This window comes from Mesorhizobium sp. W067 (genome assembly GCF_054719525.1).
Window position 1 is genome coordinate 731,505 of sequence record NZ_JBTTII010000001.1, and the last position, 54,325, is coordinate 785,829.

The window sequence follows — 54,325 nt, forward strand, 5'->3', positions numbered from 1 at the left end:
CTCTCGTCGGTCTCGGCGGTCCTGGACTGGAGCCAGCGCTCCAGCAGCCCTCGCGTCGTTGCCACTAGGCTGGGGCCGTCGTCGCCCTTGGTGTATCGCAGCCCATCGAGCATGCCATAGCCGATATCGGAGTCGCTGAGGCTTTCGATATTGATTGTGCCGGTTGGCGGAAAGTCCTTGACCGCCAGCGGCCCGATAATGCCGGCAAGACGCTGCTGGAGGTCGGCCAAGGCCTTCTCGTTCTCAGCGTCGATGGTCTCGATTGCCGCGTTCGCGCTGTTCAGCGCCGCGATATCAGCCATCGCCTTGTCACGCGCGGCGACATAGTCGTCCTCCGGCGAGGCCGCGAAAGCCACGCTGCTCACCAGCGCAAACAGAAACGTCCAGACCCACCGCATGATATAAACCCTGCTCTACGTTCGATTCCAAGGATACATGACAACATTGGGCTGAAAAAAGACGGCGTTGGAGCTGCAGATCTCTCCCCTTGATGGGGAGATGGCCGGCAGGCCAGAGGGGGTCGCCGCGCGTGAAGCGCTGACTCCTTTTGCAGCGCGAGACGACGTTAGCGCTTCACGCGCAACGACCCCCTCTGTCGCCTTCGGCGACATCTCCCCCTCGAGGGGGGAGATTGGCGCCTAGTCACGCCTTGCGCTTCTCCACCTCCGCCTTCCTCAGCAGGAAGCGCTGGATCTTGCCGCTCGGGGTCTTCGGCAGTTCGGTGATGAACTCGACCTCGCGCGGGTAGGCGTGCGCCGACAGCCGTTTCTTGACGTGCTGGGCAAGCTCTTCGGCGAGGTCGGGGTTGCCCTTGTAAGCCGGCACCAGCACGACGAAGGCCTTGACGATCTCTGTGCGCTGCGGATCGGGTACGCCGACCACGGCCGCCTCGTTGACCGCCGGATGCTCGATCAGCGCGCTTTCGAAGTCGAACGGGCCGATGCGATAGCCGGCCGAAGTGATGACATCGTCGGCGCGGCCGATGAAGGAGACCGAACCGTCCGGCTCGTACTCCACCGTGTCGCCCGTGCGGTAGTAGCCGCCCCTGATCGCCGGCGTCTCGGCTTGGTGATAGCCGTCGAACCAGCGCAGCGGCGACTTCGCGATGTCGACGGCGAGGATGCCGGGCTGGTTGGGGCCGAGCTCGTTGCCGGCCTCGTCCAGTACCACCATGCGATATCCGGGCATGGCGAAGCCGGCCGAGCCCGCGCGAACGACATGCGAGAGCCCATGATGGTTGTTGACCATCATGCCGTTCTCGGTCTGGCCGTAATGGTCGTGAATGGGCGCGGCGAGATTTGCGTCGAACCAGCGGATGACTTCCGGGTTGAGCGGCTCGCCGGCGCTGCTCACCACGCGCAGTCTGCCTTTGACGCGGGCCGCAGCTTCCGCGCCTTCCGCCATCAGCAGGCGATAGGCGGTCGGCGAGCCGGCAAGGCTGGTGACGCCGAGCCGCTCGATGATGTCGTAAGTGCTCTTGGCGTTGAAGGCGCCTTCATGGAAGGTCGTGGCGATGCCGAGCTGCAACGGGCCGGTGATGGCGTAATAGAGGCCGTAGGCCCAGCCGGGGTCGGCGATGTTCCAGAAGATGTCGTCGGGCAGCAAGCCGATCGCGTCACGCATATAGGCGCCGAAGGCGAGCAGGGCGCGGAGCGGCACCGGCACGCCCTTGGGCAGGCCGGTCGTTCCCGACGTCGACATCATCATGAACAAGTCGTCGCCCTTGCGCATCACCGGCTGGCAGTCGGGCGAGGCGGCGGCAAGCGCGGCGCGGAAATCGATGTCGCCTGCAGGCAGCACATCGCCATTGCCAAGAATGGTGGCGATTTGCGCTGATGTCTCGACCTCGTCGAGCTTACCGCGATCGGCCGGGTTGGTCACCACGATCCTGGCGCCGCTATAGCCGAGGCCGTGCTCGATGGCTTTCGGACCGAAGGCGGTGAACAGCGGCTGGTAGACCGCGCCGATGCGCCACGTCCCGAGGATCAGCGCCACCAGTTCGGGGACGCGCGGCAGCATGCCGGCGACGACATCGCCGGCACCGACGCCGGCGGCCTTGAGCACATTGGCGGCGCGCCCCGACATGTCGGCGAGATCGTCGAAGATGAATTCGCGAAGCTCGCCGCCGGCCGAGATCGCGCGCAGCGCCAGCCGGTCTTCTCCGGTGTAGCGGCCGCAGCATTCGACATAGGCATTGATGCCGGTTCCAGGGTTGCCATACAACCGCGCGATCTCATCTTCGATGCGAAAGCGCTGAACGGCATCCTCATAACGCGGCATTTTGCTCATGGCGATCCTCCCTAGGCGGCGCCCATCTCCCCTTGGAGCGCCTTATCGGTGAGATTGCCTGAAATTGCTGCGCTGGTCGATTACGGCGATAGTCGGGGGATGCGAAGGATCGCAGCGCAGCGACAATCCGCGCCGAGCCACTGCTGTTGACCGAACCGTCCATCCGGCCGATAGCACCGCCAGAATTGCCCCGAGGCCCCAATGACCCCAGACTCAACTTTCGATGACGCGGCCATCGCCGACGAAGGACGCGATGCCGACACCGCCTGGCAAAACGACATCCGCGCGGGCGTGCGCCACGTCCGCGATCTCGCCTCCCTGCCGCTGTCACCCGCCGAGCGCGCGGCGGCGCAGGAGGCGGTCGTACGCCACAAGGTGCGTGCCCCCAAAACCTATCTCGACCTGATCGACTGGAACGATCCCGCCGATCCGATCCGCGCCCAGGTCATTCCATCGCCGGATGAGCTGACGGAAACGGAAGGCGAGCTCGACGATCCGATCGCCGACCATGCCTTCAGTCCGGTGCCGCGACTGACGCACCGCCACGCCGACCGCGTGCTGTTGTTTGCGACCTACCAATGCGCGGTCTATTGCCGCTTCTGCTTCCGCAAGGAATCCCTGACCTCGATTGGCCGCGGCTATACGCGAGAAGCGCTCGAAGAGGCTTTTGCCTATATCGAAGGCCATACCGAAATCCGCGAAGTGATCCTGACCGGCGGCGATCCGCTTTCGCTGCCGGACAAGGCGCTGGCTGAAATCCGCGCCCGCATCGAGACGATCGCGCATGTCAGGCTGCTGCGTATCCACACGCGCGTGCCTGTCGTACTGCCCGCGCGCATCACGCCGGGGCTGGTTGGCGCCTTGCAGGGCCGGCTGATGGTCACAATCGTCACCCATTTCAACCATGCGCGGGAGATCACGCCGGCCACCGAATTGGCCTGCCGCGTCATGCGCCAGGCAGGCTTCGTGCTGCTCAACCAGAGTGTCCTGCTCAAGGGCGTCAACGACACGGTCGAGGTGCTGGAGGAACTCTGCCGCGAACTGATGTACCGGCTCGGCGTCAAACCCTATTACCTGCACCACGGCGACCTCGCGCGCGGCATGGCGCACAGGCGCACCACGATTGCGCAGGGACAGGCGCTGGCCGGCGCGCTGCGCGCCCGCCTGTCGGGCATCTGCAATCCGGTCTATGTGCTGGACCTGCCGGAAGGCGGCGGCAAGGTGCCGCTCGGGCTATGCCATGTCGAGGGACGGGACGGGCAGGATTGGCGCATCCGCGGCCAGGATGGCGAGGTGAGGGTATATCGGGACGTGGTGGTGTAGGCACGGCGCAGCGGCGACGATGACCGCCGCCGTCACATTGTCGATCGGGATGACCATCGCACCAAACTCTCGCCACTACGCGTTCGCCTGCATTCCGTATGTTGACATAAAGATATCCTTATGTGATGGTTGTCGCCTCAAGGATAAAAAATGTCGCAGAATTCTGCATCGCTGGACGCATTGTTCGGCCCCGTCGCGGCAAAGCCCGATGGGTCCGAAGTGCTTGCGGCGCTGACGGCAGCGGCACGCGAGCGCATCCTCATCCTCGACGGCGCCATGGGCACGCAGATCCAGGGTCTCGGCTTCGACGAAGAGCATTTCCGCGGCGAGGCTTTCGCGGGCTGCGCCTGCCACCAGCAGGGCAACAACGACCTCTTGATCCTGACGCAGCCGAAGGCGATCGAGGAAATACATTATCAATACGCCATCTCTGGCGCCGATATCCTCGAGACCAACACCTTCTCCTCGACCTCGATCGCCCAGGCCGATTACGGCATGGAGGATGCCGTCTACGCGCTGAACCGCGACGGTGCGCGGCTGGTGCGTCGGGCAGCGGTGAGAGCACAGCAGGAGGACGGCAAACGCCGTTTCGTCGCCGGCGCGGTCGGGCCGACCAACCGCACCGCCTCGATGTCGCCCGACGTCAACAATCCCGGCTATCGCGCCGTGACCTTCGATGAATTGCGCCTGGCCTATGGCGAGCAGCTGCGCGGCCTGATCGACGGCGGCGCCGACATCATTCTCATTGAAACCATCTTCGACACGCTGAACGCCAAGGCGGCGATCTTCGCCTGCAACGAGATTTTTCTCGAAAAGGGCGTGCGCCTGCCGGTGATGATTTCCGGCACCATCACCGATCTCTCCGGCCGCACGCTGTCGGGCCAGACGCCGACCGCCTTCTGGCATTCGGTGCGCCATGCCAACCCGTTCACCATCGGCCTCAACTGCGCACTCGGCGCCAACGCCATGCGCGCGCATCTGGCCGAAATTTCAGGCGTCGCCGACACCTTCGTCTGCGCCTATCCGAATGCCGGCCTGCCCAATGAATTCGGCAGATACGACGAGAGCCCGGACTTCATGGCCGCGCAGATCGAGGATTTCGCGCGCGAAGGGCTGGTCAATGTCGTCGGCGGCTGCTGCGGCTCGACGCCGGAGCACATCCGGGCGATTGCCGAGGCTGTCAAAAAGTATCCGCCGCGCGCAATTCCCGAGATCGAGCGCAAGATGCGCCTGTCCGGGTTGGAGCCGTTCACGCTGACCGACGAGATCCCCTTCGTCAATGTCGGCGAGCGCACCAATGTCACCGGCTCGGCCAAGTTCCGAAAACTGATCACGGCGGGCGACTATGTCCCCGCGCTCGACGTGGCGCGCGACCAGGTCGCCAATGGCGCCCAGATCATCGACATCAACATGGACGAAGGCCTGATCGATTCGAAAAAGGCGATGGTCGAGTATCTCAATTTGATCGCCGCCGAGCCTGATATCGCCCGTGTCCCGGTGATGGTCGACTCCTCGAAATGGGAGATCATCGAGGCCGGGCTGAAATGTGTGCAGGGCAAGCCGCTGGTCAACTCCATCTCGATGAAGGAAGGCGAGGAAGCCTTCCTTCATCACGCGAAGCTGGTGCGGGCCTACGGCGCGGCCGTGGTCGTCATGGCCTTCGACGAGGCCGGCCAGGCCGACACCAGGGCGCGCAAGGTCGAGATCTGCACCCGCGCCTACAAGCTGCTCACCGAACAGGCCGGCTTCCCGCCCGAAGACATCGTCTTCGACCCCAACGTCTTCGCGGTCGCCACCGGCATAGAGGAGCACGACAATTACGGCGTCGACTTCATCGAGGCCACCGGCGAGATCACCGCCACGCTGCCGCATGTCCATATCTCGGGCGGCGTCTCGAACCTGTCCTTCTCGTTTCGCGGCAACGAGCCCGTGCGCGAGGCGATGCACGCCGTGTTCCTCTACCACGCCATCCAGCGCGGCATGGATATGGGCATCGTCAATGCCGGCCAGCTCGCCGTCTACGACACGATCGAGCCGGAGCTGCGCGAAGCGTGCCAGGACGTCGTGCTCAACCGCGCGCCCAGGGCCGGCGGCACCGCCACCGAACGCATGCTGGAGATCGCCGAGCGTTTCAAGGGCACCGCCGGCAAGGACGCCAGGGAGCGCGATCTCGCCTGGCGCGACTGGACAGTCGAGCAGCGGATTTCCCATGCGCTGGTCAACGGCATCACCGAATTCATCGACGCCGACACCGAAGAGGCGCGGCTTGCGGCCGAGCGGCCTCTGCATGTCATCGAAGGCCCGCTGATGGCCGGCATGAATGTCGTCGGCGATCTGTTCGGCGCTGGAAAGATGTTTCTGCCGCAAGTGGTGAAGTCGGCGCGCGTGATGAAGCAGGCGGTGGCCGGATTGCTGCCGCACATGGAGGCCGAAAAACTGGCCAACGCCGCCAATGGCATCGACAATGGCGAGCGCCAGACGGCCGGCAAAATCCTGATGGCGACTGTAAAGGGCGATGTCCACGACATCGGCAAGAACATCGTCGGCGTCGTTCTGGCCTGCAACAATTACGAGATCATCGATCTCGGCGTCATGGTGCCGGCGGCGAAGATCCTGCAGACGGCTCGCGAGCAAAATGTCGACATCATCGGCCTGTCCGGCCTGATCACCCCATCGCTGGACGAGATGGTGCACATGGCCGCGGAGATGGAGCGCGAAGGGTTTGACATTCCGCTGCTGATCGGCGGCGCGACAACCAGCCGCGTGCACACGGCGGTGAAGATCCATCCCCGCTACTCCAGGGGACAGACGGTCTATGTCAATGACGCCAGCCGGGCGGTCGGCGTCGTCTCGTCCTTGCTGTCGAACGAGACCAAGGGCGGCTACGTCGACACAGTGCGGGCCGAGTACAAAAAGGTCGCCGACGCGCATGCCCGCTCCGAGGCCGACAAGCAGCGGCTGCCGCTGGCAAAGGCCAGGGCCAATGCGCACAGGGTGGACTGGTCCGCCTATGAACCGCCGAAGCCGTCCTTCACCGGCGTGAAAGTGTTCGAGAACTGGGACCTGACTGAGCTCTCGCGCTACATCGACTGGACGCCGTTCGTCCAGACCTGGGAGCTGAAGGGGCGTTACCCCAAGATCCTCGACGACGAGAAGCAGGGACCGGCGGCACGCCAGATTTTCGAGGATGCGCAGGCGATGCTGACAAAAATCATCGCGGAAAAATGGTTCGCGCCGCGCGGCGTCATCGGCTTCTGGCCGTCCAATGCCGTCGGCGACGACATCAGGCTGTTCACGGATGAGGCGCGCTCGCAGGAGCTTGCCACTTTCTTCACGCTGCGCCAGCAGCTGACCAGGCGCGACGGCAAGGCCAATGTCGCGCTGTCGGATTTCGTCGCACCGGCCGACAGCGGCAAGCCGGACTATATCGGCGGCTTCATCGTCACCGCCGGGAGCGAGGAGGTGGCGATATCAGAGCGCTTCGAGCGCGCCAATGACGATTATTCCTCGATCATGGTCAAGGCGCTGGCCGACCGTTTCGCCGAAGCTTTTGCCGAGCGCATGCACGAGAAGGTGCGCAAGGATTTCTGGGGCTATGCATCAGACGAGACGCTGGCGCCGGATGAACTGATCGGCGAGCCCTATCGCGGCATCCGCCCCGCGCCCGGCTATCCCGCGCAGCCCGATCATACCGAGAAGGCGACCTTGTTCCGGCTGCTCGACGGCGAGCGCAATGCCGGCGTCAGCCTGACCGAAAGCTATGCGATGTGGCCGGGCTCGTCGGTGTCCGGCATCTATCTCGCCCATCCCGAAAGCTATTATTTCGGCGTCGCCAAGGTCGAGCGCGACCAGGTCGAGGATTATGCGCGCCGCAAGGACATGCCGCTCGCCGAAGTCGAGCGCTGGCTCGGCCCAATCCTCAACTATATCCCGGTGGATTATGCGGAGGCGGCGGAGTAGGCGGCGGCGCTCTGGCCGGCTCGACGAATCCGGACGCGCAAGGTCGGTCAGACCTTAGTCCGTCGCGCTCACATCTCTGGAACAAGCGCTGATGTCCCGCATTCTATCAGCAGGGACAGAAGGAGTGTCGAATGAAAGCCGTTCTCGGATTGGTCGGCGGCTTCGTGCTGACCCTGGCGGTGTTCAGCAGCGGGCTGGCCTTTGCCACTTGGCTGCTTGCCGCCAAGCCCCCGCGCGAGGCAAGACCCACCGTCAGCGTGGCGGAGCTGTGGACCCGGAAAGCGCTTCCGGTCAACAAGGGGGCGCAGGACTTTGAACGTCTGCCGGCCGAGCAGCCCGCGCCTGCGGACATCGCCGTCATGGAACCGGAGCAGGACAAGCAGCAGCCCGATCCCGCCGTCACCGGCGCTATCGCGCCGGTCGAGCTGCCGCCGCCGCATCTCGCCTGGTGCGTCAGCCGCTACCGCTCCTACAACCCTGATGACAACAGCTACACGTCCTATAGCGGACAGCAGCGCACCTGCGTCTCGCCCTATCTCGGCGCCGAGCGCGCCGCGCCGCGAGCCCCTGAGGCGCGTGCCACGGAGGCAAGCTATGTCGTGGGCGCGGGCGCCTACGCGGCCACCAGCGGCGACCATGTCGAATCCTGCTTCAGCCGCTATCGCTCGTACCGTCCGGAAGACAACAGCTACCAGCCATATTCCGGCGGGCCGAGACGGCAATGCGAGTAGCCAGCGCGAAGGGCGCCGCGAACGATTGCGACCGCGCGATTTCTGGGATCGTTCGGATCGCCCTTAAGGCCCAGGGGAGGAACCACTATGAACGACGACAGGCATCATAAGATACAGCAGCGCGCCTACCAGATCTGGGAGCGCGAAGGCACTGGCGACCCCGAGCACCACTGGCACCGGGCCGAGGCCGAAATCGACCGCGAAGCAGCCCTGCCGCTGACCGCTGACGACGCCCTGCCGCGCGAGATCGCCAGCACCGACGTCCTGACCGTCGAGGAACTCGCCGTGCGCACCGGCATATCGGGCGACGAGGCGCAGGAGTTGATCGACAGACTGGGCACGGACCGCGCCGCAGTTGAGCAGGCGGCGAGGGGGATTGAGGGGAAGCGGCGGGCGACGTCCTGATCGGAGGGCTAGGACGATCTTTCAGAGTGTCTTGTTGACACTTATCACTTTGGCAGTCGCGACAGAGGCCGTCATTTCTGACAGCTTTGCGCCCAAATTGATCCGTGCTGGCCATAGCAACATCCTTAAGCGGACGGTGCCGACGCCGGCGAAGCAGCCCAGATGCCGCGATACGAAGTGCCAACCACTTCGCGGCACCAGCGTGCCTGTAGACACTCTCGCCACTTTCTCTATACGACGTCGAGACGGGGTGGCGAGCAACGATGATCACAGTGTTGGTGCACGAGTTGAATCAGACGCCGATGCGGCGGCTGATTTCGTCGGCAGGGCACTTGTTGCCGCTTTTGCGCATGGAAACCTATCAGTCAGTCTTCCGCCGACTAAACTTTCCCGCGGGTACCTTGGTTTTTACGGATTTTGAGTATCTGAATGGCATGGAAATGATGGCGGCGGCGGATATTGCCGAAGCCGCAAAGCGCGCCGACCCTGATGCTCGAATTCTAAACCATCCCGCGACTGTCCTGGAGCGGTTCGCCCTGCTCCGCCGGCTTCGTATTAGAGGAATCAACCCGGTCGAAGTATCGCGTCTGGAGCAGGATGAGCGACCAACCCGTTACCCTGTTTTTATCCGGATGGAAGATGGCTTTTGGGGGCCGGAAACCAAGCTTCTGGAAAACCCACGCCAACTTGAAGAGGCGATCGCCGTGCTCCAGGGCAACGCCAAGCCGATGAAGCGGCGCATCGCCGTCTCCTTTGAAGCCGATCGCGATTCGAACGGCTACTATCGAAAGTATGGCGCATTCCGCATTGGGGACGCGATTGTGTCCCAGCACATACTTAGGTCCGTCGACTGGAACGTTAAGTCATCGGCAAGCAGCACCGACCCGGATTTCGTGCGCGAGGAACTCGCCTTCGTAAAGGACAATCCGCACGCAGAGGACCTGCTTCGCGCCTGCAATACGGGCCATATCCAGTTCGGCCGCGTGGACTACACGTTGCGTGACGGCGCACTGGTGATATTCGAGGTCAACCCCAATCCGACTTTTCCGAAGTTCAAAGATGGCGCAGCCGCCCGTGAGGAACGACGTGGCCACATCATCGCAGCGTTGAAAGTTGCATTCGAGGCCATCGACAGTTCCGGCACCGGGAGAATCGACTTCCTGCCTTCAGCCAGATCTTACCAATTCATTCAGTCGGGCCGCTGGATATGGCCAGTGAGATGGCTTTGGAGAACAAGAATGGCCCGGCGAAGGAAGATGCATTCGCAATGAACGGCCCGCGAGAAAGCCCACCGGCAGGGCAACGGATCTCGATTTACACCGACGAACCACTCACGCAACTTGCCCGTTTTTCGTTTGATTGGGCTGAGGTGCTGTGTGACCCGAGCCATGGGTGCAGGCCCTACCATCGCACGTGGAGCATGATCCGCCTGCTGGAATCGAAAGGTGCCAAGCCGGCCGGCGGGGGGTTCTTTGGACGTGAATTGGCTGCCGTGGCCCAGGAGGGACGCTGTCGGATTCTCCTGTCGGGCGCGGCCGACACCGGCCTGGCGGCAATGGTTCTGGGCCAAACGAGGCCGGTCGGCATCGAGCCCGAATTTGTGCTGATCGATCGCTGTGAAACGACGGTCGAACAGAACAGGCTGTTTGCCCGCTCCGCCGGTTTTGCGCTCGAGACCCACCGCGCCGACATTCGCGGTTGCGACTGTGCGCCGGTGCAGGCAGTTGTCGCGCATAGCGTTCTTAATTTCTTCGACCGCAGCGCACGCCAGCAGGTGGTCGACAGTTGGGCGCGTAGTCTCAAGCCTGGCGGACGCCTGCTTCTCTCCCAGAGGTTGCTATCGGAAAAAGACCAGCCGAGGGGGCCTCGCGGCAGCGCTGAAATCGGCCGAAGGCTTTCGACCATCGAGAAGGCCGCCGTCGCGGCGCATTTTCCTGCCGCTGCCGTGGCGGAGCTGAAGACGGCCGTCGAAGCGCTCTGGGGTGAACCGCTGCATGAAGATCGCACTACATATTCAGACCTTGCGGATATGCTGAAGCAATCCAACCTGACGATTATCGGCTCGGAGCAGCATCATACCGGGAAAAGCGTTTCCCCGCTTGCCGCTGCCGACAGCGTCCAGACAATTCCAAGATACGAAATCGTCGCCGTCAGGATGTAGCCCGACCACTAGAATAAGTGCGACATCGCAGAAGCGGGAAGGTCGATAGCGGCTATCCGATCGAGATAAAACCAGGTCGCCACTGCGACCGCAACCGAGGTGCAAGATGCCAGTGTCGCCGACTTCAAGGTCAGCTTCTGACCGGCTGCAATCCATATCAGGGTAAACAGGGATAGCGCCGCCGGGAGGCCCGCCAGCCAGACAGCGGCCGGCAACAGGAGCATCATCATCAACGGCACACGATGGCTTTCCGGGATCGTATGGGTCCGTTCGCCTCCCTGTTTCGCGTGGCCAACAAGCGAGATCGTTTGCACAAGGGCGACCGCGAGCATCGCAAACAGACAACACCAGGCCACGGCCTGCGCGAAGATCGAATAGCCTGGCTGCCCTTGGAGCGATATCGCTGCCATCACAGCGCATCCACCGGTCAACAGCCATGCGACTGCGGCATCGGCACGCTTTGGCTTGACACGTCGCGGCGGCAAAACACCACCGCGCACGATCCATGCGAGGGAAAGCGCGATTATGACCATGATCGTCAACGACGCCGGCCGTTGTAGAGGGTTCAGCCTGCCGACACGGGCCAACTCCACACTGAGCGCCAGGTTTCGCTCGATGAAGCCGCCCAGGACGAATGATATGACAAAAGGAATTTGCGGCCAGGCGAGGCGCTTCAGCATGTAGCCGGCCAGCCCGAAAGCGACGGCTACGTACAGATCGATCAGCAGCCCGTTTAGCTGCACGATCGTCACGAAGCTGACGACAATGATCGGGAGCGCGATGCGGTCGATCCTGAGAGCAGTCAGGCGCGCAAAATATGGTGTCAACGCCAATCCCACTGCGGACGTCAGCAGGTTCGACAGCAGCAGCGCGGTAATCAACGTGAACGTCAGGGGCAAGCCGGTCGTCAGCATCGGTATGCCCGGAACGATGCCGTGTACCGTCAGGACTGTCAGCAGGATCAAGCCGCCCTCGCTGCCGGGAAGGCCGAAGGCAACGGTCGGCAGAAGCGAGCCTCCGTCCTTCGAATCGACGGCCGCTTCCGGCGCAATGATGCCCCTGATGTCACCAGATCCGAACCTTGAGCGCTGGTCCTTGGGGGTTGTCTGGATCGCCTGCCCGTAGGCAACGAAGCTGGCGACCGTTCCTCCAACACCTGGAATGATGCCGACCAACACGCCGATGGCCGACGATCGCATTGTTAGTCCCCAATGACGAAAGACAGCAAGCATACCGGTCCAGATCGAGTCGTTCGCGTTTTCCAGGCCAGCCGCTTTTTCAAGCTGCAATCTTTTTCGCCACGAGATGATTTCAGAAACGGTGAAAAAGCCAAGCAGCAGCGCGACCATGTCGACGCCGTCGAAGAGAGCGATGCTCCCAAACGTCCAGCGTGGTTGGCCATAGGTCGGATCAGTTCCGACAAGACCGACCAAAAGCCCCAGCAGCGCCATCGCCAGCGCTTTCAGACGGGACGCGCTTGGAACCGCAATGATCGTCGACAGGCCCCATACGCCCAGCAGCACGTATTCAAACGGTCCGAATTGCAGGATGAACGGCCGAATGATCGGCATGAGCGCTATGAGGACGAGGACGCCAAAAACCGATCCGACGGCCGAGGCCGTTGCCGCGGCGGCTATCGCGGTGCGAGGCAGGCCGGCCCTGGACATCGGATGGCCGTCGAGCAGGGTTGCCGCGCTTGGCGCATTGCCAGGTATGTTGAAGAGGATAGCCGTTATAGATCCCATGAAGGTCGCGCCGCCGGTCAGGGCGCCAAACAGCAACAACACCGATACCGGATCCCAATGCACGGTTGCGACCAGCAGAAGGGTTGCAAGGCTGGCGCCGCCAATCCCTGGAAGAAAGGACGTAGCCATGGCAACCAAGGTGCCAAGCACCGGGATCAGTATGTTCGGCCAGGAGAATACATTGCCCAGTCCAGTGCCGAGGGCAGCCCAATATCCGGTCATCAGCGCGTTGCTCGCGCATCCCGCTCGAGTTCCGGGTGTTTTTTCAGATACGCTTCCGCCTCGTGGAAGGCACTGAGCATATCGTTGATCACGATGACGGTCTGGTCGGCGCCGCGCGGTTCGATTGGACGTTTCTGAGCTTCAAGCGCCACCTTGAACCCATCGCTCTTAACCGCGGCGGAGACGGCGTCACGAAGACAACCTAGCGATTTCTGCTCCATGTCGGCAGGGGCAAAAAATCCCCGCGCTGTCGCCGAAGCTTTCGCGACGGCGATGGCCAACCGCAATCGCTCTTCCTGCTTCTCCTTGGAAAGGCCTTGGCTGCGCTGCCACACCAACCCTCCTTCGCCCGCCAGGAAAGCCACGCCTGGCGCGTTCGGGTCAGGTCCCTCCGTGAGAACCAGACCGACTTTGGCCTCGCCTGCGGCGGTCGAGCGCAAGCCTGTCGTCAATGAATTGGATGTCATATCGCCTTCGCCACGCAGGAGCGCCGACATGAGTGCGCCGCTGCCTTCATAGCCTGAGACCACGTCGACCTTGATATCGAGGAGGTGCGCGGTGAGCACTATCGGCAGGATGCCGGCTTCAAACGATGAAACCGACGCGACCAGATGTTTGGCGCTTTGCAAATCGACATCGTTCCGAACGATCCACGCTTCGGGATCGATGTGAATCAGTCCTATCGGATTTAGCCGATTGATCCAGTTGTCGACGCCAGCCGGAATGTCACCTTGCGAAATTATGTCGGAGACGCTTTCAATCATAAGGACCAGTTCGTCGGACGGCGCATTGGTTACACGCTTTAGCGCCGCAAATCCGCCTGCCGCGGGCATATTCACGACCCTGACATCGAGCTCGGTCGTGCTGGCAAGGGCCGGCGCAAATGCACGGGCATAGGTATCATAGCCGCCGCCGGCAGCGTTGGGGACAACGAGGGTGATTCGCCGGCCGGCGTAGGTGGTTGCGCAAGCGATCTCGCCGGCGCTTGCCGCGGACGGCAGGTAGATTGCCGCGGCGGTGATTGCCGCCAACGCCACACGAAAGAACTTCATCTCGCCAAGCCCCAGATTTCACCCAGTGGTGATACTTTAGATAGCCCTTGCAACGCCAGCGTTGTTCCTTAGCAATCGCGCTTAGTTTCGTGAATGTCGCGGTCTGTGTCGCCAATTGGCGTCCGATCTGCCATGCGGTTATTCAGTTCATTAACCTTTCATTAACCATACCACGGCTAGCGTTTACCTCTCAGTAAGGAATCGCCCGCCGTGACCTTTGCCGCTCCCCTCGAGGCCAAGTCCATTCGCTTTCGCGCCCGCTCCTTCGTCGCTTTCACGCTGACGCCAGATGCGCCTTTGGATGTTTGGCTGGAGAGCCTCGATCGCTGGGTCGGCAATTCGCCGGGCTATTTTGCCGGGCGCCCGGTGGTGCTCGACCTGAACGTGCTGAAGCCCGATGTCGTGGCCATCGAAGCGCTGGTCGATCTGCTCGGCCAGCGCGGCATTCGCATCTACGCCATCGAGCTCGACGGCGGCACTGAGCTTGGCGCGCATCTGCCGCCGGTGCTGGTCGGCGCCAAGGAGGCGACCACCGACGGGCTGCTGCTGCAGCCGAGCCGCAAGGCGGGCAGGGCGGAGGACGCCACTGCGGTGGGCGACATGAAGGCGGCCGGTGACATCAAGGCAGAGGCCGGCGATTTGAAGGCGGGCGAGTTGAAACCGGCGGGCGGTGCCAAGACGCAGCCTCAAGACGTCAAAATTGCCGCGCCGGACGCCGGCACGTTGATGATCCGCTCGCCGATCCGTTCGGGGCAGCTGATCTTCCATCCGCATGGCGATGTCATCGTGCTGGGTTCGGTCGCCTCCGGCTCCGAGATCGTCGCCACCGGTTCCATCCATGTCTATGGCACGCTGCGCGGCCGCGCTTCGGCAGGCGCTCAAGGGAACACGGCGGCGCGTGTCTTCTGCCGCAGGAACGAAGCCGAACTTCTCTCGGTCGATGGCTGGTATTGCACGGCCGAGGAGATGGACCCGTCAGTCCGGGGCAAGCCTGTGCAGGCATTTCTCGAAAACGGCATGCTGCGCATCGCCCCTTTCAGCTAATGCGTCTCGCCCGACAACGACATAACGAACAACAACGGAGGCTTTATTGATGGGCAAGGTAGTGGTGGTCACCTCGGGCAAGGGGGGCGTCGGCAAGACGACCTCTACCGCGGCTCTGGGGGCGGCGGTCGCCAAGACCGGCAAGAAGGTGGCGCTGGTGGATTTCGATGTCGGCCTGCGCAACCTCGATTTGATCATGGGCGCCGAACGCCGCGTGGTGTTCGACCTCGTCAACGTCATCCAGGGCTCGGCAAAGCTGTCGCAGGCGCTGATCCGCGACAAGCGGGTCGAGACGCTGTTCCTGCTGCCGGCCTCGCAGACGCGCGACAAGGATGCGCTGACCGAGGAGGGCGTCGCCGAGGTCATCGGCAAGCTGCGCTCGGTGTTCGACTACGTCTTCTGCGACAGCCCGGCCGGCATCGAGCGCGGCGCGCAGCTCGCCATGCGCTTTGCCGACGAGGCGGTCATCGTCACCAATCCGGAAGTGTCGTCGGTGCGCGATTCCGACCGCATCATCGGCCTGCTCGATTCCCGCACCTTGCGGGCCGAGGAGGGCGAGCAGATCGCCAAGCATGTGCTGGTCACGCGCTATGATGCGGGACGCGCCGCGCGGGGCGAAATGCTGTCGATCGACGATGTGCTGGAGATCCTGTCGGTGCCGCTGCTCGGCATTATCCCCGAGAGCCAGGATGTGCTGCGCGCCTCCAACCTCGGTTCGCCGGTGACGCTGTCGGAGCCGCTGAACGCCGCTGCCAAGGCTTACATCGACGCGGCCAAGCGCCTCGAGGGCGAACAGCTGCCGGTCATCGTGCCCTTCGAACGCAAGGGCTTCCTCGATCGTCTTTTGGGAAGGAGGGCGGCATGAACCTGCTCGACATCTTCAAGCGGCGCACCAGCGCGCCGGTGGCGCGCGAACGGCTGCAAGTGCTTCTCGCCTATGAGCGCCGCAACCGCAGCCAGCCCGATCTCGTCTCCATCCTGCGCGAGGAGATCATGGCGGTGATCGCCAAGCATGTGCAGATCGACCAGGATTATCTGCAAGTTTCGATGGACCGCGGCGAGACCATGTCGACGCTGGAGATCGACATCCAGATCCCCAACAAGAGCGCGGTGCCGCTGGCCATGGCGGGGTGAGGGCACTTTACCCTCCCCCTTGTGGGGAGGGTCGATCCGCAAAGCGGATCGGGGTGGGGGTCTGCGCGGACCTCCGCCGTCTTGGGTTCCTCTCCCAGACTTTCGTGAGGGAAGAGGAAATCCACATCCCCTACGGCAGCGCTAGTACCCCCGCCCGGACCTACGGTCCGACCTCCCCACAAGGGGAAGGTAGGGGGCCAGCGCCTCTCCCCAAAAAATATTCAACCAACTAGTTGACTATCTAAAATCTCGCCTCTATATTCAACTACATGGTTGAATTAGAGACGCCCCAGATGGACCAGATTTTTCACGCCCTCGGCGACGCCACGCGCCGGAACATGCTTAACCACCTCGCCGGCGGCGAGCGTACGGTGAGCGAGTTGGCTCAACCCTTTGCCATGTCGCTGGCCGCCGCCTCCAAGCACATCAAGGCGCTGGAGCATGCCGGGCTGATCCGGCGCGAAGTGCGCGGGCGCACCCATGTCTGCCGCCTCGAGGCCCGCCCGCTGGCCACCGCCTATCAGTGGCTCGGCCAATACGCGCGTTTCTGGAACAGCCGCCTCGATGTCCTCGAACAGCTTTTGCGCGAGGAGGCGGGGCGCAAAACGTCGACAACGCCGTCAACGCCGGCACCGGCAAATCCAGAACCATCGAAGCCGGAATCACCCAGGCCAACACCTTCCAAGGGAGACGACCGATGAACCAGATGAACAGCTTCGACGGCTACGCCCAGCTGATCCAGCCGGCCACGTTGAGGGTCGAACGGCTTTTGCCCGGAACCAGGGAGCGCGTCTGGGAATATCTGACGCAGAGCGATCTGCGCCGCAAATGGCTGGCGGCCGGCGACATGGAGATGGAGGAAGGCTCTTCCTTCGAGCTGGTCTGGCGCAATGACGAACTGACCGACCCGCCCGGCGACAGGCCGGCCAGCTTCAGTGGCGGCGAGCAGCGGATGCACAACCAGATCGTCGAGTGCGATCCGCCGCGCAAGCTCACCATCACCTGGAACGGCAGCGGCAATGTCACCTTCGAATTGGCGCAGCGCGGCGACGACGTCCTGCTCACCCTGGTCCACCGCCGCCTGCCGGACCGCTCGAGCCTGATGATGCATGCCGCCGGCTGGCACGTGCATCTCGACCTCCTGGTTGCCCGCGTGGCGGCCGAGAAGCCCGAACCGTTCTGGGACAGCTTTAGCCGTATCGTGGCGGAATACGACCGGCGCCTGCCGGCCTGACCTGACCTAACGCATCGCCCGGTCCAACCGGGCACCATCGATCCCTTGCATCGGATGCCGGCGCAAGGGCCGGCGAAACACGCGCCTTCGCCAGACACCGCGGCGCGCCAGCGGAAATGAAACCAGGCAACGTGCTTGCATCCCGCAAGCCCGAAGGAGGAAGTCATGCGTAAATTGATCACCGGAATGAAGATCTCCATCGACGGCAAGATCGAAGGCCCCGAAGGCTTTGCCGACTGGGTCGACAACTGGTCGGAGGAATACGGCCTGATGCCTGAGATCGACGCCTGCCTGCTCGGCGGCATCATGTATGCCGGTTATGAGCGCTACTGGAGCGCGATCCAACAGAACGAGCCGGACCAGCCATTGCCGATGACCGGCAGGCTGGTCGACCCGGCCGAACTCGAATGGGCGCGCTTTGCCGCGAAAACCCCGCACTATGTGCTGTCGAACACCATGACGACGTCAGCCTGGGCCTCGACGCGCTTCCTGCGCCGCCTCGACGACGTCGCGGCGCTGAAGCGCGAGCCCGGCAAGAACATCTACCTCATGGGCGGCGCCCGCATCACCGCCAGCCTGATCGAAGCCGGCCTGGTCGATGAAATGCGGCTGATCGTCTATCCGCTGCTCGCCGGCGACGGCAAGGCGCTGTTCGGCACGGTGCACGCCCGGCACGGACTGGAACTGCGCCAGGTCGGCCAGCTGTCGGATGGGCGGGTGAGCCTGGTGTATGGGCTGGCGAGCTAGCCTCTTTTCCTCTCCCTCCGGAGGGGGAGAGGTGGCGCCGCGAAGCGGCGACGGAGTGGGGGAAGGCGCTCATGAAACCCACGGTCGCCGCAAAACAGGAGCGACGGAAGCGAGCGCGAAACGCCTGCAAGCAGGCAATCAGGCGGATGTGATGGACGGTCGACCCCCACTCCGTCGAGCTTCGCTCGACACCTCTCCCCCGATCGACGGGGGAGAGGAAATGCGTCGGCGTTCGCCTCCCACCCTTGCCCTATCAACAGCCCGCTCGTGCCACACGACAGCCAGGCCCTTTATCCCTATCTCCGGCCTGCGCTACGGCCGGCTGGTCGCGCGGGGAGGGACTGGAATTGACGTCGACGCCGATTGCCGCAGCTGAAGCGAAGGGCTTGCCGATCGGCGCGTTGCTTGGCGCCATGGTGTCGATCCAGATCGGCGCCACCTTCGCCAAGGGCCTGTTTCCGCTGATCGGCGCCAATGGCACCACGGCGCTGCGGCTGGCCGTGGGCGCGCTGATGCTGGCGGCGGTGCTGAGGCCGTGGCGGGTGCGGCCGTCGCGCGCCGTGCTGCCCTGGCTCATCGCCTATGGCGTCAACCTCGCGGCGCTGAACCTGCTGTTTTATGCAGCGCTCGCCAGAATTCCGCTCGGCGTCGCGGTGGCGCTCGAATTCTCCGGCCCGCTGCTCGTGGCGACGCTGTCGTCGCGGCGCGCCACCGACTTCGTCTGGGTGGTGCTGGCCGTTGCCGGCATATTGCTGTTGTCGCCCTTCATCCACTCCGGCAGTGCACTCGACCCGATCGGCGTGATGCTGGCGCTGGCCGCCGGCTGCTGCTGGGCGCTCTACATCGTCTTTGCACAAAAGGCGGGCGCCGAGCTTGGCAGCCAGACCACGGCTTACGGCCTGGTCATTGCCGCTGCCGTCGGCCTGCCGTTCGGCCTCGCCGAGGCGGGTACCGGCCTGATCGCACCGGCGATCCTGGTCAGCGCGCTGCTGGTCGGGCTGTTCTCCAGCGCCTTGCCGTTCTGGCTGGAGATGGTGGCGCTGACCCGGATGCCGGCCAGGCTCTACGGCACGCTGACCTGCCTGGAGCCGGCGCTGGGCGCGCTGGCCGGCTTCCTGTTCCTGCACGAGATCCTGAGCCCGTTGCAATGCGCGGGCATCGCCGCCGTGGTCGTCGCCGCCTTCGGAGCCGCGCTGACCACCAAGCCGCCGGTGCCATCGCCGGAATAGGTGCCTGAAATGGGTATGTGACGCCGATGCCGTGGTCCGCCGGTCCCGTGTCCGGTTGCTCAAGCGCCTGCAGCATCGATATATGGATCGATGTATGTGCAGGAGATCCAGATGAGCAGGGCCGACAGCATTGCTTGAGCCGTCCGTGATCAAGGCAATACTCCTTGTCGGGTTCGCGGCTGTCGTTGCGGCTCTCGCCTGGCGGCTGGCGCGGTCTCGTCGCAAGGCCCGGCTTCGTGAAGATCCGGCCAACGACTACGCCGTGCGCCGGGACTGGTCGGGCAACCACGGCAAGCTCAATCATTCGACCTTTGTCTATTTCGATTCCGATCGCGACGGCCGCTACGGGCTCGGCGACCGCCCGATGGCCGGCATCATGGTCAGACTGCATGATGGCGACGGCCGCTTCGTCGCCGCGGCGCGGAGCAATCGCGGCGGCTTTGCCAATTTCCTGGCGTCGGCGAAACGTCGGGCCGCGCCCATCCATGTGCCGGGCAGCTACCGCTTCACCGTGTCGGTTCCGCCCGGCTGGCGCTCGAGCAGCGCCAACGAGGTCCAGTCGCAGCACCTCCGGCCGCTGCCGGGCTCGCCCACCGGGCTGGTCTCGGAAGCAATGCTGCAGCCGGTCGGCCTGTTTGCGATACGCCGGCTCAGCGGCCGCGTAGCGGACGGTGTCTCGGCGAGCATCTCGGTGATGGCGAAAGGGCAAGAGGTGGCGGTGCATCCGCTAAGTGCTGGCGCTGGCTTCCGTCTCGATCTGCCCGATGACGCCGACGCGATCGAAGTCACCGGCGATGGCAGGGAACGACGACTGGTCTTGTCGGCCTACCCGACCGAGCTCGGCCTGCTGTCGCCCGAGAACGCGGCTGTCGACAGCGCCGCGTCCTTGCAGGCCATCGGTTTCGACGATGTCACGACGCGCGGCCTGCGCAAGGTGCCGTCCGGTTATGCCGGGTTGACCTGGTTCAACCTGAACGCACTGGCGCGCGATCATACCGAAGGCAGCGAAGGCTACGTCAACGGCAATATCTCGGGAGACCATGTCTGCTATACGAGCAGCGGACACCCGGCCGAATTCTCGAGCGACAAACCGTTCGGGTTCCATTCCGTGATGCTGACGGCGGCATGGTTGAAGTCCGAAGGCGAAACCGCACTGGTCGAGAGCTGGCTTGGCGACCGGCTGATCGCCAGCGACACGATCGTCCTGTCGGCACTGGCGCCCGTCCACTATGCGCCGATGTTGGCGGCGGTGACGCGCGTGCGCCTCTCCACGAGCCACTATTGGCAGCTCGTGCTCGACGATCTGGTGGTTGCGCGCTGAACGGTCCCGCCGCCTGCGGGAGATCATGCTCTGGAAACGATCAAGCCGCCCGACTCTGTCAGGAGGATCTCGATCTACCGGGGGAACGAGTTTAGCCCGGAATAGGAGCAGAAGCGCCGTTCGCGGTGATCTGCGAGAGCTTGCCCTTCTTGACCAGCACCGGCTTCGAATAGGTCTTCCTCATTTTCCACTCTCCACGTCGGGCACCCAAAGCCCTGTTCCCGGCCAGACGGCACGAGGCGTCGGATAATCGGCTGCTAGACTGCGACCGGCCCGGAGCCGTTACCATTGTCGGCTGTAACCTGCGAGAGCTTGCCCTTCTTGACCAGCACCGGCTTCGAATAGGTCTTCTTCATGCCGCATCTCCAGTGTCAGGCGAGGCCGCCAGATCAGGCGACAGTCCGACTCAACGACTTCACTCGATCGGGCCGGAACCCGCTCCATTGGCGAGCGCCGTAACCTGCGAAAGCTTGCCTTTTTTGACCAGAACAGGCTTCGAATAGGTTTTCTTCATAGTGAATCCTCCAAGCTTACGCGATAATGCCAGACGGATCGGCACTGTCAACCTTCGCGGCGCCGTCGTCCCGTCCCGGGTTTTCTTGGCGCCGATGCGTTAATCGCAAATCCACCTTCATCGAGAAATCGTTGTTCTTGGGCGTGCATGGCGCGGCCGGGTTGCGGTGCGGAAAACGTCCGAAACGGCGGCGGGTCTGGCCTGGTTGGTCGGCCTGGTCAAACAGAGCGGCAATGCAGCGCGGAATGGCCCAGCCTAAACATTGGCCTTGCCGTCGCGCCGCACTCACAGTTCCTTCTCCGCCAGTTCGCGGAAGGCATCGGGAACCGAGCGCCGGGCTTCCAGCGCCACGGCGCCATAGCCGACAGCCTCTCTGCCAAAGCGCTGGCGGATCTTGTCGATGGCGCGGTCGGCGCCAAAGCGCGCCAGGCCTTGCCTGCTGCCGGGCCGCTGCTTTTCATCGGCAAGCCCGAGCGGCAACTCCAGCTGCAGCTCGGCACTTTCTTCCAGCTGCGACACCGAAATCGCCAGCAGCGAGATGGTCTTCTCTCGAGGGTTGGCGGCCAGCACGCCGCGCACCAGCTCCTCGGCGATTTCGGCCAGCATCGCGGTTGCCGAAATCGGCTGATCGAGCGTCAGCGAGCGTGTGACCGCGCGCAGATCGGCGAAACGCACGCGCACCGTCACCGTGCGCCCGGGCCGTGATTTCGCCCTGAGCCGGCTGGCGACCCGGTCTGCCAGATGCAGCAGGACGGGTCCGAAGATACGCGCCTCGGCCGGCCGTCTGCCAAGCGCCGACTGCGCGCCGGCGGAATGCGACCGCCTGTGGGTTTCGAGCTTTCGCGGGTCGCGGTTCCATGCCAGCGACGCCAGCTTTTCGCCGGCGGCGGGCCCGAGCAATCTTCGCAGCGCCCCACCATGCGTCTTTGCCAACTGGCCGATGGTCTCGATGCCGATCTCGGCCAGCCGCGCTCTGGTCGCCGGGCCGACGCCCCACATCAGCCCGACCGGCAGATCATGCAGGAAGGCAAGTTCGGTGTCCGGATCGACCACCACCAGCCCGTCGGGCTTGGCCACCTGCGAGGCGATCTTGGCCAGATGCTTGGTGCGCGCCACGCCGATCGAGATCGGCAGGCCGAGCTCTGCCCGGACGCGCCGACGCACCGTGGCGGCAATCTCGGCCGGCGGCCCGAACAGATGCGTGCAGCCGGCGACGTCGGCAAAGGCTTCATCGATGGAAATCCGCTCGACCAGCGGCGTGAAATCGTCGAGCACCTTGATGGCGGCGTCGCCCAGCCGCTGATAGTCGGCGAAATGGCCGCCGACGAAAATCAGTCCGGGGCAAAGCTCGCGCGCGCGTCGTCCGGGCATGCCGCCGCGCACGCCGAAAACCCTGGCTTCGTAGGAGGCGGCAAGCACGACGCCGCCGCCGACGGCGATCGGCTTGCCCCTGAGCGCCGGGTCGAGCAGCTGCTCGACCGAGGCGTAGAAGGCGTCGAGATCCGCATGCAGGATGGTGGGCTCCATCCCGACCGTTCCCTTTGCGGCGTTGCAGCATTAGCCGCGTCTGTTGTGATAGGCGTTTTTGCCGAACAAATAGAGAACAAACAGGGCCTATTGTCAATCGAAGCGGTTGCCGCCGGCCGGTCCGTTCCAGGTCGGGCCGTCGAGTGCTCCGCCTGGGCATCGGACCTGCGGAACATTGTCTCTCGCCTCAGCGTTCATATCCGCGACGGGACGCTGTTTTTGTGGAGGCCGGTATGGGCCAGTTCGAGATGATCGACCTCGTCAGCGTCGTTGACGCCTGCACGAGCGATCGCGTTGCCGGGCACTGCGTGTCAATGGCCAGGGCGGTGGAGGAGTTGCGAGTGCTGACCGGTGATTTCGTATCGCCGGACGAGACGGTGGCCAACGCGCTGTCGGCAGTGGCGCTGGGGCGCGGCTGCGCGGTGGTGTTCGACGAGCGAGCGGGCGCCGACATCTTGCTGACGCCGTAGCGCGGCGGCGCCGGGTTGTGGCAGCCAGAAAAGTCGAACAGCGTGCAAAAAGCTGTGCAGGCATGGCCCCATAACCGGGGCGTGGAAAAGTTCTGCGCGTGGGTGTATTCTCCAGGTCGCAAGCGGTCGCAGACCGCATAGGGGGAGAAATGACATGCCGAGGGTTTCAGAACTCTTTTTCAAAACTGCCATCTTGTTCCTGATGTTGGGGATTGCGGCCGGCCTGCAGATGGCGATCTCGGGTGACCACGCCGCTTTTCCGGCGCACGCGCATATCAATCTGCTCGGTTGGGTGACGAGCGCCATCTTCGGCGGCTACTACGCGCTCAATCCGCAAAAGGCGGCGCGTCGCATCGCCATGATCCACTACGGGCTCTACACTCTCGGCTTGGTGATCATGCTGCCGGCGCTGTATGTGATGCTGCAGGGAAACCCGGCGCTTGAACCGATTGTCGCCGGCGGCTCGCTCATTATCGCCGCTGCCGTTCTGGTTTTTGCTTTCGTGGTGTTTTCGCCCGAAACGGCGCGCTCGGTGTCCGGCGTGGTTCCGGCCTCTCGCTGACTGTTCGCGCGCGGCGATCAAAGTCCGACCCGCGTTCGCGACCCCGACACGGGTTGGCCAAGCCGATGGCCGCAGCCGCTGGCTGCGGTGTCTATCGCCGCGTCGGCGCTTAACATACCCGAGTCCCACCACGTATTATTTCGTGACTATTTGGCGCCGGAACCTTCCCAGATATCGCGCGTTGCGGCGACTGTATTCGCGCTGCCTTATATATAGGCAGACTTGAGTACGTCCACAGCATGGGTTGGGGGAGGAGCAGGCCACCATGTCGAAAAGAGAAATCGGAACGTCGGCCTCACTGGGCCGACGCATCGCCGATCTGAAAGCCAGGATGCGAGACGCCAGCGTTACTGAACACGAGATGCAGACCTTCCAGAAGGTCGCAGCCATCATGGGAGGTGTCGAAGGCTCCCTACGCCTCGACGCCGACGACCTGATCGCGGCGTCCTTCGTCACCGAGGCGCTCGGCGATCCCGGGTCGAATTGAAGGTCAGAGCCCGTCGGCACTCAAGTGCCGGCGGTCGATGGCCCGGTTCGCAGCGCCGCGATGCCGGAGCGTGTCTGCACCGCCCGCGGCGGGGATTTCTTGCGCACTTTGAAGATTTCAGGCGAGCGGCCTCGACGGCGCTTGAAATATTGGGCTTCGCGTTCGTGCTTCTCGGCTGCTTCTCGGCTGTCGAAGGTGCCGAGATTGTCGCCGTCCAGCCCTTGACCACAAGGGCTAAGCCAAACCGCCAAGGCGCCTTAAACGAAGGATCCGGCCAGCCGGATCCTTCGAAATATCGCGATGCTCCGGCATCGCCTTCAGCTCATACTTGGTCCAACTGGTGACGGCGTGGACGTCCCGGGAAACCTCTCGAAAGTCCGCGGTCGCTGCCTTACACGTCGTCGAACGGGCCGCCGCGCCTCGCCAGGTCGTGACCAATGGCGGCTTCCTCGGCGTCGTCGGGCAAGGCATCGTCACTGTCTTGGTAGGGGTTGTCGTCATCCTCCTCGGGCAGTTCGCCTTCCTTCTCGACACCGGTGGTGTCCGGCAGGCTTTCCTCATCTGCTCCGTCGGGCAGGACCGTTGCGCCACGCAGCGCATCCCAATCCTGCCGACCCGGCGTCGGCGCTTCCACTTCATCATTGGCGATCCTGTCGCGGGCATCGTTTTTGCTCGGTGGCGCCTCGACCTCGTCATTGGGTTTTCTGTTTCGTTCCATGATTGCCTCCTCTGGGCGGCTTAGCGTCGAGAAGGTGGAACTCACTTCCGGCTGCCAGGTTCCAGCAACCACTCCAGCTTCAGTGGAACCAATTGCAGCCAGTCTGCTTTGCCAAGGACTAGTCTGCTTTGCCAAGGTGATGAATCCAGAGGAGCTGGACCATGAAGACTTTCCCCCTCATCCCATGCGTGCTGCTCTTGGCGCTGGTCGACCCGGCGGCCGCGCAGGACAATAGCGACCAGCACGGCCCTGCCGCGCCTTGCCAGGCGCAGCCTCAGGACGATGGTCAGAAGCCGCCGGCCGCCAATGGCGGTGGCGAATCGTCCAGCACGCTCGGTCCCTGCGGCGGCGTGCTGCAGCCGCCGCCCAGTGGTGACCAGGGTATGACGCAGCCGCCGCCGGATCAGGGCAAGACGCCGGTGATCAAGCCTGGCGAGGTGCCTGCGCAGCCGCCGAAGCAATGACCTTTGCTTGAAACTTCACGGCGTGGCACGAAGGCGGTCGGTTCCGGTCTTGGCCGGGCACGACGCGGTCACCGGATCAATGCCGGCGCCGGCCGCGATCGCCACCGGAATTGGAGCCGTGCATCGTCCATGTCGAAGGTCTCCTGAGGGATTGTGCTTCAATGCGAATCTTGCGGGTGCGGGTTCTGCTGGCATGACCGGAAGCCGATCAATTTAGTCTCCGCTTGCGGAACAAGACCGTACCGGCTGCGTTTGCCTCCAGGAGCCCGCCACCTCGATCTGCGCTGTTTTCGCCTCATGCGGGAACACGGCGGAGCTCGCCAACAACGACAGGAGACGAAGATGAAAACCATCCTTATTCCCGCCGTCGCCGGGCTCGCCATGATCGCTGGTATCGGCATTGCCGCCGCCGACGAGGTCATCGTCACGCAGCCGGCACAGCAGCAGGTGATCATCACCCCGGAACAGCGCACGGTCGTGCACCAATACGTAAAGAAACATCCGCTTGCCTCGGTCAATCTGCTCGGCGTCGAATTGAATGTCGGCACTGCCTTGCCTGACACTGTCGAGCTGCAGGAGGTTCCCGACGTTCAGTACAGATACGCCGTCGTCGACAACCATACCGTGTTGGTCGACCCCAGCACGCGCAGGATTGTCGAGGTGGTCGAGTAACGCTCGACAACCTAACCATTCATCGGTGATACGGCCCTGTCGTTCTTCCCAAAAGGGCGGCAGGGCCGAATGACGAACATGATGAAAGGAGAATTGCCATGTTGCCGCATGTCGAGACCCCGAACTCCGCCAATGTTGCGGCGTGTTGCGACAAGTTGCTGGCCGAGCGCAACACGGCGCTGTTATCGATGAAGGAAGCGATCGCGCTCCTGCGGGAGCGCACCGGCACCGATCGTTCGGATGCCGACCTCGCCGGGCTGATCGTCAAGAAAGCGGCGCTGCTCGGCGTTGCGGTGATTTCCGACCCGCGCTGAGATGTCTCGTCACTCAAGACGCCGGTCGAATTTTCGGCTAATGTTTTCGTGGAATCTGGACCAACCGACCGGACCCAACCACGGAGGCTTAAGTGACGGACGACAAACAGGACCGCATTCGCCAGCGCGCGCACGAGATCTGGGAAAAGGCCGGCCGGCCTGAAGGCGCGCATCAGGAACACTGGGAGCAGGCCACGGCTGAAGTCGATGGCGCGGTCGCCAAGCCCAAAAAGGCGGCGAAGAAAGCTGACGCCAAGCCCGCCAAGGCAGCCGCCAAGCCAAAGGCGGCGAAGCCTGCCGCTGCAAAGTCCGGCAAAGCCAAATCGAAATAAGGCCAGAAATAAGGCCAGTCGAAATAAAGCAAGGCCGGAATTCGCTGGCCGGGGCCATCCTTGGCGCCCGCCGTTCAGGCGCGCCCGAGCCTCTCAACCTGACGAATTGCGCCTGCGACGGGCAGCGCAATTCCTTGTGTTTGGCGACAGGCGCCCTCATGCCTCCCAGGCATAACTCGACAGCGCAAAGCGAATGCCGGCAGCTGTCATGGCCAGTTCGCATTCGGTGATCTGGCGCAGGTGGCGCAGATAGCGCGTTACAGTCTGTGGCAGCCAGCCGGCGCAGGCCTCGACATAGGCGCGGCTGTGAACAAGGGTGCCGGTCGACAGCCTCTCGTCCTTCTCGGCAACGACTTTCAGATATTGGCGGACGAAGCGGATGTCGTCGGCGATGTCTTGGCTGGCCATTCGCCAAGCCCCGGCGAGGCGTTCGCACTGATCGAATGACAAGGGCAACAAAGGGGGCGGCAATAAAGGCGGCGGCAACAAAGGCGGCGGCAACGACGGGGGTGACAGCAAAGGCCGAGAGAGATCGGCGAAGGCAACATGGTTCGCTGTGCTCAAGGACATTCCTCTCTGCGAAAAGAGATATCGTACTTTATGTACGAATAAGCGTCAAGCCAATTTCGTACGGTTGGGACGATGGAAATGAATATAGCAGCGGTCGCTTCAGCTAATCCCGCATCGTGAATCCTTCAGGAGTCGCACCAATTTCGCGGAGGGATTTCCCCAGGATGGTGTGACTGTTTTCCCTCGTGGCGGCGTCGAACAGGTTCAAGCCGCCCCGGATCGTCTCGCGCCAGTTTTCGCCCTTGTCCCACGCTTCCATGAAGGCGAAGGCAAGGTCGTCCTGGCGACGCGTGGCTTCGAGCGCTTGGGTCAGCAGGCGCGCTTGATGGAGATCCTTCTCCCGCTTGGCGCCAGCGCTCGGCCCGCGTCGCGAGGCGACGATCAGCTTGTGGATGGCGTAGCGCTGGGGCGAGGGGACCAGCACAGGCAAGCCCGAGCGATGCAGGAGCACAGTCCGGATGGGGTCGCGGATAAGGAAATCCAGAAACCGTAAGGGCTGCGCGGAGTCTCTGCCGTTTTCTTATAATTACGTTTATCAACTTGAATTTCAACGCAGTTATAAGAAGTTCGTGGAAACGTTATAACGCAACGAACTGACGAGTCGTCTGTTAACGCCCGGGCGCCCGGCACGTCTGGCCCAAAACACTTTCCCGCAGTGCCTCAACAAACGGCTTCCCCAATGCCGCGAACGGTGCTTTAACCCGCCCATCCACAGGGGTGCTCCGTATCGTCGGGGCTGAGATGAGGGCGGCAAGCCTTCGGACCCTAAAGCTGATCTGGATAATACCAGCGGAGCGAGGCGGGCGATGTTTTCAGGCGCACAGATTTCCCTTTATCCCATGACCGACGATTTCGTCGGCGTCATCCTCGGCGCGTTCGGCGCGCTCGATCCCTGGCGCGACCGGCTGCGGATCGAAACCGATGACATCTCGAGCCTTATGGTCGGGCCGCCCGAGGTGCTGTTTCCCGCCATGCGCGACCTGTTCGTCGCGGCGGCCAAAAGCGGCAAGCACTGCGTGCTTTCGGCGGCGGTCTCGCGCGGCTGTCCGGGCGAGCCCGACGATCCGATCTGCCGCTCCGACGAGACCGGCGGCCCCGCCATTCCGCTGGACGAGCGCAAGATCGCCGCGATCCGCGCTGTCCAGGCCACGCCGTCGACCGGCCAGCCGGTGGCGGCGCAGTTCTCGCTCTACGTTATGGGCACGGGCGACCATATGGACGAGATCTACGGCTGCATCGATTTCCTGAAACAGTCCGGCGTCTTTGAGCGCTCAAAGAACTTCTGCACCAAATTGCGTGGCGATGCCGGTGCGGTGTTTGCCACGCTCAACGAGGCCTTCTGCCGCTTCGGCCCCGGCGCCGGCCACGTCACCCTCGACATCACGATCTCGGCGAACAGCCCGAGCGCCGTCTGAGCCGCGGCTCAAGCGTCGTTCCTTGAGGATATTGCCGTGGCTGGTTTATCTGACCCATTGCGTGGAGGAGATGCCTCTGACCCCTCAGCACAGAGAGGAGGGGAGCCATTGGCGATTGGCGAAGACCGCGATGCCCACGAATCTCCCCCCTCGAGCAGGAGATGGCCGGCAGGCCAGAGGGGGTCCCAGCGCGTGGAGCGCCGACGTCCTTTTCGCATCGGCAAGGCGTGGGCGCTCTATGCGAGACGACCCCCTCTGTCGCCTTCGGCGACATCTCCCCCTCGAGGGGGGAGATTAGCCGCAGCCATCGCCAAGACCATCCCCGCCGCCTGCGCCTCCGCCCTGCTCCTCGCGGCGTGGGAGCTCTACGCCCGCTATGGTGGCGCTGCGCCCACCATGCTGCCGGCGCCGTCGCGCGTGCTGCAGCAGGCCTGGGAGCATCGCGCTGCCCTTGCCGACAACACGCTGCCCACCATCCGCGCCACATCAGCCGGCTTCGCCTGCTCGTTGGTCGCTGCCTTCGTGCTTTCGGCGCTGGTCGATTTCTTGGCCCCGCTGCGCCGCGCGCTGTTTCCGCTGCTGATTGTCAGCCAGACCTTGCCGCTGGTCGCGATTGCGCCGCTCATCGTACTGTGGTTCGGCTTCGGGCTGATGCCAAAAATCTTGCTTGTGGCGCTCGTTACCTTCTTCCCGATGATGGTGGCGCTGGTCGAGGGTTTTGCCGCGACCAGCAAGGCGATTTCGCAGATGCTCGCCACCATGGGGGCAGGGCGCTGGCGCATCTTCTGGCTGGCGCGCCTGCCTTCGGCGCTGCCCTATTTCTTCGCCGGGCTGCGCATCTCCATCACCTACGCCGTCGTCGGCGCGATCTTCGCCGAATATGCGGGGGCGGCGAAGGGGCTGGGCATCTACATGCTCAATGCCAAGAACAACTTTCGGCCCGATCTGGTGCTCGCCGCGGTCGCCGTCAGCGCCGCGCTCACGCTTGTCTTGTTCGCCATTGCGGTGCTCGTCCAGCGCTTCGCCATGCCTTGGGAGAATGCAGGGAGCGAAAGCCGCGACGGCAAGGTTGAAGCTGCAGAAGAGAACCGTCAATGACGCGGCTCGAACTCCGGGACATCAGGAAGAACTTCGGCGCGCTTGAGGTGCTCGCCGGCATTTCGCTTCATGTCGCGGCCGGCGAGTTCGTCTCCATCCTCGGCCCTTCCGGCGCCGGCAAGTCGACGCTGTTCCAGTTGCTGACCGGCGCGCTGAAAGGCGAGGGCGACATGCGCTTCGACGGCGCGCCATTGCAGGGCAGCCCCTTCGCCTTCATGCCGCAGCGCGACGCGCTGATGCCGTGGCGGCGCGTCATCGACAATGTGACGCTGGGGCTGGAAGTGCAGGGTCTTGGCCGCAAGGCGGCGCGCGAACGCGTCGCGCCGTTGTTCGCTGAGTTCGGCCTTGCCGGTTTCGAGCGCGCCTGGCCGGCCGAGCTTTCCGGCGGCATGCGCCAGCGCGCCGCCCTTTTGCGCACCGTGGTGCAGCAGCGCGACATGCTGCTGCTCGACGAGCCCTTTGGCGCGCTGGATGCACTGACCCGCGCGGGTATGCAGCGCTGGCTGGAAGGCATGTGGCAGCGCCAACGCTGGACGGCGCTGCTGATCACCCATGACGTGCGCGAAGCCGTCTACCTCTCCGATCGAATCTATCTGAGGTCGGCGCGGCCGGCCCGCATCATCGGCGAGATTGCCGTGCCGCTGCCGCGCCCGCGCACCACCGGCAGCGATGCCGCGCGCCATGCCGCCGCGCTCGAAGCCGACATCCTCGACACGCTGCTCAATCCCGGGACTGACCGGGGCTTGTTTCCGCAGACCGCTCAAAGGAGTTTTTCATGACCGAATTCACACGCCGGCAGGCTTTGCTGCTGACGCTGGCTGCCGGACTGCCGCTTGCCTCTCGCGCTCATGCGGCTGCGCAAAAAATCACCGTCGCGCTCGACTGGACGGTCAACACCAACCATGTCGGCCTGTTCGTTGCCCGCGACAAAGGATTCTACAACGAGGCCGGGCTCGATGTTGAGATCCTGCCCTATGGCGATACTGGCGCCGGCACGCTGGTCGCCAACCGCATCGCCGATTTCGGCATTGCCGGCGTCGGCCTGTTTACCCAGCGGGCTGCCGGCGCCGATCTTAAGGCGGTCTACGCCGTGGTCCAGCAGGAGACCGGCCGGTTGGTCTTCAACGCGGATCGCGGCGAGATCAAGAGTCCCAGGAATCTCGACGGTCTGACCTATGGCGGCTTCGGCAGCGCCTGGGAAAACACGCTGATCTCGACCATCATCCGCCACGATGGCGGCAAGGGCGTTTTCGAGACGGTGACATTAGGCACCTCGGCCTATGAGGCGCTGGCCAACGGCTCGGTCGACTTCACGCTGGAGGTCTCGACCTGGGAAGGCGTCGATGCGGAGCTGAAAGGCGTCAGGCAGCGCGGCTTCCGCTACGCCGACTACGGCGTGCCCGACGAGCACACCACCTTGATCGCCTCCAGCAATGCATATCTCCAGGCAAACCCGAAGGCCGCATCGGCCTTCGTCGAGGCAACGCGGCGCGGCTACCAATTTGCCTGCGATCACCCGCAGGAAGCCGGCGATCTGCTGATCGCTTCCAACAGGGATGCGCTGACCGACCCGGCGCTGATCCACGCTTCGCTGAAAATGATGGTCGACGGACACTTCTTGCGCAGCCAGGACGGCGTCATCGGCACCATCGCCAGGGCCAAGATCGAGGCGATCGGAACCTACCTCTTCAGGGCCGGCATATTGCTCGATGGCGATGGCAAGGTTCTGAAGGAGAAGCCGGATTTCGGGGGGTATTTTACGAACGAGTTTTTGGGCGCGTAATCTCCCCCCTCGAGGGGGAGATGTCGCCGAAGGCGACAGAGGGGGTCGGTACGTCCTGACGCGACTTCCTATCGCGGACAGAGGACGTCAGCGCCTTACGCGCGGCGACCCCCTCTGGCCTGCCGGCCATCTCCCCTTCGAGGGGGGAGATTGCGCCTCACCGCCTTCTCCCTCACATATCGATCATCGAGCGCTTCACCCGGCCGATGATGGTGATGGCGCCTTCCAGCGCCGGCGGCGGGATGTCCATGTAGGAGGCCGGCTGGAAGGGCGGGTTCTCGTTGGGGCGGTAACGCTTGTAGGTGGCCTGGCCGGATTCGTCCGAAATGACGTAGCAGCCATTGGTCACCAGCCGCTTGTCCCTGAGGTTGACGAAGATGATCGAATCCGGTGGCGAGATCTTGTTCATCGACGGGCCGTCGACGCGCAGAGCAATCCATTGGCCCTGCTCCAGATCGGTGGTGGGGATGGTCGGATAGTCGCTGAGATTGACCACCATGTCCTGGCTGCCGAGTTCGCCGGCGCTGATCCATGAGACGATGGGCACATCGACGGTGGCCAGCGACGGCATCGGGATCTGCCGGCCCGACTCGTCAAAGCCGAAATGGCCCCCCGCAAGGCTGCCGCCGTCACCGTTGAACAAGAGCCAGCCGGGATCGACGCCGAACAGGCGGCCGTATTTCTCCGCCGCCTTGCGCGACAGCGGCCGGTTACCATTCTCGTGACTGATCAGCGTGTTCTTGTTGATGTCGCGCAATGCCCGCGCCGCGTCGCTCGGCGAGGCATAACCCGCCTCCGCCCGCGCCTGCTGCAATCTGTGCCTCGGTTCCTGCATCGTACAAATTGCCTGAAATTTATCGTCCAATACGTACGATTTCGCTTGCGTACGTTTCGTACATATCGTACGCTTAGCGCATGATCGAACAAACCGCAAGCGTTTCCGCAGACATCGTCAGCTTTCTCCCATCGTCCGGGCTGTCCTCCTCCCCGGTCCGGACGCAAACCGGGGCTCTTGCCCCGGATCCGGTCGAACCGTCGTCCCCCCGATCGACCGGAACGGCCGGAGCCGCTCCTCTCCCGGCTCCGGCCACCTCTTCAGCCCATGGCGCCGCCGGTGCGCCAAGGGCTGTCTCCGGCGGGCAGGGTATTTCCTGCATCCGCACGGAAGATGGCACCGTCATCCTGTTCGACCGGCTGACGGGCAGGGCGGTTTCCGCCCTCACCAAAGCGGCCGCCGAAGCCGCCTTGCGGCATCTCGCCGGCTCGCTGCCGGCCGCCAGTATCGGCTGACCGCACCGACCATCCGCTCTGATTTTTTCCCGTGGGCCCTCGGGGCCGGCGCTCGGCCTTTGCGCGCGCAATCAATGGATACCGACATGACTGCCTATACCGACACCGAATTGCAGGAGATCGCCGTCTGGCTGAGGGATGGCCTGTCGGCCACAGGGATCGCCGTCCGCTTCACGGCGCTGCGCGGCAGTCCGGTCTCGCGCAATGCCATCATCGGCATCGTCCACCGCAACAGCGCGTTGAAGATCATCGGCTTCGCCAACCCCAGAGGCGGCAGGTCCGGCGGCCGACCGAGGAAGAATGCGACGGGGAAGACTGCGGCAAACGAGAATACCGCCAAGAGGAATCCGCCGGCGCAGCCAAGCAAGCTCGTAAGGGAAGTAGGAGTTTCGAAGCAGGCCGCGCCGGTCAAACCGGCCGCCAAACCGAGCCGTCAGCCATCGGCCAGGCCTCTGTTGCCAGCCCGTCCGGCGCCCTCGATCCCGGGCGAAGGACGGCTGGTGGTGGACGGCGAAATCTACCGCTTCAATGTGCCGGCGCCGCGCCCTGCCTCGCTCGGGCGTCAGCCGCATGTCGCCGCCATGCGCTTCATCGACTGCCTGTTCGACCGCTGCCGCGCGCCGCTCGACCTGACGCTGGAGGAAGACCCCGACAACGATGCTCCCGGCAGTCGGCCGGGGCTCGAGATGCTGTGCTGCGGCCTGCGCACAAGGGCGCTGAAAAGCTACTGCGAATATCATCAGACGCGTTTCCACCGACCTGTGGCGGAGGTGGTGTGAGCGGCTGGGCTCCGTTCCTCGCCTCCGGACGACCCCACCAATGATCGAAAGCCGGCGGGACAGCGCCCCCCTCTGTCCTGGCGGACGTTCGTCGCTCGGAAAGCCAAGCAATTGGCTTTCCGTCCGCTTCGCGGACCACTCCTCAACCCCCACGAGGGGGGAGATTGGCAGCTCGCCCGCACTGCCTTCCAACGGCGGTGGTGATTGGCGAAAGCCGACGCGACATCCGATCTCCCCCCAAGTGGGGGAGATGCCCGGCAGGGCAGAGGGGGCGCGAAGGAACGCCAACCTTCCGGCTCAACAACCCAATCCCACAAGGATCCCCCGATGAGCAAAAAAACCGCGCAGAAAGCCAAACCGCCGAAATTGCCTGCGGGCGAAGCCGAGCAGGTGCGCATCCGCCGCGAGATCGGCCATGATTTCGCGCTGAAGGACGATCGCTTCGGCCGCAAGCGGTTGAGCGTCGGCACCGAAGAGGCGCGGCGCGTCTACGAGGTCTCCAATGACGGCTACACCGCGACCGGCGGCATCGTGCGGGTGCGCAATGTCGATCCGCTGGTCGGCATCACCTCACTGACGCGCCAGCAACGCGAGGCCGGCCAACGGTTTCGCGACGATTTTGAGCGCGCCTCGCGTGACGGGCTGCGGCCGATGCCGTGGGAAGAGCGCATTGACGGCGGCCGCATCAATGGCGGCATCCCCGACCGCGTGCTCAACGCCGGCCGCGCCCACACCCATGCCATCGCCGCCATGGCCCACTGGGAAGTGGCGGAGGTGGTTCGCAAAATCTGCCTCGAAGGCCAGTCGGTGAAGGCGCTCGCCGAACGCACCGGCGAGGGACGAGATGTGGTGGTGAAGCTGTTGAAGGTCGGGCTCGACCTTTTGGCCGTTGGTTACGGGATGATGCTGATGCGGAAGCCGCGATAAGGCCGGCAGCCGCGCAGGAAGCGGCCGGCCGGCAGATGCCGGCCGAACCGGTTTCACCCTATCGGATCACCGTTCGCAAACGCGAATTTCCTCGACGATCCTGTGATGATGGCGCCAATGCTTGACCAACTCTATACGGCAATGCCGATGGTGCCTGTGATACCTGTGGTACCTGAAGCCGTTGTCGTAGGCATCATACTGGTAGTAGGGGCGAGGAGCGTAGCGATCGTAATAGTCGCCATAGCTGTCATTGTAGTCATCGTCATAGTAGCCGTTGCCGATGCCGATCACGACGCGCCCGCCGGCATTCGCCGGGGCGATCATCGCCGCCGCCGCAGTGATAGCGATAGCCGAAGCAAGCAGGAGCTTTCTCATAGCTGCCTCCTATTCAAGGTTGCGCTAATATAACTCGCTGGGCACGACCTCGTTCCATAATTTTGCAAGATGCGAACGACCCCTGCGCCGTGCATTGCGAGGAAAGCCGGCGTCACCTCCTGTCAGCATCGTCCCCCGATTTTTGAACCCTTCGCCGCCCCAGCCATTAATCCGGCATGAATCAGCAAGGGAAGGACGAGACCATGCATGTCATTCTTAGAGGTACCGGCCATGTCGGCTCGGCGGCGGCAATGGCGCTGTTGCGGCAGGGCGAGGATGTCACGGTGGTGACGCGCGACGAGTCGAAGGCCGCATGGTTGGTTGAACAGGGAGCGGAGGCCGCGGTTGCCGATGTGCTCGATGTCGAGGCGCTGCGTGAAGTCTTGCGGCGCGGCAAGCGGGCGTTTCTGCTCAACCCGCCGGCCGATCCATCGACCGACACCGACGCCGAGGAGCGCAAGACGGTTGGCGCCATTGCGGCGGCGCTGGAGGGCTCCGGCCTCGAAAAGCTGGTGGCGGAATCGACCTACGGCGCGCAGGCCGGCGAGGGTGTCGGCGATCTCACCGTCCTTTACGGCCTCGAGCAGAAGCTGAAGGCCCAGACCATTCCGGCAAGCATCAACCGCGCCGCCTATTACATGAGCAACTGGGATCAGGCCCTGGAGACGGCGCGGCGCGACGGCGTCATCACCTCCTTCTTCCCGGCGGATTTCGAGCTGCCGATGGTGGCGCCGCAGGATCTCGGCGAGGCTGCGGCGAGGCGTCTTCTGGAACCGGCGGACAAGACCGGCACGCACTATATCGAGGGTCCTCGGCGCTACTCCGCCGCCGATGTCGCCGCAGCCTTCAGTGCGGCGTTGCGCAAAAACGTGCGCGTGGTCACGGTGCCGCGCGAGCGCTGGACAGAAACCTACGAAAAACTAGGCTTCTCCAAAGCGGCGGCCGAGTCCTATGCCCGCATGACCGGGGCCACGCTGGACAAGCCGATGCAGCCGGAAAACCCGGAGCGCGGCACGACCAGCCTGGAAAGCTATATTGCTGCGCTCGTCGAGGGCCGGCCGGAAGACCTGTTGAAGGGCGCAGCGTAAAGTGAAGGGTTGCTGTTGAGAAACAGGCGCTTCGACGACCTACGTGGCCCGCTATTCCTATTGCCTGACCGTTCGGCAGTTGCCCGCCGGCGGCGTGGTCTTGCAGATATCGATGGAGGTGCGCGTGTCGCCGTGACCGGTTTCGGTTATCAGATTCAGGTCCAAAAGTTCGTATGTCACGAGGTATCGTATGCTGTCGTCGGGTATTTTTTGCATGGCCGATACGATCCACGAACCTGCTTTCATCTCGGTGAAATAGCTGTCGACCTTGCGTTCATACCATTTGGGTATCGGAACGAGGACGATGGTCTTCTTGCCGTGGATTTTCTTGGCGGCCGGCAGCATGATCCGGTGAATGCCGACAAAGGCGCGGCTGTCTGCCAGGCGCCGTACGCCGCCCGCAAGAACCATCGTACAAGCTGACGAACAGACTGCGCCGACGGGGTTGGCGACGCCGAAGCGGAGGTCGCCCGGCCCGCAGGCTTTTGTGTCTGGCGCGCATTCGGAGAACTCCGTCTTGCCAACCATCGTGTCGAGCCCGCTGGCGCGGATCATATGGCCAAGCGCCATCGCCGCATCGGTCTCGCCGCCCGGGGAATTCAACGCCAAAGGCAATTTGCGGGGGCCGAGTTTTTTCAGCAAAGCCTTCAGCAAAGCTGGCGTGCCGGCCACGATGTGACCTTCCGCCGAAATCCATTCCGGGCATGTCGGCTCGCATCCTGGCGTGCTGTTGCGTACAACGACGAAGTGCATCGGCGGTGTATATGCCAGTATGGCAGGCTCAGGCGTCGTTTGGGCGATCGCGCCGCCAATCGCCAGCAGCACGAAAACCAACGTCCATGCGAATGTCTTCATGCCGAGCCTCGCCTGGCAGAGCATCACTTGAGAAATGGGTCTTTGCAAGCATTATCAAAACAAGCCGAGCACGTGTTTCTATGGGCCGCGCACTATCTCTGCATGATGGACAGGCAGCTACTGGCGGCCCCTGTCTGAACCGTCGTCGCTTTCCGCCGCCCCCTCCCACCCGAACACACTGCGCCCTCCAAGCAGATGCGACTGGTCGAACTCGCCGGCGACGATCTCCTTAAGGCTTGGCCCGGTGACGTAGCGCTCCAGCCGCCGCGCTTCGCCATCCAGCCGCTGCAGCGCGCCGAGCTCTTCCTCGCGGCCGAGCTTGGCCTTGCCGACGGCCGATTTCAGCACCGCGATCGTCTCGTCATAGACTTTCAGCGGCACCGGGAAGGGGTGGCGGTCCTTGCCGCCATGGGCGAGCGAGAAGCGCGCCGGATCGGAGAAGCGGCAGGGCGCGCCATGCACCACTTCCGCCACCATGGCCAGCGCCCGCACCGTGCGCGCGCCGACGCCGGGCACCAGCAGCAGCTCGGGAAAGTCGGCCGGCCCGCTTTCGATGGCGGCGGAAATGTTGCCGTGCAGCCGGTGCATGACGATGTCGCTCTCGCGCACGTCGTGATGCGCCGGCATCACCAGATTGGGCAGCATCGGCTGCGCCGCCGGTTTCGCAGGCGCTGCTTTCGGCGGCGGCTCCAGCACGGCAAGCTCGTCGAGGATCCGTTCCGGGCTCATGGTCTTCAACAGGTCGATCTGGCCGCTACGTGACGGCGCGGCGCGATGGTCGGTCAGGTTGACGATCTCGCCCTGCCGCTCGCCCTCGATCGCCGCATGCGGCTGGTCGACGAAGCTTGTCAGCCCTTCCGACAGCCAGTGATAGCGCCGCGCCTGGCGGCTGTCGCCGTTCATGCCTTGCTGCACCACCACCCAGCGGCTGTCGTCGGTGACGATGAAGCCGTGCAGATAGAGGTCGAAGCCGTCCTGCACGGCCGCACTGTCCACTTTGGCGACCAGGCGGCTGGCGGTGGCGAGTGCCGCGCCATCGATGCCGACGCGTTCGCCGATCGCGGTCAGCTCCTGCGGCGTCTTGCGCGAATGCGCGCCGCGCCCGCCGCAGACATGGATGCCGAGCTCGCGCGACATCGGGTTCAGCCCGCGCTTCAGCGCGCCGACGACCGAGGTGGTGATGCCCGAGGAGTGCCAGTCCATGCCCATGACGGCGCCGAAAGACTGGAACCAGAACGGATGCGCCAGCCGCCGCAACAGCTCGTCGCGGCCATAGTGATGGATGATCGCCTCGCACAGCACAGCGCCCAGCCGCGTCATGCGATCGCCCAGCCATTTCGGAACCCGCCCGCCATGCAGCGGCAAATCCGCACTGCCGCTTCGCTGCGTCAAGTGAAAGCTCCGTGGCTAAGGCGCACCGGCGGTGCGCCTGTGATCTAGATGGCATTTGGGGGGCGATTTGCAAGTGGGGTGGGGGCGGCGACTATCGTCGCCCTACGCTCTTCTTGGCGTCTCGCCGAAAGATGCAGTTACGCCGCCTGTCGCACCTGGCAATAAGGTCGGCTCCATGCTTGTAGGCGAGACAGGTCTCGAATAGAGCTTACCCAGCCGACGGCAACTATTAAAATCAAAAACGATGTCGCAATTCTGGTGGGTAAATCACAGTCAGACCGCCTGCCAAGAGATCGACGGGCAATATCTCTGGTCGCCCAAAACTCAGAAGAATGGGGCACGCAGCGAGTTCTACAAAAATATGCGTCGGGCGACACCTGGTGACCTCGTGTTGTCTTTTTTCGGTCAAGCCGTGCGCTATATTGGTCGGGTAGCGGAGTTTGCATTCACAGCACCGAAACCACCGGAGTTCAAGAACACTGGAGCCAATTGGAACGAGGAAGGTTGGCTTCTCCCGGTGTATTGGGCGCCGCTCCTGCCGACGGTGCGCCCGTCGGACATAATTGGCGAATTGGGTCCGCTTCTGCCTCCCCGATACTCGCCCATCGACCCAAACTCCGGATCAGGCCGTCAAAACGCCTATCTCGCGAGCGTATCGCAAGAGGTGTTTCACACCATTGTCGCGGGTACAGCTTTCGACCGCGAAGCTCTGAGGCGTGGTGGCGCAAACAGTCTCACTTTCGAAGTCGTCAATGAAATTTTAGAGGACGTCGTTGAGCGCCGTATCCGAGACGACCTCCAACTCGAGGACACTGTAAAGACGAGCGTCATTCAAGCTCGTCGCGGCCAAGGTAAATTTCGTTCCAATGTCGAAGCCATGGAGCGCTCGTGCCGACTCACAGGGGTCACCAATCCCTCGTTGCTGATTGCAAGCCACATCAAGCCTTGGCGCCTATGCGCTTCCGCGCAGGAGCGCTTGGACGGCATGAACGGGCTGCTCCTCACGCCTGATGCCGACCACCTCTTTGACCGTGGCTTCATCAGTTTTGAAGATAGCGGGCAGGTCCTCATATCCCAGCGCGTCGACAAGACTGATTTGCGGCGGCTCGGTTTCGAGCAATTGGTGATGCAGAGTTTCGGCTTTGCCGAAGCCCCCGCCGTCTGGCGCACTAGCACCTTCACCCCGCCGCAGCAGGCTTACCTCGCTCACCATCGAGAGGATGTGTTTGTGGCATAGCTCGCATCAACTGAGCGGTCAGCCGTCAGGTCCCCCTACCTCGCCGCCCCCTAAAACACCGCCTTCTCCAAGACCGGCTCCAGTGATTCAGCAAATGGCGTCGCCAGGTGGTGTCGGTCGCGGAAGGCGAGTTGGCCGTTGATGAACACGTGGCAGGTTTGGGCGTCGCAGAACTGGCTGGTCAGGTCGACATAGGTGGCGCCGGGCACGCTGCGCACGACGTCGCGCTCGGCCGCGGCGATGTCGTCGTTCGCCGCCGCGTCCCTCGGCGTGTCGCAGACTTCAGGCACCTGCCCGCGCCACAGCGCCCGCGCCACGCATTTGTCGGCATAGCTTCCATTGTAGGGAACGTCCCGGATTACCGCGACCTTGATCCCGGCCCGGCTGAATGCCGCCAGCGTCCAGCGCAGGCCGGCCTTCCACTCCTCGTTCCAATCGGCGTGCTTCAGTTCCTCGGGCGATTCCTTCATCACATTGCCGATCGAGAATTCCGAGATCACCACCATGTGCGGGTGCAACGCGATAATGTCCTTGACCGATTGCTCCCGCCACTGGTCGCATTCGGTGTAGTCGCGCTTCAGCCGCCAGTTCCAGGTCGTCACCCGCGAGGCACGGCAGGACGATTTGAGATAGGTGACGAGGCGATAATTGTTCTTGGCCGCCGCGTCGATCAGCGGCGTCGACCAGTGGTCGGCATGCGAATCGCCGAACAGCGCAATCGAGCGCCCGGCGTCCTTGTTGCCGAACACGCAGGCCTTCGGCGTCACCGTCTCAAAGGAGAGAATACAGCCGGCCGCGCGCGCCGTGGACGGCTGCGCGGCGCTGGCGGCAATGCTGCGCTGCTCAGGGTCCAGATCGTGGACGGCAAGCCTGGCATTGGCGTAGGCGGCTGCGACGCCGGTGCCGGTCAGGAGGACGGCCGGCACCAGCGCCCGCGCCGCACTGGCCATCAGCCAGCCATTGCGGCGGATCGGGTTTTCGATGACATGATAGGTGAACCCCGACAGCGCCAGCGTCAGCGCCAAGCAGCCGAGCCGCTGCAGCGGCGAAAGTTCCGGCGTCAGCATCGTGGCATACACGATCACCGGCCAGTGCCAGAGATAGAGCGAGTAGGAGAGTTTGCCGACCCATTGCAGCGGCGCCAGCGCCAGTGCCTCGATCGGGCTTTTCTTAGCGCTCTCCTGCTGCGCGTGCGCCGCTCCTGCCAGCAGCAACAGCACGGTGCCGGCCACCGGCACCAGGGCGAGGAAACCCGGGAAGGGCGTTTCGTCGCTGAAGGAAAGATAGGCGCCGGCAATCAGCGCTAGGCCGAGCCACGCCAGCGGCGTGGCGAGCCGCGGGCGGTTTTGCCAGACTTGCTGCGGCACCATGCTGGCCAGCCCGCCGGCGGCGAACTCCCAGGCGCGTAGCGGCGAGAAATAGAAGGCCCAGGGCTGCGAGACCGTGGTGAGCCACGCGCAGACGGCGAACGAGACGAGGCCGGCAATGCCGATCACCAGGATCGCGCCGCGCTTGCCGGGGCGCAGCCATGCCGCCAGCACAAGCAGCGCCGGCCAGGCGACATAGAACTGCTCCTCCACCGACAGCGACCAGAAATGGACAAACGGGTTGCTGGCCGCATCGGCGGCGAAATAATCAAACGACCAGCGGATCAGCCACAGATTGATCATGTAGGCCGAGGCGAACATGGCGCCTTTGGAATAGAGCGATTGTTCCTCCGGCGACAGGATGAAGGCGCCGGCCACCAGTGTGGCGAGGATGACGAACAGCGACGCCGGCAACAGCCGCCGAGCGCGCCTGGCATAGAAGCGCCACAGGTTGAGCCGCCCGGTCTCGGTGATTTCGGCAAGCAGGTGTTTTGTGATCAGATAGCCCGAGATGACGAAGAAGATGTCGACGCCGGTGAAGCCGCCGGGCAGGCCGGTGAAGCCGAAATGAAAGGCGATCACGCCTGCCACCGCCAAGGCACGCAGTCCTTCGATATCGGGCCGGAACGATGCTGACACGATTTGCCACCTCGTGCTGGTGCATGATCCCGCCTCGGCGAGTAACGATCGCGCCGGGATCATACGTGCGGCAGCTTTGCGCGCCCAACGGGACACGGGCGCTGCAGCCGTTGACAGTCCGCCCGACCCAAGATTCCGCCCTATGGTCGATATCGCAATGCAACAAATCTAACGCAGTGCAACATTGGGGGAGATGAACTGCCAATCTCCCCCCTTGAGGGGGAGATGGCCGCGAAGCGGCCAGAGGGGGTCGTCTCGCGTGAAGCGCCAACTTCCGTCTGGTGCAGGGCGCCGCGTCCAGTCGAACCGACCCCCTCTGTCGCCTTCGGCGACATCTCCCCCTCGAGGGGGGAGATTAGCGCGCGCGTTCGCCAATCCCCGACGCCACACGTCGGCCCTTGCGTTGCCCCTGTCGCACGCATCGGCTATCCAACCGGCAGCCATGCAATTCGAACGGAGCCTCCCATGACCAACACCACCATTTTCAAATTCGGCGCTGTCGAGCATGCCGAGGGCGGCGACTTACCGGGCTGGATCGTTGTCGCGGGCCGGCCGACCATGCAGACCGCCGTGCAGCACACCACCGCCGACGGCAAGGTGCTGTCGGGCACCTGGCGGGCCTCGCCCGGCACTTATCACGCCACCTACACCGACTATGAGTTCGTGCACATGATCGCCGGCCGCATCATCATCACGCCCGATGGCGGCACGCCTGTCGAGGTCGGTCCGGGCGATGCGTTCGTGGTCGAAGCCGATTTCAAGGGCACCTGGCAGATCCTCGAGCCGGTAACCAAGCACTTCGTCGTCAAGCTTGCTTGATCGACGTAGTCAAGCTTGCTTGATCGACGTCGCCAGGGTCGCCTGATCGGCTCGTCGTCAGGCTTGCTTGATCGCGTCGTCAGGAGTGCCTGATCGGTGCCGATACACGTCGGCCGGCGCGGTTCATCGCCAGCGTCCCCCTCGCCCAGCAGGGGGAGGGGGACGTAGCGAAGCGAATATCGGTTAAGAGGGCGTCACCTCGTTCGCTTCGAACCGATGCGGATCGAAAAGCTGAGACGATGGCGTTCTGCGGAGCCTGGTCGAGATAACGCAGGCCAGGACTGCTGCCGGGTCGCCGGCGCGTCAGCCAAGAGCGAGCGGCGCACTTCGAGAGTGCATGCCGCCCGTCCGGCGCCGGGCCGTCAATGCTGTTGTTACGAAACCCCCCAGCCCCGTCTCAACCGCCACGGCCATGGCGTGACCCATGGCTTGCTATACGCATGCAGCACCGCGGTCTGTCAACGCCGCCCGCGATGGCCGCGGGGGGTCGCCTTTGCACCTCCCGGCCAGCTTCCAACCGGCCGCGCGGACGCCATTCGCCGCTGCAAAATGCGCTTGAAATGGCGGTTTTCCGGGTGTTCCGGCCGCTCCGGAGCGGCCCTTTGGCGCGACAGAGGTCGCGATCTAGGCGATTGGATGAATTTGTCTTTCGCGGCTGAAACGTTTCAGGAGCCGATTTGTAAACCTGACTTTTTTTGGGTGTATTTCCCTCACGTCAGTTTTGCACTCCAGCCGGCCCGATCGACCCGCCGGAGGGCAAGCCTCAGGGGCCGGCGTCGGCGCTCTGAGTCTCTCGGACCGACGGGCGCCGGACCATGCCGCTGACGACATAGGCCGCCGCGCCCAGCGCCGTGATCCAGAAGCTCGTCGGCCAGTCGGTCAGGAAGGCGAGCGTCAGGCTGATCCAGGCGATGATCACGGCAAGCGCGATGGACGTCAGCACGCCGGCTCCGACGCCGCTAGTAAGCCTGAGCGCGGTGGCTGCAGGCGCCACCATCAGCGCGAAGACGAGCAGCACGCCGACGATCTGCACCGCCTCGGACGTGGCGACGGCGACCAGCACCATGAACAGGGTCGAGACAAGAGTGAGCGGCACGCCGCGCGCTTCGGCGAGTTCCGGCTGCAGGCTGGCGAACAGCAGCGGCCGCGCGATCAGCAAAAGCGCGACAAGGATCGCCACCGCCAGCACCGCAAGCACGATAACGGTGCGCAGGCTGATGCCCAGCACATTGCCGAACAGCACGTTGGTCGCCTGCGAGGCGAAGGCGGTGTAGAAATGCAGAAACAGCAAGCCCAAGCCGAGCGACAGCGTCAAAACGATGCCGATGGCGACGTCGCGATGCGCGCGTTCGCCGAGCAGGCCGATGCCGATGCCGGCGGCGACGGTAAACACGGTGAGGCCGAGAAACGGCGACAGCCCGATCAGGCCGGCGCCGGTGGCGCCGGGAAAGCCGACATGGGAGAGCGCATGACCGGCGAAGGTCTGGCCCCGGAGCACGAGGAAATAGCCGACCGCGCCCGAAACGATGCCGACGATGGTGCAGGCATAGAAGGCGTTGCGCATGAATTCATAGTCAAAGATCGTGGACATGCGCCCCGCTCTCCAGTTCGACATCGTCGGCCATGACGAAGATGCGGCCGGCAACCCGCACCACATTGATATGCGTGCCATAGAGTTTCGACAGCACCGGACCGCTGATGACCTCGTCGACGGAACCGATCGCCGCCTTGCGGTTGCCGAGATAGAGCACGCGGTCGACGGCGCGCAGCAGCGGGTTGATCTCGTGCGAGCAGAACAGCACGGCAATGCCGAGCCGCTCGCCGATCTGATGCACCAGGTCGATGATCGCGCGCTGATGGCCTGCATCGAGGCTGATCAGCGGCTCGTCGAGCAGCAGCAGTTGCGGATTGCCGATCAAGGATTGCGCGATCAGGATGCGCTGGCGCTCGCCTCCGGAAAGCTCGCCCAGCGGCCGCCGCGCAAGGTCGCCGGCGCCCACCTCTTCAAGAGCCTTCCACGCCGCCTCCTTCTCGGCAGCCGATGCGACGGGCCAGCCCCAGCGATGCCCGCCGGCGGCACTCAGCACGAAGTCGAGGCCGCTGACGCCGACATCGCCAAGCGCGCGCCGCGCCTGCGGCATATAGCCGATGTCGGCGTTGCCGCGCGTCGGCGATTTGCCAAGCACCGAAATGGCGCCGCCGGCCGGTTTGATCAGGCCGAGAATGGCGCGCAGCATCGTCGTCTTGCCGGCGCCATTGGCGCCGAGCAGGCCGACAAAGGCGCCTTGCGGTAGAGAAAAGGAGACGTCGGATAAAACCCGGCGTCCCCCATAGGTCAGCGTGACCTTGTCGAATTCGATTGCGTTCATTTAGTCACATTCATTCGCAGTCACATTCATTGTGTGCGGGCGGCGAGCGCCTTCTGGACCGCGTCGATCTGGCCGCCGAACCAGGTCTGGATCGTCTGGCCCGCCGGTTCCGTCTCGGTGACGCCGATGACCGTGACCTTGTTCTGCTTGGCGATGTCGAGCAGCCTTGTCGTTGCCTCGTCGGTCACCTGCGAATTGTAGAACAGGATCTTGGCCGAGCCGTCCTTCAGGCTGTTTTCGAACGCCGCCACCTGCGTGGCGCTCGGCTCCGCATCGTTCATCAAGGCCACCTGGAAATCGTAGTTCAGCATCTTGAGACCGAGCGCTTCCGCCATGTAGCCGAAGACCGGCTCGGTAGCCGTCACCTCGGTGCCGGCATAGGTGTTCTTGACGTCGGTGATTTCCTTGTCAATGGCCTCGAGCGAGGTCTGGAATGCCTTCAGGTTCGTCTCATAATACACGGCATTGGCCGGATCGCGCTTGGCAAGGTCGGCGCTCAGCGCCTTGGCGATGGCCGGCAGCGTCGCCGGGTCGTACCACAGATGCGGGTTGTCGCCCGACTTCTTGCCGATCAGGTCGGCGGCGACGATGGTCGTGCGATCCTTGGCTGTCGAGGCCGACAGCAGCTTGTCCATCCACGGATCGTAGTCGGCGCCGTTATAGATGACGATCTTGGCGTCGGCGATGGTGCGCGCCGTCGACGGGCTGGTCTCGAACAGATGCGGATCGTCATCGGGATTGGCCAGGATGCTGGTGACGGTGACGTTGCTGCCGCCGATCTGGCGGGCAAGGTCGCCATAGAAATTCTCGGCCGCCACGATGGTCAGCTTGTCTTCGGCGCGGGCAGCCGTGCCGGTCAAAAGCGGCACCGCGACGAGCAGCGCGGCGAGAAAGGGAATGCGACGCATCCGTGGTCTCCTTGCAGTCTGAAAGGTATGTCGCCGGAGAGGCGGGCTGTGTAACTGTATAACAGTAACAATATAACGTTTGCGTCGAAAATACGGCTGATGTCAATGGGCTTTTCGAGCCGCGCAGTTTTTCACGCGCACAAAAGCGTGAGCGGCCTGCGCCGTTCAGGCGGAGCCACTCATGCCTGTCGGCTATATGCGAAAGGGCAGGCGATCGCCGGCACCGCGAGGCCGCCGCGAGCACACCGGTCGTGGCGGTATCCTGATGAATTCGCGGCGGGTAAGTTCCTTGCTTGTTGCCGTCAGTTTTGCGGACGCCTTCCCTCCCACGCGTCCTGCAACAGGGCGCGGATTGCGGCGCGGTCGAAAGGCCGCGGATTCCAGTATGGGTTCCTGGTCGCAATCTCGGCGGCGCGGTCGAGATCGGCCTGCTTGAGGCCGAGTTCTTTCAATGTAAGGGGCGCGCCGACCGCCTTGGCGAAATCGTGGAGACCGCTACCGGCGCTGCCGTCAAACAAGTCGGCGACCGGCTTCAACAAGTCGGGCACCGCGACGGCGTTGAAACCGATCGTGTGCGGCAACATCACCGCATGCGTCTCGGCATGCGGCATGTCGAAAGAGCCGCCGAGCGTGTGACAGATCTTGTGATGCAGCGCCATGCCGACGGCGCCGAGCACCGTACCGCACAGCCAGGCGCCGTAAAGCGCATCGCCGCGTGCATCGATATTTCCAGGCTCCTTGGTCAACACCGGCAGCGCCGCCGTCATGGCGCGCAATCCTTCTTTCGCCATCAGGGTGGAAATCGGATGGCGATCCTGCGCGTAAAGCGCTTCGGCCGCGTGCGCCATGGCGTTGAGTCCTGACGCGACGCTCATCGCTATCGGCAGGCCGACGGTCAGCTCTGGATCGTAGATCACCACTTCCGGCAGGATCCTTGCGTCACGCATTGTGGTTTTTTCGCCGTTCTCGGTCTGACCGAGGATCGGCGTCACCTCCGAGCCGGCATAGGTGGTCGGGATGACGATCTGCGGCAGGTCGGTGCGCCAGGCGATCGCCTTGCCGAGACCGGTGGTCGAGCCGCCGCCAAGCGCGACAACGCAGTCAGCGTTGACCTCGGTCGCCTTGGCCATTGCCGTTTGGGTTACCTCGACCGGCGTGTGCATGGCGGCGCCCGAAAAGGTGCCGGCCGCCAGCGCGCCGAGGGATTTGGCAAGCGCCTCGCCGTCGGCAGCCCGATGCGGCGTCGACAGCACCAGCGCGCGATTGCAGCCGAGTTTTTCGATCCAGGTGCCCACCTCGGACGACGCGCCATTGCCGAAGACAATATGCGCAGGGCTGCCGGAATAGGTGAACGTCCTTGTCATGCCGATCCGCTCCCTTTGCATATTATCACTGTGACGGAGCCGAAATCGAGCGACCAGCTCTCGCCGCCGGCGACATCGTTTGCGTCGTCACCGTCTCGCAAGCGGGGCCTGATCTCTCCCGCGTACTCGCAAACGTATCGCCTTGACCACAAAAACGCCAAAAAAGTATCAGTGAGGTGGACACACCGTGGTGGCGGCTGCATGAATTGCCGCCTAAGCTTCGATCACTGCAGAGAGCGGCAAACGCGGCCTGCGGGAGATGGCACTGCAACTGGTCGCATGACCGGACCGGCGCCGGGAGGAACTGACATGAATCCGGACTTGGAAGTCGTCCAGATCAGACGCGGCGAGTCGTTCAAGGCCTGGGCCCACGGCTACCCCTTCCACACGGTGCGCTGGCACTTCCACCCCGAATACGAAATCCATCACGTCGTCGCCACCACGGGCCATTATTTCGTCGGTGACTTCATCGGCGAGTTCGAGCCCGGCAATCTCGTGCTCACCGGCCCGAACCTGCCGCACAACTGGGTCAGCGACGTGCCGGCAGGCGCCAGCGTGCCGCTGCGCGGCCGCGTCGTGCAATTCTCGCAAGAGTTCATCGCAGACGCCACCGCCGCGTTGCCGGAACTTGCCGGTTGTGAAAACATTCTCGAGCTCAGCCGCCGCGGCGCGCTGTTCTCCACCGCTACCGCCAAGCTCGCCGCACCTGTGCTGGCCGAACTGGTCGAGGCGCAAGGCGTTCGCCGCATCGCGCTGTTCATGGAGCTGATCGATATTCTGAGCCGCGCCGCCGATGTACGGACGCTGACCAGCGCCAGCTATCTGCCGGATCCCTCAGGCTTCATGTCGGCCGGCGTCAACAAGGCGCTTGCCTTTATCAACGCCAACCTGACCGAGCCGTTCAGCGAAAGCGATCTGGCGGCGATTGCCGGGCGCAGCCCGAGCGCGTTTTCGCGCAGCTTCCGCCGTCATACCGGCATGGCGCTGGTTCAGTACGTCAACCGGCTGCGCATCAACCTTGCCTGCCAGTTGCTGATGAGCGAGGCCGACATGCCGATCACCGAGATCTGCTACGCCGCCGGCTACAACAACATCTCGAATTTCAACCGCCAGTTCCTGACCCAGAAAGGCATGTCGCCTTCGCGCTTCAGGGCCCTGCTGGCGGAAAACGTCAGCGCGGAGATTGCCGCCTAACAGGGAGGACCGGGAGGAGCCTAGACATTTACTGAGGTAAGAACGCGGGGTGCGTTGGAGGCGCCCCGTGCTGGAGATCGCTTGTCCCGAAATCCAGAGATATCAAGAGGATGCGCAGCACGGATCAAGTGCTCCGTTGTTCCTCGCAACAGCCGACTGCAGTCAAGGCCCGGCGCCATGTGGTGTCCAAGGCTTCATGAAACCATTCCTTGAAACGGAGCTATCGAAATGACCAGATTTGCCTGGAAATCGACGGGAGCCATCGCGCTCACTCTTTCTCTTCTTGGCGGCACCGCTGCCTTTGCCGCCCCGGTTACCGACGCCACGGTCGCCTTCTTGATGCCCGACCAGGCCTCGACGCGCTACGAGCAGCACGACTATCCCGGCTTCGTCGCCGAGATGAAAAAACTCTGCCCCGGCTGCAAGGTGATCTATCAGAACGCCGATGCCGACGCCTCGCGCCAGCAGCAGCAGTTCAACTCGGTGATCTCGCAAGGCGCCAAGGCGATCGTGCTTGACCCCGTCGACTCGACCGCCGCCGCCTCGCTGGTCAAGCTGGCGCAGAGCCAGGGCGTCAAGGTCATCGCCTATGATCGCCCGATCCCGACCGCACCTGCCGACTTCTACGTCTCGTTCAACAATGAAGGCATCGGCAAGGCCATTGCCGACTCGCTCGTCGAACACCTCAAGGCGCTGAAGGTCGACCCCGCCAGCGGCGGCCTGCTGCAGATCAACGGATCGCCGACCGACGCGGCCGCCGGGCTGATCAAGAAGGGCATCCATTCCAGCCTCGACAACAGCGGCTACAAGATCCTTGCCGAATACGACACGCCGGAATGGGCGCCGCCGAAGGCGCAGCAATGGGCAAGCGGCCAGATCACCCGCTTCTCCACGCAGATCGTCGGCGTCGTTGCGGCCAATGACGGCACCGGTGGTGGCGCCATCGCCGCCTTCAAGGCCGCCGGTGTCGATCCGGTACCGCCGGTGACCGGCAACGACGCGACGATCGCCGCACTGCAGCTGATCATCGCCGGCGATCAGTACAACACCATCTCCAAGCCGAGCGAGATCGTTGCGGCGGCTGCCGCCAACGTCGCCGTCCAGCTTCTGTCGGGCGAGACGCCGAAGGCCGAAATGACCCTCTACGACACCCCATCGCAGCTGTTCACGCCGGCGGTGGTGACGCAGGAAAACCTCAAGGCCGAGATCATCGACAAGAAGATCAACACCGCCGAAGAGCTCTGCGTCGACCGCTATGCCGAAGGCTGCAAGAAGCTCGGCATCACAAAGTGACAATGCAGGTCGCCCAAAATCGCGCAGCGGTTTTGGGATAAGACATGCATAAAAGGATGACCTAGAATCCTGATCCTGCTTTCCGGCCGCCCTTGCGGCGGCCGGAAGTTCGCAGTCACTCTTGACCGTCCATCCGGAAAGGTTTGCCACCATGTCTGACATCTCTGACGGACCGGTTTCGGCAGGCGAGCTGGTGCTCAGCCTGCGCGGCATCTCGAAGAATTTCGGCGCCGTTTCGGCGCTCACCGATATCGATCTCGATGTCCATGCCGGCGAGGTGGTGGCGCTGGTCGGCGACAATGGCGCCGGCAAGTCGACGCTGGTCAAGATTCTGGCCGGCGTCCACCAGCCGAGCTCGGGCACCATCAATTTCCGCGGCAGGCAAGTGACGATGCCCGACCCGAGCGCCGCGCTGACGCTCGGCATCGCCACCGTCTTCCAGGATCTCGCACTGTGCGAAAACCTCGACGTCGTCGCCAACATCTTTCTCGGCAAGGAGATCAACCCGCTGCGGCTGGACGAGGTGGCGATGGAAATTCGCGCCTGGACGCTGCTCAACGAATTGTCGGCGCGTATTCCAAGCGTCCGCGAGGCGGTCGCCTCGCTGTCCGGCGGCCAGCGCCAGACCGTGGCGATCGCCCGCTCGCTGCTGCTCGACCCCAAGGTCATCCTGCTCGACGAGCCGACCGCCGCTCTTGGCGTCGCCCAGACGGCGGAAGTGCTGAACCTCATCGACCGGGTGCGCGAGCGTGGGCTCGGCGTGCTGATGATTAGTCACAATATGGAGGACGTGCGCGCCGTCGCCGACCGCATAGTCGTGCTCAGGCTCGGCCGCAACAACGGCGTCTTCGAACCCGACGCCTCGAACCAGGAACTGGTCAGCGCCATCACCGGCGCCGCCAACAATGCAGTGTCGCGCCGCGCCGAACGGCGCAAGGCCGCCGAACAAGCGAACAATCAGGAGCAGCGGCCATGAGCGCGGAGCCCAAGCAGGACACCTCCTCATCGACGGCGCTCGACCGCAGCGACGTGCGCGTCAAGCACCAGGCCGGCGTTGGTGGCGCCATCAGCGCCTTCTTCGACCGCGTCCGCTCCGGCGACCTCGGCTCGTTGCCGGTCATCGTCGGCCTGGTCATCATCTGGAGCGTGTTCACCGCCCTCAATCCGGTCTTCGTCTCGTCGAGCAATCTGGTCAATCTCCTGTTCGACTGCTCGACCGTCGGCGTCATCGCGCTCGGCATCGTCTGTGTGCTGATGGTCGGCGAGATCGACCTGTCGGTCGGCTCGATCAGCGGCTTTGCTTCGGCCATGGTCGGCACACTGTGGGTCAACCAGGGCTGGCCGGTGGCGCTCGCCATCCTCGCCGCGATCGCCGTCGGCGGTTTCATCGGCGGGCTCTATGCCTTGCTGTTCAACCGGCTCGGCATGCCAAGCTTCGTCTCGACGCTCGCCGGCCTGCTCGCCGTGCTCGGCCTGCAACTGTATATTCTGGGCTCCACCGGCTCGATCAATCTGCCCTATGGGTCGGACCTGGTGAATTTCGGCCAGTTGCTGGTCATGCCGGACTGGCTGTCCTATGCACTGGCGGCATTGCCCGGCATCGTCATGCTGATCAGCGGCCTGCGCACCGTCAGCCGCCGCCGGGCCGTCAATTTGTCGGCGCCGTCTGTCGGCGGCCTCATCGTGCGCGTCGCCGCCCTGACCATCCTGCTAGAACTGATCGTCGGTTATCTCAACCAGGCGCGCGGCATACCGTGGATGTTCGGCCTGTTCGTCGGCCTGGTGGTGGCGATGAACTATGCGCTGACCCGCACCCAATGGGGCCGCTCGATGACCGCCGTCGGCGGCAACCGCGAAGCGGCGCGCCGGGCCGGCATCAAGGTGCGCTCGATCTACCTCAGCGCCTTCGTCATGTGCTCGATGTTTGCCGCCCTCGGCGGCGTCCTGTCGGCGGCGCGGCTGGCCTCCGCCAGCCAGCAGGCCGGCACCGGCGACGTCAACCTCAACGCCATTGCGGCGGCGGTCATAGGCGGCACCAGCCTGTTTGGCGGCCGTGGCAGCGCCTATTCCGCGCTGCTCGGCATCATCGTCATCCAGTCGATCGCCAGCGGGCTGACCTTGCTCGATTTGTCATCGTCGCTTCGCTACATGATCACCGGCGCCGTTCTGGCAATTGCGGTCATCGTCGACTCCCTGGCACGCCGCTCGCGGGTTTCCCACGGCCGAGCCTGAACGCAACCGCAATCGATACGAGGATAGAATGGCTCAGGATTTGAGTGGAAAGGTCGCGGCGATCACCGGCGCCGCGTCGGGCATAGGCCTGGAATGCGCGAGAGCGCTGATTGCCGCCGGCGTTCGCGTTGTGCTCGTCGACCGCGCCGAAGACGCGCTGAAAAGCGTCTGCACCGAACTCGGTCCCGACGCGATCCCGCTGGTGATCGATCTGATGAAGCCGGCCAGCGTCGCGACGATGATGCCGCAAATCCTGGACAAGGCCGGCCCGCTCGATATCTTCCACGCCAATGCCGGCGCCTATGTCGGCGGCCCGGTGCTCGAAGGCGACCCGGATGCCTGGGACCGCATGCTGAACCTCAACATCAATGCGGTCTTTCGTTCCATCCACGCCGTGCTGCCGCATATGGTCGAACGAAAGACCGGCGACATCATCGTCACGTCCTCGATCGCCGGACTGGTGCCGGTGGTCTGGGAGCCGATCTATACGGCATCCAAGCATGCCGTGCAGGCCTTCGTCCACACGGTGCGCCGGCAGGTCGCCCCGCACGGCCTGCGCGTCGGCGCGGTGCAGCCGGGGCCGGTGGTGACAGCGCTGATCAGCGACTGGCCGAAGGACAAGCTTGAGGATGAACTGGCCAAGGGCGGCCTGATACAACCGGTCGAGGTCGCCGAAGCCGTGCTGTTCATGCTGACGCGGCCGAGAAATGTCACTATCCGGGATCTGGTTATCCTGCCGCAGAGCAATGATTTGTGAGGCGTTAGGCGGTAGGAAATGGGGAGAGGCTCTTGCAACTGACGGTTCACTGCTGACCATCTCGCCTACTGCCTACTGCCTACTGCCTACTGCCTACTGCCTACTGCCTAACTTCTGAGGTTCCCCATGTCCCACTTCCTCGGCATCGACGTCGGCACTGGCAGTGCCAGGGCGGGGGTGTTCGACAGCAAGGGCACCATGCTTGCCTCGGCGAAGCGCGACATCGCTCTATTCATCGAGCCCGGCGAAATCGCCGAACAGTCGAGCGAGGACATCTGGCGTGCGGTTTGCGCCAGCGTGCGCGAGGCGGTGACCAAGTCGGGGCTCGCTGGGCGCGACATTGCCGGCATCGGCTTCGACGCCACCTGTTCGCTGGTCGTGGTCGGCCAGGATGGCGCGCCGTTGCCGGTCGGCCATTCCGGCGATGCCCAGCGCAACATCATCGTCTGGATGGACCATCGTGCGCTCGATCAGGCGCAGCGCGTCAATGCCGGCAAGCACGCCGTGCTCGATTATGTCGGCGGCACCATATCGCCGGAGATGGAAACGCCGAAGCTGTTGTGGCTGTGCGAAAACCTGCCCGCCACCTTCGATGCCGCCGAGCATTTCTTCGACCTCACCGACTATCTGACCTGGCGCTCGACCGGCAGCCTGGGGCGTTCGATCTGCACGCTGACCTGCAAATGGACCTATCTCGGCCACGAGCGGCGCTGGGACGAAGCCTATTTCCGCGCCATCGGCCTCGGCGCGCTCGCCGATGAAGGCTTTGCCCGCATCGGCACCGAGATCGTCGAGGGCGGCACCGCGCTTGCCCAAGGCCTGACTGAGGCCGCCGCGGCCGATCTCGGCCTGTTGCCGGGAACGCCGGTTGCGGCCGGCCTGATCGATGCCCATGCCGGGGGAGTCGGCACGGTTGGCGGGCAGGGCTCCGTCGGCACCTTGCAGTCGCGCATGGCCTATGTGTTCGGCACTTCGGCCTGCACCATGGCCAGCACCAGCGAGCCGGCCTTCGTGCCCGGCGTCTGGGGCCCGTATTTTTCCTCGATGGTGCCGGGGCTTTGGCTCAATGAAGGCGGGCAATCGGCGGCGGGTGCTGCAATCGACCACCTCGTCGCTTTCCATCCGGCCACCGCTGAGGCATCCGCGAAAGCCAAGGCGGAAGGTCTCGGCCTGACCGCTTGGCTTGGTCAGCAGGCGGCGGAGCAGTCCGCCGACCTGTCCGCCGTAGCGCACCTGGCCGATGGACTGCATGTCGTGCCGGAATTCCTCGGCAACCGCTCGCCCTTCGCCGATCCCGAGTCCAAGGCCTTGATCGCCGGGCTTGGCATGGACACGTCCCTCGACAGTCTGGTCGCGCTCTATGTCGCCGGCCTGCTGGGCATCGGCTACGGCGTGCGCCAGATCCTTGCGGCGATGGCCAACAAAGGCATCGCCATCGACACTATCGTCGTCAGCGGCGGTGCCGCGCAAAGCGAGCTGGTACGTCAGCTTTTGGCCGACACCACAGGCCTGACCGTCGCCGGTTCGACCTCGCCCGAACCGGTGCTGCTCGGTTCGTCCATATTGGCGGCGGTGGCGGCGCAAAAATATCCCGATGTGATCGCGGCGATGACCGGCATGTCGCGCATCGGCGACATCTATCGCCCGGCCGGCGGCGATCTGGTGCCTTGGCACGACAAGCGCTTCGCCGCCTTCGAACTGTTGCAGCAGGCGGGCCGCGCGATCCGCGATTGAGCGGCTTCGCTCACGTCCAGAAATAGCGGACGATGTGGAAGAACACCGGCGCGGCGAAGACCAAGCTGTCGGCGCGGTCCATCATGCCGCCATGGCCTTCGATGAGGTGGCCCCAGTCCTTGACCCCCTGGTCGCGCTTGATCGCCGACGCCACCAGCCCGCCGAGGAACCCCATCAGGCAGG

Annotated in this window: 59 protein-coding genes, 1 pseudogene and 1 riboswitch (2 of these 61 only partly in view); of the genes and pseudogenes, 37 read left to right on the forward strand and 23 right to left on the reverse strand. The window is 63.8% G+C overall.

From position 1 onward, the window contains the following. Together ACYG97_RS03545 and ACYG97_RS03550 are read right to left on the reverse strand one after the other, a co-directional pair. A protein-coding gene (locus tag ACYG97_RS03545) for a hypothetical protein (protein ID WP_023733931.1) crosses the window boundary here: on the reverse strand, positions 1 to 398 show its beginning. Its footprint begins 496 nt before the window's first position; 398 of the gene's 894 nt are visible here — the first part of the coding sequence; it begins with the start codon at positions 396 to 398; its stop codon lies beyond the left edge, outside the window. A gap of 244 nt (positions 399 to 642) precedes the next feature. Continuing rightward, a complete protein-coding gene (locus ACYG97_RS03550) occupies positions 643 to 2,289 on the reverse strand; it encodes an acyl-CoA synthetase (RefSeq protein ID WP_023733933.1) in 1,647 nt (548 codons plus the stop codon). A gap of 201 nt (positions 2,290 to 2,490) precedes the next feature. On the opposite strand from ACYG97_RS03550, the gene ACYG97_RS03555 reads away from it, so the two are divergent. From ACYG97_RS03555 to ACYG97_RS03580, 6 genes are all read left to right on the forward strand, one after another. Further along, positions 2,491 to 3,612: a KamA family radical SAM protein gene (locus ACYG97_RS03555; protein WP_031262237.1), complete on the forward strand. Its 1,122-nt coding sequence runs from the start codon at positions 2,491 to 2,493 to the stop codon at positions 3,610 to 3,612. A gap of 150 nt (positions 3,613 to 3,762) precedes the next feature. Beyond that, positions 3,763 to 7,572 carry a methionine synthase gene (gene metH / locus ACYG97_RS03560; protein WP_023733935.1) on the forward strand — a complete coding sequence of 1,270 codons (3,810 nt, stop codon included), beginning with the start codon at positions 3,763 to 3,765 and terminating at the stop codon, positions 7,570 to 7,572. 131 nt (positions 7,573 to 7,703) lie between these two features. Beyond that, on the forward strand, positions 7,704 to 8,303 hold the full coding sequence (locus ACYG97_RS03565) for a BA14K family protein (RefSeq protein WP_023733936.1): 600 nt from the start codon (positions 7,704 to 7,706) through the stop codon (positions 8,301 to 8,303). Positions 8,304 to 8,390: 87 nt separating this feature from the next. Beyond that, entirely contained in the window at positions 8,391 to 8,708 is a 318-nt protein-coding gene (locus ACYG97_RS03570; RefSeq protein WP_023733937.1) for a DUF2934 domain-containing protein, read from the forward strand. 263 nt (positions 8,709 to 8,971) lie between these two features. Further along, on the forward strand, positions 8,972 to 9,979 hold the full coding sequence (locus tag ACYG97_RS03575) for a hypothetical protein (protein ID WP_023733938.1): 1,008 nt from the start codon (positions 8,972 to 8,974) through the stop codon (positions 9,977 to 9,979). Further along, the gene (locus ACYG97_RS03580) at positions 9,928 to 10,869 is read left to right on the forward strand and encodes a class I SAM-dependent methyltransferase (protein ID WP_198029702.1); all 942 of its coding nucleotides are present in this window, start codon (positions 9,928 to 9,930) and stop codon (positions 10,867 to 10,869) included. Before ACYG97_RS03575 ends, ACYG97_RS03580 begins: the two co-directional genes overlap by 52 nt. Before the next feature lie 8 nt (positions 10,870 to 10,877). Here the strand turns inward: ACYG97_RS03580 and ACYG97_RS03585 are convergent, their stop codons facing one another. After that, a complete protein-coding gene (locus tag ACYG97_RS03585) occupies positions 10,878 to 12,836 on the reverse strand; it encodes a tripartite tricarboxylate transporter permease (RefSeq protein ID WP_023733940.1) in 1,959 nt (652 codons plus the stop codon). After that, positions 12,836 to 13,888 carry a Bug family tripartite tricarboxylate transporter substrate binding protein gene (locus tag ACYG97_RS03590; protein WP_023733941.1) on the reverse strand — a complete coding sequence of 351 codons (1,053 nt, stop codon included), beginning with the start codon at positions 13,886 to 13,888 and terminating at the stop codon, positions 12,836 to 12,838. The genes ACYG97_RS03585 and ACYG97_RS03590 overlap by 1 nt, the downstream gene beginning before the upstream one ends. Positions 13,889 to 14,098: 210 nt before the next feature. On the opposite strand from ACYG97_RS03590, the gene minC reads away from it, so the two are divergent. The 8 genes from minC (at position 14,099) to ACYG97_RS03630 (ending at position 20,597) form a co-directional block, all read left to right on the forward strand. Next, positions 14,099 to 14,932 carry a septum site-determining protein MinC gene (gene minC / locus ACYG97_RS03595; RefSeq protein ID WP_023733942.1) on the forward strand — a complete coding sequence of 278 codons (834 nt, stop codon included), beginning with the start codon at positions 14,099 to 14,101 and terminating at the stop codon, positions 14,930 to 14,932. 49 nt (positions 14,933 to 14,981) lie between these two features. Further along, positions 14,982 to 15,797 (forward strand): septum site-determining protein MinD, encoded by an 816-nt coding sequence (gene minD, locus ACYG97_RS03600; protein ID WP_023670342.1) that lies wholly within the window; start codon positions 14,982 to 14,984, stop codon positions 15,795 to 15,797. Beyond that, positions 15,794 to 16,066: a cell division topological specificity factor MinE gene (gene minE / locus ACYG97_RS03605; RefSeq protein ID WP_023684809.1), complete on the forward strand. Its 273-nt coding sequence runs from the start codon at positions 15,794 to 15,796 to the stop codon at positions 16,064 to 16,066. Before minD ends, minE begins: the two co-directional genes overlap by 4 nt. A gap of 269 nt (positions 16,067 to 16,335) precedes the next feature. Continuing rightward, positions 16,336 to 16,767: an ArsR/SmtB family transcription factor gene (locus ACYG97_RS03610; protein ID WP_023733944.1), complete on the forward strand. Its 432-nt coding sequence runs from the start codon at positions 16,336 to 16,338 to the stop codon at positions 16,765 to 16,767. Further along, the gene (locus ACYG97_RS03615; protein ID WP_023695516.1) at positions 16,764 to 17,300 is read left to right on the forward strand and encodes an SRPBCC family protein; all 537 of its coding nucleotides are present in this window, start codon (positions 16,764 to 16,766) and stop codon (positions 17,298 to 17,300) included. Before ACYG97_RS03610 ends, ACYG97_RS03615 begins: the two co-directional genes overlap by 4 nt. Positions 17,301 to 17,465: 165 nt before the next feature. After that, complete coding sequence (locus ACYG97_RS03620; RefSeq protein ID WP_031262241.1) at positions 17,466 to 18,047, forward strand: dihydrofolate reductase family protein; 582 nt, start codon at positions 17,466 to 17,468, stop codon at positions 18,045 to 18,047. Between the two features lie 347 nt (positions 18,048 to 18,394). Further along, positions 18,395 to 19,276, forward strand: coding sequence for an EamA family transporter (locus ACYG97_RS03625; protein ID WP_023689020.1), 882 nt, complete (start codon positions 18,395 to 18,397; stop codon positions 19,274 to 19,276). 145 nt (positions 19,277 to 19,421) lie between these two features. After that, entirely contained in the window at positions 19,422 to 20,597 is a 1,176-nt protein-coding gene (locus tag ACYG97_RS03630) for a hypothetical protein (RefSeq protein WP_023689019.1), read from the forward strand. 91 nt (positions 20,598 to 20,688) lie between these two features. On the opposite strand, the gene ACYG97_RS03635 is transcribed toward ACYG97_RS03630, so the two are convergent. The 5 genes from ACYG97_RS03635 to dinB form a co-directional block, all read right to left on the reverse strand. Then, positions 20,689 to 20,781 (reverse strand): hypothetical protein, encoded by a 93-nt coding sequence (locus tag ACYG97_RS03635; protein WP_023689018.1) that lies wholly within the window; start codon positions 20,779 to 20,781, stop codon positions 20,689 to 20,691. A 73-nt stretch (positions 20,782 to 20,854) separates the two neighbouring features. Then, complete coding sequence (locus tag ACYG97_RS03640) at positions 20,855 to 20,953, reverse strand: hypothetical protein (RefSeq protein WP_023684816.1); 99 nt, start codon at positions 20,951 to 20,953, stop codon at positions 20,855 to 20,857. A 59-nt stretch (positions 20,954 to 21,012) separates the two neighbouring features. Then, positions 21,013 to 21,111 (reverse strand): hypothetical protein, encoded by a 99-nt coding sequence (locus tag ACYG97_RS03645; protein WP_023670351.1) that lies wholly within the window; start codon positions 21,109 to 21,111, stop codon positions 21,013 to 21,015. A gap of 16 nt (positions 21,112 to 21,127) precedes the next feature. After that, entirely contained in the window at positions 21,128 to 21,400 is a 273-nt protein-coding gene (locus ACYG97_RS03650) for a hypothetical protein (RefSeq protein WP_156937199.1), read from the reverse strand. After that, positions 21,397 to 22,638: a DNA polymerase IV gene (gene dinB / locus ACYG97_RS03655; protein WP_023733946.1), complete on the reverse strand. Its 1,242-nt coding sequence runs from the start codon at positions 22,636 to 22,638 to the stop codon at positions 21,397 to 21,399. The genes ACYG97_RS03650 and dinB overlap by 4 nt, the downstream gene beginning before the upstream one ends. 233 nt (positions 22,639 to 22,871) lie before the next feature. Here dinB and ACYG97_RS03660 point away from each other — a divergent pair, with 233 nt between their 5' ends. The 3 genes from ACYG97_RS03660 (at position 22,872) to ACYG97_RS03670 (ending at position 24,157) form a co-directional block, all read left to right on the forward strand. Continuing rightward, the gene (locus ACYG97_RS03660; protein WP_023689015.1) at positions 22,872 to 23,108 is read left to right on the forward strand and encodes a hypothetical protein; all 237 of its coding nucleotides are present in this window, start codon (positions 22,872 to 22,874) and stop codon (positions 23,106 to 23,108) included. Positions 23,109 to 23,262: 154 nt separating this feature from the next. Next, a complete protein-coding gene (locus tag ACYG97_RS03665) occupies positions 23,263 to 23,670 on the forward strand; it encodes a heme-copper oxidase family protein (RefSeq protein ID WP_023733947.1) in 408 nt (135 codons plus the stop codon). A gap of 265 nt (positions 23,671 to 23,935) precedes the next feature. Continuing rightward, on the forward strand, positions 23,936 to 24,157 hold the full coding sequence (locus ACYG97_RS03670) for a hypothetical protein (RefSeq protein ID WP_023693867.1): 222 nt from the start codon (positions 23,936 to 23,938) through the stop codon (positions 24,155 to 24,157). 20 nt (positions 24,158 to 24,177) lie between these two features. Here the strand turns inward: ACYG97_RS03670 and ACYG97_RS03675 are convergent, their stop codons facing one another. Together ACYG97_RS03675 and ACYG97_RS03680 are read right to left on the reverse strand one after the other, a co-directional pair. Continuing rightward, complete coding sequence (locus tag ACYG97_RS03675; protein WP_023702926.1) at positions 24,178 to 24,408, reverse strand: hypothetical protein; 231 nt, start codon at positions 24,406 to 24,408, stop codon at positions 24,178 to 24,180. A 140-nt stretch (positions 24,409 to 24,548) separates the two neighbouring features. Beyond that, positions 24,549 to 24,875 (reverse strand): hypothetical protein, encoded by a 327-nt coding sequence (locus ACYG97_RS03680; protein ID WP_023689014.1) that lies wholly within the window; start codon positions 24,873 to 24,875, stop codon positions 24,549 to 24,551. Between the two features lie 161 nt (positions 24,876 to 25,036). Here ACYG97_RS03680 and ACYG97_RS03685 point away from each other — a divergent pair, with 161 nt between their 5' ends. The 4 genes from ACYG97_RS03685 (at position 25,037) to ACYG97_RS03700 (ending at position 26,657) form a co-directional block, all read left to right on the forward strand. After that, complete coding sequence (locus ACYG97_RS03685; protein WP_023689013.1) at positions 25,037 to 25,339, forward strand: hypothetical protein; 303 nt, start codon at positions 25,037 to 25,039, stop codon at positions 25,337 to 25,339. Positions 25,340 to 25,681: 342 nt separating this feature from the next. Next, positions 25,682 to 26,011, forward strand: coding sequence for a DUF1236 domain-containing protein (locus ACYG97_RS03690; protein ID WP_023670359.1), 330 nt, complete (start codon positions 25,682 to 25,684; stop codon positions 26,009 to 26,011). A gap of 98 nt (positions 26,012 to 26,109) precedes the next feature. Then, complete coding sequence (locus ACYG97_RS03695) at positions 26,110 to 26,325, forward strand: hypothetical protein (protein WP_023670360.1); 216 nt, start codon at positions 26,110 to 26,112, stop codon at positions 26,323 to 26,325. A gap of 92 nt (positions 26,326 to 26,417) precedes the next feature. Then, positions 26,418 to 26,657, forward strand: coding sequence for a DUF2934 domain-containing protein (locus ACYG97_RS03700; protein ID WP_023684825.1), 240 nt, complete (start codon positions 26,418 to 26,420; stop codon positions 26,655 to 26,657). A gap of 156 nt (positions 26,658 to 26,813) precedes the next feature. Here ACYG97_RS03700 and ACYG97_RS03705 read toward each other — a convergent pair whose 3' ends face one another. Both ACYG97_RS03705 and ACYG97_RS03710 read right to left on the reverse strand, forming a co-directional pair. Beyond that, on the reverse strand, positions 26,814 to 27,065 hold the full coding sequence (locus ACYG97_RS03705; protein ID WP_023733948.1) for a hypothetical protein: 252 nt from the start codon (positions 27,063 to 27,065) through the stop codon (positions 26,814 to 26,816). Positions 27,066 to 27,330: 265 nt separating this feature from the next. Continuing rightward, positions 27,331 to 27,720 (reverse strand): annotated as a pseudogene (locus ACYG97_RS03710) (GSU2403 family nucleotidyltransferase fold protein); the annotation flags it as partial. A 210-nt stretch (positions 27,721 to 27,930) separates the two neighbouring features. Then, positions 27,931 to 28,043: riboswitch (TPP riboswitch) on the forward strand. Between ACYG97_RS03710 and ACYG97_RS03715 the strand changes: the two are divergent. From ACYG97_RS03715 to ACYG97_RS03730, 4 genes are all read left to right on the forward strand, one after another. Then, positions 28,034 to 28,642 carry a YkoF family thiamine/hydroxymethylpyrimidine-binding protein gene (locus ACYG97_RS03715; protein WP_023733949.1) on the forward strand — a complete coding sequence of 203 codons (609 nt, stop codon included), beginning with the start codon at positions 28,034 to 28,036 and terminating at the stop codon, positions 28,640 to 28,642. Its footprint overlaps the riboswitch before it by 10 nt. 255 nt (positions 28,643 to 28,897) lie before the next feature. Then, complete coding sequence (locus ACYG97_RS03720; protein ID WP_023689011.1) at positions 28,898 to 29,740, forward strand: ABC transporter permease; 843 nt, start codon at positions 28,898 to 28,900, stop codon at positions 29,738 to 29,740. After that, positions 29,737 to 30,519: an ABC transporter ATP-binding protein gene (locus ACYG97_RS03725; protein ID WP_023733950.1), complete on the forward strand. Its 783-nt coding sequence runs from the start codon at positions 29,737 to 29,739 to the stop codon at positions 30,517 to 30,519. The genes ACYG97_RS03720 and ACYG97_RS03725 overlap by 4 nt, the downstream gene beginning before the upstream one ends. Then, positions 30,516 to 31,523 (forward strand): ABC transporter substrate-binding protein, encoded by a 1,008-nt coding sequence (locus tag ACYG97_RS03730; RefSeq protein ID WP_023733951.1) that lies wholly within the window; start codon positions 30,516 to 30,518, stop codon positions 31,521 to 31,523. Before ACYG97_RS03725 ends, ACYG97_RS03730 begins: the two co-directional genes overlap by 4 nt. Positions 31,524 to 31,695: 172 nt before the next feature. Here ACYG97_RS03730 and ACYG97_RS03735 read toward each other — a convergent pair whose 3' ends face one another. Further along, positions 31,696 to 32,358 carry a LexA family transcriptional regulator gene (locus ACYG97_RS03735; RefSeq protein WP_023672482.1) on the reverse strand — a complete coding sequence of 221 codons (663 nt, stop codon included), beginning with the start codon at positions 32,356 to 32,358 and terminating at the stop codon, positions 31,696 to 31,698. A gap of 80 nt (positions 32,359 to 32,438) precedes the next feature. On the opposite strand from ACYG97_RS03735, the gene ACYG97_RS03740 reads away from it, so the two are divergent. The 3 genes from ACYG97_RS03740 (at position 32,439) to ACYG97_RS03750 (ending at position 34,519) form a co-directional block, all read left to right on the forward strand. Then, the gene (locus ACYG97_RS03740; protein WP_023693857.1) at positions 32,439 to 32,813 is read left to right on the forward strand and encodes a hypothetical protein; all 375 of its coding nucleotides are present in this window, start codon (positions 32,439 to 32,441) and stop codon (positions 32,811 to 32,813) included. 86 nt (positions 32,814 to 32,899) lie between these two features. Then, positions 32,900 to 33,592 carry a GcrA cell cycle regulator gene (locus tag ACYG97_RS03745; RefSeq protein ID WP_023733952.1) on the forward strand — a complete coding sequence of 231 codons (693 nt, stop codon included), beginning with the start codon at positions 32,900 to 32,902 and terminating at the stop codon, positions 33,590 to 33,592. Positions 33,593 to 33,919: 327 nt separating this feature from the next. After that, the gene (locus ACYG97_RS03750; RefSeq protein ID WP_023730349.1) at positions 33,920 to 34,519 is read left to right on the forward strand and encodes a DUF6456 domain-containing protein; all 600 of its coding nucleotides are present in this window, start codon (positions 33,920 to 33,922) and stop codon (positions 34,517 to 34,519) included. A 66-nt stretch (positions 34,520 to 34,585) separates the two neighbouring features. On the opposite strand, the gene ACYG97_RS03755 is transcribed toward ACYG97_RS03750, so the two are convergent. Beyond that, positions 34,586 to 34,894: a hypothetical protein gene (locus ACYG97_RS03755; RefSeq protein WP_023693854.1), complete on the reverse strand. Its 309-nt coding sequence runs from the start codon at positions 34,892 to 34,894 to the stop codon at positions 34,586 to 34,588. 203 nt (positions 34,895 to 35,097) lie between these two features. Here ACYG97_RS03755 and ACYG97_RS03760 point away from each other — a divergent pair, with 203 nt between their 5' ends. After that, positions 35,098 to 35,982: an NmrA family NAD(P)-binding protein gene (locus ACYG97_RS03760; RefSeq protein WP_023733953.1), complete on the forward strand. Its 885-nt coding sequence runs from the start codon at positions 35,098 to 35,100 to the stop codon at positions 35,980 to 35,982. 57 nt (positions 35,983 to 36,039) lie between these two features. Here the strand turns inward: ACYG97_RS03760 and ACYG97_RS03765 are convergent, their stop codons facing one another. Both ACYG97_RS03765 and ACYG97_RS03770 read right to left on the reverse strand, forming a co-directional pair. Continuing rightward, a complete protein-coding gene (locus ACYG97_RS03765; RefSeq protein ID WP_156929840.1) occupies positions 36,040 to 36,885 on the reverse strand; it encodes a COG3904 family protein in 846 nt (281 codons plus the stop codon). Positions 36,886 to 36,954: 69 nt separating this feature from the next. Further along, positions 36,955 to 38,229 carry a DUF763 domain-containing protein gene (locus ACYG97_RS03770; RefSeq protein ID WP_023689001.1) on the reverse strand — a complete coding sequence of 425 codons (1,275 nt, stop codon included), beginning with the start codon at positions 38,227 to 38,229 and terminating at the stop codon, positions 36,955 to 36,957. Positions 38,230 to 38,473: 244 nt separating this feature from the next. Here ACYG97_RS03770 and ACYG97_RS03775 point away from each other — a divergent pair, with 244 nt between their 5' ends. Next, positions 38,474 to 39,466 carry an HNH endonuclease gene (locus ACYG97_RS03775; protein WP_023702917.1) on the forward strand — a complete coding sequence of 331 codons (993 nt, stop codon included), beginning with the start codon at positions 38,474 to 38,476 and terminating at the stop codon, positions 39,464 to 39,466. A 50-nt stretch (positions 39,467 to 39,516) separates the two neighbouring features. On the opposite strand, the gene ACYG97_RS03780 is transcribed toward ACYG97_RS03775, so the two are convergent. Beyond that, positions 39,517 to 41,472 (reverse strand): acyltransferase family protein, encoded by a 1,956-nt coding sequence (locus tag ACYG97_RS03780; RefSeq protein ID WP_023712494.1) that lies wholly within the window; start codon positions 41,470 to 41,472, stop codon positions 39,517 to 39,519. 465 nt (positions 41,473 to 41,937) lie between these two features. Between ACYG97_RS03780 and ACYG97_RS03785 the strand changes: the two genes are divergently transcribed. Then, on the forward strand, positions 41,938 to 42,291 hold the full coding sequence (locus ACYG97_RS03785) for a cupin domain-containing protein (protein WP_023688994.1): 354 nt from the start codon (positions 41,938 to 41,940) through the stop codon (positions 42,289 to 42,291). Between the two features lie 763 nt (positions 42,292 to 43,054). On the opposite strand, the gene ACYG97_RS03790 is transcribed toward ACYG97_RS03785, so the two are convergent. From ACYG97_RS03790 to ACYG97_RS03805, 4 genes are all read right to left on the reverse strand, one after another. Further along, a complete protein-coding gene (locus ACYG97_RS03790) occupies positions 43,055 to 43,882 on the reverse strand; it encodes a metal ABC transporter permease (RefSeq protein WP_023685454.1) in 828 nt (275 codons plus the stop codon). Continuing rightward, a complete protein-coding gene (locus ACYG97_RS03795) occupies positions 43,866 to 44,660 on the reverse strand; it encodes a metal ABC transporter ATP-binding protein (protein WP_023685455.1) in 795 nt (264 codons plus the stop codon). The genes ACYG97_RS03790 and ACYG97_RS03795 overlap by 17 nt, the downstream gene beginning before the upstream one ends. Before the next feature lie 26 nt (positions 44,661 to 44,686). Continuing rightward, positions 44,687 to 45,568, reverse strand: a complete 882-nt coding sequence (locus ACYG97_RS03800; RefSeq protein WP_023712495.1) for a metal ABC transporter solute-binding protein, Zn/Mn family — start codon at positions 45,566 to 45,568, stop codon at positions 44,687 to 44,689. A gap of 302 nt (positions 45,569 to 45,870) precedes the next feature. Next, positions 45,871 to 46,932, reverse strand: a complete 1,062-nt coding sequence (locus ACYG97_RS03805) for a maleylacetate reductase (RefSeq protein ID WP_023695499.1) — start codon at positions 46,930 to 46,932, stop codon at positions 45,871 to 45,873. A 309-nt stretch (positions 46,933 to 47,241) separates the two neighbouring features. Here ACYG97_RS03805 and ACYG97_RS03810 point away from each other — a divergent pair, with 309 nt between their 5' ends. From ACYG97_RS03810 to ACYG97_RS03835, 6 genes are all read left to right on the forward strand, one after another. After that, entirely contained in the window at positions 47,242 to 48,126 is an 885-nt protein-coding gene (locus ACYG97_RS03810; RefSeq protein WP_023695498.1) for an AraC family transcriptional regulator, read from the forward strand. Positions 48,127 to 48,354: 228 nt separating this feature from the next. After that, complete coding sequence (locus ACYG97_RS03815) at positions 48,355 to 49,419, forward strand: ABC transporter substrate-binding protein (protein ID WP_023672498.1); 1,065 nt, start codon at positions 48,355 to 48,357, stop codon at positions 49,417 to 49,419. A gap of 151 nt (positions 49,420 to 49,570) precedes the next feature. Beyond that, the gene (locus ACYG97_RS03820) at positions 49,571 to 50,395 is read left to right on the forward strand and encodes an ATP-binding cassette domain-containing protein (protein WP_023715131.1); all 825 of its coding nucleotides are present in this window, start codon (positions 49,571 to 49,573) and stop codon (positions 50,393 to 50,395) included. Next, positions 50,392 to 51,651 (forward strand): sugar ABC transporter permease, encoded by a 1,260-nt coding sequence (locus tag ACYG97_RS03825; protein ID WP_023733954.1) that lies wholly within the window; start codon positions 50,392 to 50,394, stop codon positions 51,649 to 51,651. The genes ACYG97_RS03820 and ACYG97_RS03825 overlap by 4 nt, the downstream gene beginning before the upstream one ends. A 28-nt stretch (positions 51,652 to 51,679) precedes the next feature. Further along, positions 51,680 to 52,408 (forward strand): SDR family oxidoreductase, encoded by a 729-nt coding sequence (locus ACYG97_RS03830; RefSeq protein WP_023733955.1) that lies wholly within the window; start codon positions 51,680 to 51,682, stop codon positions 52,406 to 52,408. 126 nt (positions 52,409 to 52,534) lie between these two features. Then, positions 52,535 to 54,142: an FGGY-family carbohydrate kinase gene (locus ACYG97_RS03835; RefSeq protein WP_023733956.1), complete on the forward strand. Its 1,608-nt coding sequence runs from the start codon at positions 52,535 to 52,537 to the stop codon at positions 54,140 to 54,142. Positions 54,143 to 54,152: 10 nt separating this feature from the next. Here the strand turns inward: ACYG97_RS03835 and ACYG97_RS03840 are convergent, their stop codons facing one another. Next, positions 54,153 to 54,325, reverse strand: the final stretch of a protein-coding gene (locus ACYG97_RS03840; RefSeq protein ID WP_027048767.1) for a phosphatidate cytidylyltransferase. Its footprint extends 757 nt past the window's final position; 173 of the gene's 930 nt are visible here — the last part of the coding sequence; the start codon falls outside the window, past its right edge; its stop codon occupies positions 54,153 to 54,155.

Excerpts from the sequence above, each read along its gene's own strand:
- ACYG97_RS03550 (WP_023733933.1), bottom strand. The coding sequence starts at position 2,289 with ATGAGCAAAATGCCGCGTTATGAGGATGCCGTTCAGCGCTTTCGCATC.
- ACYG97_RS03555 (WP_031262237.1), top strand. The coding sequence starts at position 2,491 with ATGACCCCAGACTCAACTTTCGATGACGCGGCCATCGCCGACGAAGGA.
- metH (WP_023733935.1), top strand. The coding sequence starts at position 3,763 with ATGTCGCAGAATTCTGCATCGCTGGACGCATTGTTCGGCCCCGTCGCG.
- ACYG97_RS03565 (WP_023733936.1), top strand. The coding sequence starts at position 7,704 with ATGAAAGCCGTTCTCGGATTGGTCGGCGGCTTCGTGCTGACCCTGGCG.
- ACYG97_RS03570 (WP_023733937.1), top strand. The coding sequence starts at position 8,391 with ATGAACGACGACAGGCATCATAAGATACAGCAGCGCGCCTACCAGATC.
- ACYG97_RS03575 (WP_023733938.1), top strand. The coding sequence starts at position 8,972 with ATGATCACAGTGTTGGTGCACGAGTTGAATCAGACGCCGATGCGGCGG.
- ACYG97_RS03580 (WP_198029702.1), top strand. The coding sequence starts at position 9,928 with ATGGCTTTGGAGAACAAGAATGGCCCGGCGAAGGAAGATGCATTCGCA.
- ACYG97_RS03585 (WP_023733940.1), bottom strand. The coding sequence starts at position 12,836 with ATGACCGGATATTGGGCTGCCCTCGGCACTGGACTGGGCAATGTATTC.
- ACYG97_RS03590 (WP_023733941.1), bottom strand. The coding sequence starts at position 13,888 with ATGAAGTTCTTTCGTGTGGCGTTGGCGGCAATCACCGCCGCGGCAATC.
- minD (WP_023670342.1), top strand. The coding sequence starts at position 14,982 with ATGGGCAAGGTAGTGGTGGTCACCTCGGGCAAGGGGGGCGTCGGCAAG.
- minE (WP_023684809.1), top strand. The coding sequence starts at position 15,794 with ATGAACCTGCTCGACATCTTCAAGCGGCGCACCAGCGCGCCGGTGGCG.
- ACYG97_RS03610 (WP_023733944.1), top strand. The coding sequence starts at position 16,336 with ATGGTTGAATTAGAGACGCCCCAGATGGACCAGATTTTTCACGCCCTC.
- ACYG97_RS03615 (WP_023695516.1), top strand. The coding sequence starts at position 16,764 with ATGAACCAGATGAACAGCTTCGACGGCTACGCCCAGCTGATCCAGCCG.
- ACYG97_RS03620 (WP_031262241.1), top strand. The coding sequence starts at position 17,466 with ATGCGTAAATTGATCACCGGAATGAAGATCTCCATCGACGGCAAGATC.
- ACYG97_RS03635 (WP_023689018.1), bottom strand. The coding sequence starts at position 20,781 with ATGAGGAAGACCTATTCGAAGCCGGTGCTGGTCAAGAAGGGCAAGCTC.
- ACYG97_RS03640 (WP_023684816.1), bottom strand. The coding sequence starts at position 20,953 with ATGAAGAAGACCTATTCGAAGCCGGTGCTGGTCAAGAAGGGCAAGCTC.
- ACYG97_RS03645 (WP_023670351.1), bottom strand. The coding sequence starts at position 21,111 with ATGAAGAAAACCTATTCGAAGCCTGTTCTGGTCAAAAAAGGCAAGCTT.
- dinB (WP_023733946.1), bottom strand. The coding sequence starts at position 22,638 with ATGGAGCCCACCATCCTGCATGCGGATCTCGACGCCTTCTACGCCTCG.
- ACYG97_RS03660 (WP_023689015.1), top strand. The coding sequence starts at position 22,872 with ATGGGCCAGTTCGAGATGATCGACCTCGTCAGCGTCGTTGACGCCTGC.
- ACYG97_RS03665 (WP_023733947.1), top strand. The coding sequence starts at position 23,263 with ATGCCGAGGGTTTCAGAACTCTTTTTCAAAACTGCCATCTTGTTCCTG.
- ACYG97_RS03670 (WP_023693867.1), top strand. The coding sequence starts at position 23,936 with ATGTCGAAAAGAGAAATCGGAACGTCGGCCTCACTGGGCCGACGCATC.
- ACYG97_RS03680 (WP_023689014.1), bottom strand. The coding sequence starts at position 24,875 with ATGGAACGAAACAGAAAACCCAATGACGAGGTCGAGGCGCCACCGAGC.
- ACYG97_RS03685 (WP_023689013.1), top strand. The coding sequence starts at position 25,037 with ATGAAGACTTTCCCCCTCATCCCATGCGTGCTGCTCTTGGCGCTGGTC.
- ACYG97_RS03690 (WP_023670359.1), top strand. The coding sequence starts at position 25,682 with ATGAAAACCATCCTTATTCCCGCCGTCGCCGGGCTCGCCATGATCGCT.
- ACYG97_RS03695 (WP_023670360.1), top strand. The coding sequence starts at position 26,110 with ATGTTGCCGCATGTCGAGACCCCGAACTCCGCCAATGTTGCGGCGTGT.
- ACYG97_RS03705 (WP_023733948.1), bottom strand. The coding sequence starts at position 27,065 with ATGGCCAGCCAAGACATCGCCGACGACATCCGCTTCGTCCGCCAATAT.
- ACYG97_RS03715 (WP_023733949.1), top strand. The coding sequence starts at position 28,034 with ATGTTTTCAGGCGCACAGATTTCCCTTTATCCCATGACCGACGATTTC.
- ACYG97_RS03725 (WP_023733950.1), top strand. The coding sequence starts at position 29,737 with ATGACGCGGCTCGAACTCCGGGACATCAGGAAGAACTTCGGCGCGCTT.
- ACYG97_RS03730 (WP_023733951.1), top strand. The coding sequence starts at position 30,516 with ATGACCGAATTCACACGCCGGCAGGCTTTGCTGCTGACGCTGGCTGCC.
- ACYG97_RS03735 (WP_023672482.1), bottom strand. The coding sequence starts at position 32,358 with ATGCAGGAACCGAGGCACAGATTGCAGCAGGCGCGGGCGGAGGCGGGT.
- ACYG97_RS03740 (WP_023693857.1), top strand. The coding sequence starts at position 32,439 with ATGATCGAACAAACCGCAAGCGTTTCCGCAGACATCGTCAGCTTTCTC.
- ACYG97_RS03745 (WP_023733952.1), top strand. The coding sequence starts at position 32,900 with ATGACTGCCTATACCGACACCGAATTGCAGGAGATCGCCGTCTGGCTG.
- ACYG97_RS03750 (WP_023730349.1), top strand. The coding sequence starts at position 33,920 with ATGAGCAAAAAAACCGCGCAGAAAGCCAAACCGCCGAAATTGCCTGCG.
- ACYG97_RS03755 (WP_023693854.1), bottom strand. The coding sequence starts at position 34,894 with ATGAGAAAGCTCCTGCTTGCTTCGGCTATCGCTATCACTGCGGCGGCG.
- ACYG97_RS03760 (WP_023733953.1), top strand. The coding sequence starts at position 35,098 with ATGCATGTCATTCTTAGAGGTACCGGCCATGTCGGCTCGGCGGCGGCA.
- ACYG97_RS03775 (WP_023702917.1), top strand. The coding sequence starts at position 38,474 with ATGTCGCAATTCTGGTGGGTAAATCACAGTCAGACCGCCTGCCAAGAG.
- ACYG97_RS03785 (WP_023688994.1), top strand. The coding sequence starts at position 41,938 with ATGACCAACACCACCATTTTCAAATTCGGCGCTGTCGAGCATGCCGAG.
- ACYG97_RS03790 (WP_023685454.1), bottom strand. The coding sequence starts at position 43,882 with ATGTCCACGATCTTTGACTATGAATTCATGCGCAACGCCTTCTATGCC.
- ACYG97_RS03795 (WP_023685455.1), bottom strand. The coding sequence starts at position 44,660 with ATGAACGCAATCGAATTCGACAAGGTCACGCTGACCTATGGGGGACGC.
- ACYG97_RS03800 (WP_023712495.1), bottom strand. The coding sequence starts at position 45,568 with ATGCGTCGCATTCCCTTTCTCGCCGCGCTGCTCGTCGCGGTGCCGCTT.
- ACYG97_RS03805 (WP_023695499.1), bottom strand. The coding sequence starts at position 46,932 with ATGACAAGGACGTTCACCTATTCCGGCAGCCCTGCGCATATTGTCTTC.
- ACYG97_RS03810 (WP_023695498.1), top strand. The coding sequence starts at position 47,242 with ATGAATCCGGACTTGGAAGTCGTCCAGATCAGACGCGGCGAGTCGTTC.
- ACYG97_RS03815 (WP_023672498.1), top strand. The coding sequence starts at position 48,355 with ATGACCAGATTTGCCTGGAAATCGACGGGAGCCATCGCGCTCACTCTT.
- ACYG97_RS03820 (WP_023715131.1), top strand. The coding sequence starts at position 49,571 with ATGTCTGACATCTCTGACGGACCGGTTTCGGCAGGCGAGCTGGTGCTC.
- ACYG97_RS03825 (WP_023733954.1), top strand. The coding sequence starts at position 50,392 with ATGAGCGCGGAGCCCAAGCAGGACACCTCCTCATCGACGGCGCTCGAC.
- ACYG97_RS03830 (WP_023733955.1), top strand. The coding sequence starts at position 51,680 with ATGGCTCAGGATTTGAGTGGAAAGGTCGCGGCGATCACCGGCGCCGCG.
- ACYG97_RS03835 (WP_023733956.1), top strand. The coding sequence starts at position 52,535 with ATGTCCCACTTCCTCGGCATCGACGTCGGCACTGGCAGTGCCAGGGCG.